The 57,256-nt window shown below is 52.2% G+C and carries 53 protein-coding genes and 1 tRNA gene (2 of these 54 cut by a window edge); 30 read left to right on the forward strand and 24 right to left on the reverse strand.

Translation table 11 applies throughout. The annotated features are described in order from the left end of the window. From ACJJIT_RS20345 to tatC, 7 genes are all read left to right on the forward strand, one after another. A protein-coding gene (locus ACJJIT_RS20345; protein ID WP_444899502.1) for a ubiquinone biosynthesis accessory factor UbiJ crosses the window boundary here: on the forward strand, positions 1-528 show its 3' portion. Its footprint begins 102 nt before the window's first position; only the last 528 of its 630 coding nucleotides appear in the window; the start codon falls outside the window, past its left edge; its stop codon occupies positions 526-528. Between the two features lie 2 nt (positions 529-530). After that, the gene (gene ubiB, locus ACJJIT_RS20350; protein WP_444899503.1) at positions 531-2,141 is read left to right on the forward strand and encodes a ubiquinone biosynthesis regulatory protein kinase UbiB; all 1,611 of its coding nucleotides are present in this window, start codon (positions 531-533) and stop codon (positions 2,139-2,141) included. Between the two features lie 55 nt (positions 2,142-2,196). Beyond that, positions 2,197-2,610 (forward strand): phosphoribosyl-AMP cyclohydrolase, encoded by a 414-nt coding sequence (hisI, locus tag ACJJIT_RS20355; protein ID WP_252083831.1) that lies wholly within the window; start codon positions 2,197-2,199, stop codon positions 2,608-2,610. 8 nt (positions 2,611-2,618) lie between these two features. Next, positions 2,619-2,957, forward strand: coding sequence for a phosphoribosyl-ATP diphosphatase (locus tag ACJJIT_RS20360; protein ID WP_252083830.1), 339 nt, complete (start codon positions 2,619-2,621; stop codon positions 2,955-2,957). Between the two features lie 111 nt (positions 2,958-3,068). Beyond that, positions 3,069-3,332: a twin-arginine translocase TatA/TatE family subunit gene (tatA, locus tag ACJJIT_RS20365; RefSeq protein WP_252083828.1), complete on the forward strand. Its 264-nt coding sequence runs from the start codon at positions 3,069-3,071 to the stop codon at positions 3,330-3,332. Between the two features lie 29 nt (positions 3,333-3,361). Continuing rightward, a complete protein-coding gene (gene tatB, locus ACJJIT_RS20370) occupies positions 3,362-3,910 on the forward strand; it encodes a Sec-independent protein translocase protein TatB (RefSeq protein ID WP_444899504.1) in 549 nt (182 codons plus the stop codon). Continuing rightward, positions 3,907-4,662, forward strand: a complete 756-nt coding sequence (tatC, locus tag ACJJIT_RS20375; RefSeq protein ID WP_444899505.1) for a twin-arginine translocase subunit TatC — start codon at positions 3,907-3,909, stop codon at positions 4,660-4,662. The genes tatB and tatC overlap by 4 nt, the downstream gene beginning before the upstream one ends. A gap of 383 nt (positions 4,663-5,045) precedes the next feature. Here the strand turns inward: tatC and ACJJIT_RS20380 are convergent, their stop codons facing one another. Continuing rightward, a complete protein-coding gene (locus ACJJIT_RS20380; protein ID WP_252083824.1) occupies positions 5,046-5,240 on the reverse strand; it encodes a DUF3149 domain-containing protein in 195 nt (64 codons plus the stop codon). 270 nt (positions 5,241-5,510) lie between these two features. Further along, positions 5,511-5,744 (reverse strand): hypothetical protein, encoded by a 234-nt coding sequence (locus ACJJIT_RS20385; protein ID WP_252083823.1) that lies wholly within the window; start codon positions 5,742-5,744, stop codon positions 5,511-5,513. Positions 5,745-5,821: 77 nt separating this feature from the next. Here ACJJIT_RS20385 and ACJJIT_RS20390 point away from each other — a divergent pair, with 77 nt between their 5' ends. Together ACJJIT_RS20390 and ACJJIT_RS20395 are read left to right on the forward strand one after the other, a co-directional pair. Then, a complete protein-coding gene (locus ACJJIT_RS20390) occupies positions 5,822-6,958 on the forward strand; it encodes an aminopeptidase (RefSeq protein ID WP_444899506.1) in 1,137 nt (378 codons plus the stop codon). A 245-nt stretch (positions 6,959-7,203) separates the two neighbouring features. After that, on the forward strand, positions 7,204-9,207 hold the full coding sequence (locus ACJJIT_RS20395) for a hypothetical protein (RefSeq protein WP_444899507.1): 2,004 nt from the start codon (positions 7,204-7,206) through the stop codon (positions 9,205-9,207). A 720-nt stretch (positions 9,208-9,927) separates the two neighbouring features. On the opposite strand, the gene gap is transcribed toward ACJJIT_RS20395, so the two are convergent. After that, a complete protein-coding gene (gap, locus tag ACJJIT_RS20400) occupies positions 9,928-10,938 on the reverse strand; it encodes a type I glyceraldehyde-3-phosphate dehydrogenase (RefSeq protein WP_444899508.1) in 1,011 nt (336 codons plus the stop codon). 89 nt (positions 10,939-11,027) lie between these two features. Then, positions 11,028-13,028 (reverse strand): transketolase, encoded by a 2,001-nt coding sequence (tkt, locus tag ACJJIT_RS20405; protein WP_444899509.1) that lies wholly within the window; start codon positions 13,026-13,028, stop codon positions 11,028-11,030. Positions 13,029-13,262: 234 nt separating this feature from the next. Between tkt and ACJJIT_RS20410 the strand changes: the two genes are divergently transcribed. The 5 genes from ACJJIT_RS20410 to ACJJIT_RS20430 all read left to right on the forward strand — a co-directional run bounded on the left by ACJJIT_RS20410 (position 13,263) and on the right by ACJJIT_RS20430 (position 18,647). Further along, complete coding sequence (locus ACJJIT_RS20410; RefSeq protein ID WP_444899510.1) at positions 13,263-14,240, forward strand: metalloregulator ArsR/SmtB family transcription factor; 978 nt, start codon at positions 13,263-13,265, stop codon at positions 14,238-14,240. A 69-nt stretch (positions 14,241-14,309) separates the two neighbouring features. Next, the gene (gene metK, locus ACJJIT_RS20415) at positions 14,310-15,530 is read left to right on the forward strand and encodes a methionine adenosyltransferase (protein WP_252083816.1); all 1,221 of its coding nucleotides are present in this window, start codon (positions 14,310-14,312) and stop codon (positions 15,528-15,530) included. Positions 15,531-15,625: 95 nt separating this feature from the next. Next, complete coding sequence (ahcY, locus tag ACJJIT_RS20420; protein WP_252083815.1) at positions 15,626-17,011, forward strand: adenosylhomocysteinase; 1,386 nt, start codon at positions 15,626-15,628, stop codon at positions 17,009-17,011. Between the two features lie 61 nt (positions 17,012-17,072). After that, positions 17,073-17,912 carry a methylenetetrahydrofolate reductase [NAD(P)H] gene (gene metF / locus ACJJIT_RS20425; RefSeq protein ID WP_444899511.1) on the forward strand — a complete coding sequence of 280 codons (840 nt, stop codon included), beginning with the start codon at positions 17,073-17,075 and terminating at the stop codon, positions 17,910-17,912. 69 nt (positions 17,913-17,981) lie between these two features. Beyond that, a complete protein-coding gene (locus ACJJIT_RS20430; protein WP_444899512.1) occupies positions 17,982-18,647 on the forward strand; it encodes an RluA family pseudouridine synthase in 666 nt (221 codons plus the stop codon). A gap of 91 nt (positions 18,648-18,738) precedes the next feature. Here ACJJIT_RS20430 and ACJJIT_RS20435 read toward each other — a convergent pair whose 3' ends face one another. Continuing rightward, positions 18,739-21,093, reverse strand: a complete 2,355-nt coding sequence (locus tag ACJJIT_RS20435) for a Tex family protein (protein ID WP_444899513.1) — start codon at positions 21,091-21,093, stop codon at positions 18,739-18,741. A gap of 295 nt (positions 21,094-21,388) precedes the next feature. Between ACJJIT_RS20435 and ACJJIT_RS20440 the strand changes: the two genes are divergently transcribed. From ACJJIT_RS20440 to ACJJIT_RS20465, 6 genes are all read left to right on the forward strand, one after another. Then, positions 21,389-22,630, forward strand: a complete 1,242-nt coding sequence (locus ACJJIT_RS20440; RefSeq protein WP_444899514.1) for an efflux RND transporter periplasmic adaptor subunit — start codon at positions 21,389-21,391, stop codon at positions 22,628-22,630. Further along, the gene (locus tag ACJJIT_RS20445; protein WP_444899515.1) at positions 22,630-25,761 is read left to right on the forward strand and encodes an efflux RND transporter permease subunit; all 3,132 of its coding nucleotides are present in this window, start codon (positions 22,630-22,632) and stop codon (positions 25,759-25,761) included. The genes ACJJIT_RS20440 and ACJJIT_RS20445 overlap by 1 nt, the downstream gene beginning before the upstream one ends. Before the next feature lie 135 nt (positions 25,762-25,896). Continuing rightward, entirely contained in the window at positions 25,897-26,643 is a 747-nt protein-coding gene (locus ACJJIT_RS20450; RefSeq protein WP_444899516.1) for a 16S rRNA (uracil(1498)-N(3))-methyltransferase, read from the forward strand. Between the two features lie 50 nt (positions 26,644-26,693). After that, positions 26,694-27,059, forward strand: a complete 366-nt coding sequence (locus tag ACJJIT_RS20455) for a hypothetical protein (RefSeq protein ID WP_252083806.1) — start codon at positions 26,694-26,696, stop codon at positions 27,057-27,059. Positions 27,060-27,073: 14 nt separating this feature from the next. Next, a complete protein-coding gene (locus ACJJIT_RS20460; protein WP_444899517.1) occupies positions 27,074-27,721 on the forward strand; it encodes an HAD family hydrolase in 648 nt (215 codons plus the stop codon). 73 nt (positions 27,722-27,794) lie between these two features. After that, positions 27,795-28,388, forward strand: coding sequence for an OmpA family protein (locus tag ACJJIT_RS20465; RefSeq protein WP_444883153.1), 594 nt, complete (start codon positions 27,795-27,797; stop codon positions 28,386-28,388). 74 nt (positions 28,389-28,462) lie between these two features. Here the strand turns inward: ACJJIT_RS20465 and ACJJIT_RS20470 are convergent, their stop codons facing one another. Continuing rightward, positions 28,463-30,166: a phytoene desaturase family protein gene (locus tag ACJJIT_RS20470; RefSeq protein WP_444899518.1), complete on the reverse strand. Its 1,704-nt coding sequence runs from the start codon at positions 30,164-30,166 to the stop codon at positions 28,463-28,465. 154 nt (positions 30,167-30,320) lie between these two features. Here ACJJIT_RS20470 and ACJJIT_RS20475 point away from each other — a divergent pair, with 154 nt between their 5' ends. Further along, complete coding sequence (locus ACJJIT_RS20475) at positions 30,321-30,527, forward strand: ParD-like family protein (protein WP_152455728.1); 207 nt, start codon at positions 30,321-30,323, stop codon at positions 30,525-30,527. Continuing rightward, positions 30,520-31,296: a type I methionyl aminopeptidase gene (gene map / locus ACJJIT_RS20480; protein ID WP_444899519.1), complete on the forward strand. Its 777-nt coding sequence runs from the start codon at positions 30,520-30,522 to the stop codon at positions 31,294-31,296. Before ACJJIT_RS20475 ends, map begins: the two co-directional genes overlap by 8 nt. A gap of 80 nt (positions 31,297-31,376) precedes the next feature. Here the strand turns inward: map and ACJJIT_RS20485 are convergent, their stop codons facing one another. The 5 genes from ACJJIT_RS20485 to ACJJIT_RS20505 form a co-directional block, all read right to left on the reverse strand. Then, on the reverse strand, positions 31,377-32,879 hold the full coding sequence (locus ACJJIT_RS20485; protein ID WP_444899520.1) for a tetratricopeptide repeat protein: 1,503 nt from the start codon (positions 32,877-32,879) through the stop codon (positions 31,377-31,379). A gap of 96 nt (positions 32,880-32,975) precedes the next feature. After that, positions 32,976-33,698, reverse strand: coding sequence for a DUF6058 family natural product biosynthesis protein (locus tag ACJJIT_RS20490; protein ID WP_444887534.1), 723 nt, complete (start codon positions 33,696-33,698; stop codon positions 32,976-32,978). Between the two features lie 227 nt (positions 33,699-33,925). Then, positions 33,926-34,744 carry a prolyl hydroxylase family protein gene (locus ACJJIT_RS20495; RefSeq protein WP_444887533.1) on the reverse strand — a complete coding sequence of 273 codons (819 nt, stop codon included), beginning with the start codon at positions 34,742-34,744 and terminating at the stop codon, positions 33,926-33,928. A gap of 39 nt (positions 34,745-34,783) precedes the next feature. Continuing rightward, the gene (locus ACJJIT_RS20500; protein WP_444887532.1) at positions 34,784-36,112 is read right to left on the reverse strand and encodes an aldehyde dehydrogenase family protein; all 1,329 of its coding nucleotides are present in this window, start codon (positions 36,110-36,112) and stop codon (positions 34,784-34,786) included. A 27-nt stretch (positions 36,113-36,139) separates the two neighbouring features. Continuing rightward, entirely contained in the window at positions 36,140-37,066 is a 927-nt protein-coding gene (locus ACJJIT_RS20505; RefSeq protein WP_444899521.1) for a CmcJ/NvfI family oxidoreductase, read from the reverse strand. 16 nt (positions 37,067-37,082) lie between these two features. Here ACJJIT_RS20505 and ACJJIT_RS20510 point away from each other — a divergent pair, with 16 nt between their 5' ends. After that, positions 37,083-38,099 (forward strand): LysR family transcriptional regulator, encoded by a 1,017-nt coding sequence (locus ACJJIT_RS20510; protein WP_444887530.1) that lies wholly within the window; start codon positions 37,083-37,085, stop codon positions 38,097-38,099. 289 nt (positions 38,100-38,388) lie between these two features. After that, positions 38,389-39,726 carry a dicarboxylate/amino acid:cation symporter gene (locus tag ACJJIT_RS20515; protein WP_444887529.1) on the forward strand — a complete coding sequence of 446 codons (1,338 nt, stop codon included), beginning with the start codon at positions 38,389-38,391 and terminating at the stop codon, positions 39,724-39,726. A gap of 30 nt (positions 39,727-39,756) precedes the next feature. Here ACJJIT_RS20515 and ACJJIT_RS20520 read toward each other — a convergent pair whose 3' ends face one another. The 4 genes from ACJJIT_RS20520 to ACJJIT_RS20535 form a co-directional block, all read right to left on the reverse strand. Then, on the reverse strand, positions 39,757-40,191 hold the full coding sequence (locus tag ACJJIT_RS20520) for a DUF1810 domain-containing protein (RefSeq protein WP_444887528.1): 435 nt from the start codon (positions 40,189-40,191) through the stop codon (positions 39,757-39,759). Between the two features lie 265 nt (positions 40,192-40,456). Beyond that, a complete protein-coding gene (locus ACJJIT_RS20525; protein ID WP_444887527.1) occupies positions 40,457-41,245 on the reverse strand; it encodes a YwqG family protein in 789 nt (262 codons plus the stop codon). 227 nt (positions 41,246-41,472) lie between these two features. Then, complete coding sequence (locus tag ACJJIT_RS20530) at positions 41,473-41,904, reverse strand: acyl-CoA thioesterase (protein ID WP_444899522.1); 432 nt, start codon at positions 41,902-41,904, stop codon at positions 41,473-41,475. A 655-nt stretch (positions 41,905-42,559) separates the two neighbouring features. Beyond that, the gene (locus ACJJIT_RS20535) at positions 42,560-43,075 is read right to left on the reverse strand and encodes a hypothetical protein (RefSeq protein ID WP_444899523.1); all 516 of its coding nucleotides are present in this window, start codon (positions 43,073-43,075) and stop codon (positions 42,560-42,562) included. A 60-nt stretch (positions 43,076-43,135) separates the two neighbouring features. Between ACJJIT_RS20535 and ACJJIT_RS20540 the strand changes: the two genes are divergently transcribed. After that, complete coding sequence (locus ACJJIT_RS20540; RefSeq protein WP_444899524.1) at positions 43,136-43,621, forward strand: hypothetical protein; 486 nt, start codon at positions 43,136-43,138, stop codon at positions 43,619-43,621. Between the two features lie 689 nt (positions 43,622-44,310). Here ACJJIT_RS20540 and ACJJIT_RS20545 read toward each other — a convergent pair. The 4 genes from ACJJIT_RS20545 to mutY all read right to left on the reverse strand — a co-directional run bounded on the left by ACJJIT_RS20545 (position 44,311) and on the right by mutY (position 47,315). Continuing rightward, positions 44,311-45,102, reverse strand: a complete 792-nt coding sequence (locus ACJJIT_RS20545) for a DUF5677 domain-containing protein (protein ID WP_444899525.1) — start codon at positions 45,100-45,102, stop codon at positions 44,311-44,313. Between the two features lie 635 nt (positions 45,103-45,737). Further along, positions 45,738-45,813 (reverse strand) — tRNA-Phe (locus ACJJIT_RS20550). 125 nt (positions 45,814-45,938) lie between these two features. After that, positions 45,939-46,214, reverse strand: a complete 276-nt coding sequence (locus ACJJIT_RS20555) for an oxidative damage protection protein (protein WP_152455703.1) — start codon at positions 46,212-46,214, stop codon at positions 45,939-45,941. Between the two features lie 15 nt (positions 46,215-46,229). Then, positions 46,230-47,315 (reverse strand): A/G-specific adenine glycosylase, encoded by a 1,086-nt coding sequence (gene mutY, locus ACJJIT_RS20560; protein WP_444899526.1) that lies wholly within the window; start codon positions 47,313-47,315, stop codon positions 46,230-46,232. Between the two features lie 179 nt (positions 47,316-47,494). On the opposite strand from mutY, the gene ACJJIT_RS20565 reads away from it, so the two are divergent. Continuing rightward, positions 47,495-47,662 carry a hypothetical protein gene (locus tag ACJJIT_RS20565; protein ID WP_444899527.1) on the forward strand — a complete coding sequence of 56 codons (168 nt, stop codon included), beginning with the start codon at positions 47,495-47,497 and terminating at the stop codon, positions 47,660-47,662. A 214-nt stretch (positions 47,663-47,876) separates the two neighbouring features. Here ACJJIT_RS20565 and ACJJIT_RS20570 read toward each other — a convergent pair whose 3' ends face one another. From ACJJIT_RS20570 to ACJJIT_RS20585, 4 genes are all read right to left on the reverse strand, one after another. Then, entirely contained in the window at positions 47,877-48,404 is a 528-nt protein-coding gene (locus tag ACJJIT_RS20570) for a hypothetical protein (protein WP_444899528.1), read from the reverse strand. A 361-nt stretch (positions 48,405-48,765) separates the two neighbouring features. Further along, positions 48,766-50,934 carry an AsmA family protein gene (locus ACJJIT_RS20575; protein WP_444899529.1) on the reverse strand — a complete coding sequence of 723 codons (2,169 nt, stop codon included), beginning with the start codon at positions 50,932-50,934 and terminating at the stop codon, positions 48,766-48,768. A 176-nt stretch (positions 50,935-51,110) separates the two neighbouring features. Beyond that, positions 51,111-53,246, reverse strand: a complete 2,136-nt coding sequence (locus ACJJIT_RS20580) for a TonB-dependent receptor (protein WP_444899530.1) — start codon at positions 53,244-53,246, stop codon at positions 51,111-51,113. An 89-nt stretch (positions 53,247-53,335) separates the two neighbouring features. Continuing rightward, the gene (locus tag ACJJIT_RS20585; RefSeq protein ID WP_444887518.1) at positions 53,336-53,635 is read right to left on the reverse strand and encodes a hypothetical protein; all 300 of its coding nucleotides are present in this window, start codon (positions 53,633-53,635) and stop codon (positions 53,336-53,338) included. A gap of 116 nt (positions 53,636-53,751) precedes the next feature. On the opposite strand from ACJJIT_RS20585, the gene hisB reads away from it, so the two are divergent. Genes hisB through hisF form a run of 4 tightly spaced genes read left to right on the forward strand, consistent with a single transcriptional unit; the run spans position 53,752 to position 56,534 of the window. Beyond that, positions 53,752-54,339: an imidazoleglycerol-phosphate dehydratase HisB gene (gene hisB / locus ACJJIT_RS20590; protein WP_444899531.1), complete on the forward strand. Its 588-nt coding sequence runs from the start codon at positions 53,752-53,754 to the stop codon at positions 54,337-54,339. After that, complete coding sequence (hisH, locus tag ACJJIT_RS20595) at positions 54,339-54,989, forward strand: imidazole glycerol phosphate synthase subunit HisH (RefSeq protein ID WP_444899532.1); 651 nt, start codon at positions 54,339-54,341, stop codon at positions 54,987-54,989. The genes hisB and hisH overlap by 1 nt, the downstream gene beginning before the upstream one ends. A 52-nt stretch (positions 54,990-55,041) precedes the next feature. Beyond that, positions 55,042-55,773 carry a 1-(5-phosphoribosyl)-5-[(5-phosphoribosylamino)methylideneamino]imidazole-4-carboxamide isomerase gene (gene hisA / locus ACJJIT_RS20600; RefSeq protein ID WP_444899533.1) on the forward strand — a complete coding sequence of 244 codons (732 nt, stop codon included), beginning with the start codon at positions 55,042-55,044 and terminating at the stop codon, positions 55,771-55,773. Continuing rightward, the gene (gene hisF / locus ACJJIT_RS20605) at positions 55,773-56,534 is read left to right on the forward strand and encodes an imidazole glycerol phosphate synthase subunit HisF (protein WP_444883129.1); all 762 of its coding nucleotides are present in this window, start codon (positions 55,773-55,775) and stop codon (positions 56,532-56,534) included. The genes hisA and hisF overlap by 1 nt, the downstream gene beginning before the upstream one ends. 80 nt (positions 56,535-56,614) lie before the next feature. Here the strand turns inward: hisF and ACJJIT_RS20610 are convergent, their stop codons facing one another. Further along, positions 56,615-57,256, reverse strand: partial view of a S41 family peptidase gene (locus ACJJIT_RS20610; RefSeq protein ID WP_444883128.1) — the 3' end only. Its footprint extends 720 nt past the window's final position; 642 of the gene's 1,362 nt are visible here — the last part of the coding sequence; its start codon lies off the right edge, out of view; its stop codon occupies positions 56,615-56,617.

Here is a 57,256-nt window from a genome sequence, read left to right on the forward strand (position 1 = left end):
TTGGATGGCAAAATCATGGCGCTCGACCTGACGGCTCCAAAGTTGCAATGCTGCCTATGTATTGAGGGCGATCAGGTGCGCGTGCGCCAGCACTGGGAGGGAGATGTAACGACCACCATCAGCGGCTCGGCTATTTCCCTGGTGCGATTACTAAAGGACCCCGATGCCACGCCTGCGGCACTGCGTGTCTCTATCAGCGGTTCCAGTGCCCTACTGGCCGAGTTGCAGTGGATCATGAGCGATCTGGATATCGATTGGGAGGCACCACTTGCGCAAGTGTTTGGCGATATTCCCGCCCACTCCATCGGCAATGTGCTGCGCAGTGCTAGTAGCTGGTTAAGTGCCAGCCTTAGTCGCGCGCCGGTTGCGGCCGCAGAGACGATCAGTGAGGAATGGCAGTTGACGCCACCACAGGCACAATTTGAAGCTTTCGCGGATGACCTCGCCGAGTTGTCCCTGGCCACCGAGCGCCTGGAGGCGCGGGTGCGCCTGCTGCAGGAACAGTTTTCCCGCGGGGAGGCCGAGTAGTCTTGCCTATATCCCGTACTTTTACTATCGCGCGGGTTTTCCTGCGCCATCGCTTAGATCTGTTATTACCGGCCGAACGCCGCCCCCTGTGGCTGCGGGGATTACTGGCTCCACTCAAACTGTTGCCGCAACCAAAGATGGAGCGCGGCGAGCGACTGCGCCGCGCCCTGGAAGAGCTGGGACCGATCTTTGTGAAATTCGGTCAGCTGCTCTCCACTCGGCCGGATTTGTTGCCGCCGGATGTGGTTGAGCAGCTCGACTATCTACAGGACAAAGTACCGCCCTTCCCCAGTGATCAGTGTCGCGCATTGATTGAGGAAGCCCTTGGCGCTAGTGTCGATGAAGTCTTTGCCAGCTTTGAGCACGAGCCCCTAGCGGCAGCTTCGGTGGCACAGGTTCACGCCGCCGTGCTTAACAGCGGCGAGTCAGTCGTGGTCAAGGTGCTGCGCCCGGGCATCGGCGAAGTGATTCAGGAAGATTTGCGCCTGTTGCGGGTGATTGCCCGGGCTATCGAACGCTTCGTGCCAGAGGGCCGCCGTCTGCGCCCGGTGGAAGTGGTGGAAGACTACCGTCATACCATCGAGGGTGAGTTGGATTTAACCCGCGAGGCGGCCAACGGCACCCAGTTGCGGCGTAATTTCACTGATTCTCCACTGCTATATATCCCCCAAGTTTACTGGGATTACACCCGCGAAAACTTGCTGGTGCTGGAGCGTATCAATGGTATTCCTGTCACTGATTTAGCGCAGCTGCGCGAGCAGGATACCAATATGCCGCTGTTGGCCGAACGCGGCGTGGAGATCTTCTTCAAGCAGGTTTTTGAATACAACTTTTTCCACGCGGATATGCACCCGGGCAATATTTTTGTCTCCCGGGAACACCCGCAGCGTCCGCAGTATATCGCCATCGACACCGCCATTGTCGGCAGCTTATCGCGAGAAGATCAGTACTATCTGGCGCGCAACCTGCTCGCCATGTTCCGGCGCGATTACCGCATGGTGGCGGAACTGCACGTACAGAGTGGCTGGGTTCGTGCGGATACCCCTGTAAACGCCTTCGAGGCGGCAATTCGCGCCGTGTGCGAGCCGATTTTTGAGAAACCCCTGGGGGAGATTTCCTTTGCGCGGGTATTGATCAGCCTGTTCCAGACTGCGCGACGCTTCGATATGGCGGTGCAGCCACAATTGGTGTTATTGCAGAAGACCCTGTTGAATATAGAGGGTTTGGGACGCCAGCTTTATCCGGAATTGGATCTGTGGAAGACTGCTCATCCATTTTTGGAGCGTTGGATGCGTGAACGCATCCACCCCAAAACACTGGTGGGCGAGATCAAGCGCTACGGTCCCGAGTGGCTGGAGAAGTTTCCACAGATGCCGCAATTGGTCTATTCAGCCCTTGAGCAGTCGCGGGAATTGGCGCCACAACTGGAAAATATCGGTGAAAAACTGGCGAGCAGTCAGCGCCGTGGGCGCTGGCAGTATTTGCGTCGGCTCGGCGGTGTGCTGCTCGCTGTAGGCGCCCTGGCCTTAAGCCGGCCGCAGTGGCTGGAGCAGTTGCCACCCTCTGGTTGGGTATTGGGCATCGCAGCCCTGATTTTACTGCTCTGGCCCTAATGACACTGGCGGCAGTATTTTGCCGGCGTCGCGCCGGCCTACACTTGGAATTCTGATGGAAGAGACATTGACTCAAGCTGTGCCAACAAGCGGCTTTATTGATCAGGTCAGCTGGAACAGCGATGGCCTGGTACCCGCCATTGCCCAGGATTTTAAAAGCGGTCGCGTGCTGATGATGGCGTGGATGAATCGCGAGTCTCTGGCACTGACCGCTAGCGAGGGCTATGCGGTCTACTGGTCGCGTTCGCGCAAGGGCCTGTGGCGCAAAGGGGAGTCATCCGGCTTCCTACAGAAAATACGCGAGATTCGCCTCGACTGTGACGGTGACACCGTGCTGTTAATGGTTGAGCAAGAGGGCGGAATTGCTTGCCATACGGGCCGTAGCAGCTGTTTTTACAACCTCTTGCAGGACGGTGAATGGCGCGTTAGCCAACCGGTATTGCAAGACCCCAAAGCCATCTACAAGTGAGCCCGGAAATGAGTGATCTGCTGCAACAACTCGATGCGGTACTAGAGAGCCGCAAGTGCGCAGAGGATGCCGATAAATCCTATGTGGCTAGCCTGCATAGGAAGGGGCTCAACAAAATACTGGAAAAGGTGGGCGAAGAAGCCACCGAAACAATTCTCGCCGCCAAAGATGCGCAGGCCAGTGGCGACAACCGGGATATGATCGCCGAGACGGCGGATCTCTGGTTTCACTCATTAGTGATGCTTTCGCACCTGGGAGCGGACTCCCAGGATGTAGTGCGTGAACTGGGTCGACGCTTTGGCCTCTCTGGCCTGGAGGAAAAGGCATCCCGCAGTAAAGAGGGATAAGAATTCAGTTGGAAGGACTGGCGTAACAGTCCTCTGATAATTTGTGGTTTTACCCATGGTGGCCAATGGCAATGCAAATCGGCTGCCGTATTAAATGACATGGAGACAATTATGGGATTCGGTGGAATTAGCATCTGGCAGCTGTTGATTATCTTGGTCATTGTCCTGCTGCTTTTCGGAACCAAGCGCTTGAAAAACCTCGGTGGTGATCTGGGCGGTGCACTGAAAGGCTTCCGCAAAGCGGTGAAGGACGATGATAAGGATGAGGACAAAGATAAAGACAAAGACCCTGAGCGTCTTCAGCACGATGAAGAAGAAAAGCCGCAACAGGGCAGCACCTCGAAAGAAAAAGACAAGCAGTCCCAGGACAAATAATTCGGCACTGTTAACGCGAGTAATGCCCCGTGTTTGATATTGGCTTTTTTGAACTGCTACTGGTCGCGGTAGTGGCACTGCTTGTGGTGGGCCCGGAGCGCCTGCCCGATGCCATCCGCACGACAGCGCGCTGGTGGTCTGGCCTGAAGCGAACCTTGCAAGGTGCGCGTGAGGAACTGGAACGGGAAGTCGGTGCCGACGATATCCGCCGAGAACTGCACAATGAGCGCATCCTCAAGGAGATCGAAGAGAGTCGCCGGGAAATGGAGCGTACCTTTAGTGAGGCTAACCGCGAGGTGAATGAATCCCTGCAGCAGCAGGAGGAGCCACAGCCCAGCGAGTCGGCCAAACCTAAGGAAAAAGCTCCAGCCAAAGTGCCCCAGGAGCCCGAACATCCGCGCGCGGAAAAAGAAGACTATTTACCGGAGCAGGATGAAACCGTTGAAGAGTTGCAGGACCCGGAATACCCGGAGCACTGGCACGATTTAGGTGATCCCGAACTGAATCCGGAGCACCCGGAAAATACGCCTAAAAACGTAGAAAAAGAGTCGCAACAGGAAAAAGATAAGCAACCATGAGCGATCAATCACAAGACAGCCATCAGCCCTTTATCGATCACCTGATCGAGCTGCGGGATCGGCTGCTGCGCACGTTACTGGTTGTAGTGGTTTTGTTCGCCTGCCTGGTACCCTTTGCTTCGGATATCTACAACTTTATTGCCAATCCGCTACAGGAGCGTTTGGTCGGCGATGCAGGCATGATTGCCACAGAGGTGACCTCCACCTTCCTTACGCCATTTAAGACCACCTTTATTGTATCGTTTTTCATCGCCATTCCCTTTGTGCTCTATCAGGCCTGGGCTTTTATAGCTCCCGGTCTTTATAAAAATGAAAAGCGTATTGCGATTCCAATCTTGGTCACCAGCGTATTATTGTTTTACGCCGGTGTGGCCTTTGCCTATTTCGTAGTGTTTCCTATTTTATTTGATTTCTTTGTTGGCTCGGCCCACGCAGATATCAAAGTTATGCCGGATATGCGCAGCTATCTGGATTTAGTATTGAAGTTGTTTTTTGCCTTCGGCTTCGCTTTCGAGATACCCATCGCCACGGTGTTATTGATTTGGAGTGGCGCAGTGGATGCCAAAACCCTGGGGAGTAAACGTCCCTATGTGATTGTGGGCTGCTTCCTGATCGGTATGCTGCTCACCCCACCGGATGTTATCTCCCAGTCCCTACTGGCCGTACCCATGTGGTTGCTGTTTGAGGTGGGAATCTTGTTTGGTCGCTGGATTACATCACGCCGGTCAAAAGAGCAAGCCGAGCAGTCTTGATTTGCGGATTTTTAAAAATTACATTTCCGCCATCAGTTAAACGGCTCGAAGTAGTTTTTCAAATCAACATTTTGCTTGCGCAATAAAATGCCCCGACTGCTTTCGCAGCCGGGGCAGTCGCCCTGTTGTTTTACCTGCCCTAACCAAAATCCAACGCCGTGCTCTCAAACAGAGCTGGTTGTGGGTAGACAGTCTGCGTTCCATGCAATAAAAAGCCGAACGATATTGGTTTTTGCGCCACTACTGGCAAGCCCCCATCGCAACAAAAACCAAACGGTCAGCTGAGGAAATTAGCGATTAAGATCCGAAACTCCTGTTTCTTAAAATAACCGCCTGCGCCGCAAAAAACTTGCGGCAATGGTACTACCCTGAGACCCCAGGTATTAGCGAGATGCAGCCGCCGTTTTATTGACACGGGTGGCTGCAGCGCGCTCTTTCTTTTCCTGCTCCGCTACTGCTTTTTCCACATTGTTGCTAACCAGTCGATAAAAATAGAATGCCATCAGGAATATAAACCCGATTACGGCCAGACTGAGCAAGCCGGAAAAGCTGGTAAATAGATCAATTAAGGCATCCATCTTTCTCTCCAGTACGCCAATGCTTCAGTTATGCAGTGTATGGAGTAGTGCTACAAACCTCTTGACCTAAATCAACTGGGCTTGAGTTACTGGAGAAGAGAAGGATCTGTGGTCTTTAGCTGGGCGTATATAAGCGGATACCAAGTGCAGGTGTTCTTAGGGGGCTACTTTTCCTAAAGGAGAAGGTGCAGTACTGCGACTGACCAGTATTTTACTTGATAGAGTTAGCTAGATTCATATATGCACTTTAGAGCATAGGGAGTTTTTTCATCAGTGCAGCACAAAACTTAATAGCAGGCAGGCAAGTGCTGCGCCCCATAGTAGATATAACTCCTGCTCCTGGCGCCAGCGAGGGAGAAGCAGCACAAGTGCCAAGGGAGGTATAAAAAGAGCGAGGAATCCAGCTATAGTGCTGTCGTCAAAGCACACTTTCACTAATCGCAGCCATGCAATGGCGGCAAAAGCCAGGGCAAATACTGTCAGAACCGCGCTAACTGGCATCATGCTATAACCCTTAGAGGCTATTGAAGGGGAAGAAAAGGCCCTGGCCAGATCACATTAAAATGACAATAGGAAAGGAAGTGTATAGCAGATTGCTTATCACGGGCCTGCCAAAAAAATGGCTTAATTTGCGCTTATGGCTGCTTATCATATCACTGTATTTGGCGGGGTGTGAAACCGTCGGTTATTACGCCCAAGCAGCTGCCGGCCAGTGGCGTATTTTGTCTGGGCGTCAGCCGATAGAAAAAGTCATTAATGAACCGGGTACCAGTGAGCAATTACAACAGCAGCTACAACTGGTATTGCAGATTCGTGCCTATGCAGCTGAAGTTTTGCAACTGCCGGTAGGTGATGCCTATAACGCTTATGTACAGTTAGATGACACCTACCCGATTTGGAATGTCCTGGCAGCGCCGGAGTTTTCCCTTGAGCCTAAGCGCTGGTGTTACCCTATCGCCGGCTGCGCCAGCTACCGAGGTTATTTTCGCAAGTCTGCGGCAGAGGCAAAAGCGAATCAACTGCGCGGACAGGGCTATGATGTATATCTGGGCGCGGTGCCCGCTTACAGCACCCTCGGTTGGTTTAACGACCCAATATTATCCAGTTTTGTTAATTGGCCTCAGGAACGCCTAGCCGGTCTTTTATTTCATGAGCTGGCCCATAGAAGGGTTTATATCTCCGGTGATACCCAGTTCAACGAGAGCTTTGCCACCGCCGTCTCAGAAATTGCCCTACCCGGCTGGCTCAGCAGTCAGGGCCTGGTCAGCTCCGCAGCTCAAGCCCGCTCAGAAACCTTGTCTGTGCGTCAATTGATGGCAGCCGCACGCAGCCAATTACAAACAGTCTATCAATCTTCACAGCCAGATGATTTAAAGCACGAACAAAAAGCCCGGGTTTTATCCCGATTACGTCAATGCTATAGAAAGCTATCTGCAAACTGGCCCAATCCAACTCGCTACCAGAGCTACATAGAAAAAACGAATAATGCCACCCTGGCTCTAGCCGCCGAATATGAATCCCAGGTGCCTGCCTTTAAGCAGCTTTATTTGGATAGTGGTAGTTGGGAGGCTTTTTATAATGCTGCGCAAAGGTTGGGGGATTTAAGTAAAGTTAATCGCGAAGAACGTTTACGCCAGTTGGGGGATGAATATCGCCGGTCAAACTCAGAGATAAAGCAAGGAGGGCTAGATGAAATGAGTTGCATTTTACATGATTAATATAAAAATTTCTTAGACGCCCCTTTCTTGGTAAAGGGTTTTTATTGGGAATTTTTCTAACCATAAGAAGGATCAAACCTGATCCTATCACTATCAACAAGCCATGTTCAGATATTTATTTGCATTTTGTGACAGCTAGTTAGTGTAATTTCAAAACTTCATCTCTTAATTTTTCTGGCCTGGCTCTGCTTGTTTCTTTATAGTCCCGTCCCTCAGAATTCCATCCAGTATGAATGAGTAGAATGATGTACCCTAAATTCTTATCCAATTTTCTAATAATTGGTTGCTTATTACTTCTATCAGCTTGTAGCAGCGATGATAAAGACAAGAATAATCAGCTCCCCGAGAAAACGGTTAGCTTGACGATTGAAGGATATGTGGAAACTACGAGCTTTATCCATGCTGAGGTGAGGTTACAGGTAGCTGATACTGAATTTTATGGAGAGGTAGATGCGTTAGGGAATTACTCTATCGATATAGATATCCCTGAATCTCAGATTGATAGCTTTGTAAGAGCTGAAGCCATTTTTCCTGCCGAAAGTAGTATAAGACTTGTGAGTCTACTTGGCTCTGTAAGAACTTTACTAGAGAAATCTGGTGAAGACGGAGTTCTAGTACGTGCTGAATTACTTGATGTAAATATTACCTCTCTTTCAACTGCTCTCTCAGCAGTTATAGAAACTACAAATGATGGCCCAGTTATATCTCAATCTCAATATGAGTTGGCCTATCACAAGATAGATGCCTCTGTAGTATTTGCTATTGCCACATCTTTAAAGATGTTAATTAATGATTCACCTTATTTAGTTGAAAATGGTCTTGGCCTACCTGAGAAATTCATTGATATTTATGAATTAGCCACAAATTATAACGAAATATCTCTTTATGTTGCTAAAGTCACAGATAGTGTTTTTGATCTATTTGTGGAAACAAAAAAGGAAATTGTTAGGGAGGAAGGGATTCTCGCTTCCTCACCATCTAAATTTTCTTTTATCGCTGATTCATATTATCTACCTTCAAAGGGGGTAAGATTAATTCTAAGGGATGATGGCACAGGTGAAATTAATAGTTTAGTGGATAGCGTAGATATTACTTGGGTGCAAACTAATAACGCTATTATTATAGATGGAGCAGATCTAGTAATAAGTTTTAATTACAATGAATTTGATTCATCCTACGAAGAAACACACTATAAAATTAATAAAATAAATTGGCTTTCTGAAGGCTCAAATCACGACTTGATTGTTATCGATGCGCAGGAGTATGAGCATTCTCAAAATGAAGAATATAAGAATTCAGTATTTGGAGATAGAACAGATTTGGCAATTGCACTTCGATCATCTGGAATGCTTCCTATATCTGATAAAATTGAGTTAGGGAAGTTGTATAGCCTTCCTATAGTGACTACACCAAGTGAAATTATTAATCCTATGGTTGAAATAACTTCAAAATATACCGTAAAAGTCTTAGATATGCGCTTTCATGGAAGTTATGAAAGTGGTGGTATTGTTGATATTACCTTCCCAGAAATTAATGAAAGTGGTGAATTGTTTGAGTTTGAGAGATCTGGAGTTTGGTATTTAGATTATGATGACAAAATCGTGGTGGAAATGCCAAATGGAGTTAAGTTAATTTATTGTTTTTTAAATTATGAATACAAAGATCTAGACTGGGTATTTGTACTTGAGGACTTTGAAGGAAAAAAAACAGCAAGATTTTACACGAGTTTCGTTCAGAATTTAAAGGGTTGGGAAGAGACAGAGATTTCAGGTATTTACCAGTTGACAGATCCAAAATACAGTTTCTGGTGGCCGCTAGATCACTATTGGGTTGAATTAAAAAATGATGGGGCTGTAATGATGATAAGTGCTTACGACTCAGATTTAAGTGGAAGCCTAGAGGATGATGAGATTAGTATTCGTCATGGACTGTGGAAACTTAATAGTAAAAATAATATAGAAATTAGGCAGTACTCTGATCAATCATATAAAGATTGTGACCCATTGTCTTGGAATCCACCTATGAATTCTGATTGTCAGCTACATCTGGTACGTAATTGGGAAATATTCAGTGTTGTCGACGACCAAACTCTTCATGTTAAAAGTAACTTTCAGTTTTTTTCTAATACTGAAGGGGAAAATGTTCCAAGTGATTCGAATGGTAGTAGGCTTAATTTGGAATCAACTTTAATCTACCACTCGGTAGTGAAAAAATTATCTGAAAGACCAATCAATATTCCTTATCAATAGCTTATATTTTCTATAAGCTTTAATTTTCGATAGTAAGTGTTATTAGGAAAGAGAGAGGTCAGTTGCTGGTTTCAGCGCCTCTCCTTACCAGGTGAAAATATCGACAGGTTACTACCAGTCAGGTGAGAAAGGTACGATACTAACTCTATAAGCTAAAAAATAGCTGTTGTCTGGCTGTAACTGTAGACTTTCTGGAGAGAGGCTGAATGGCGGTTAGCTAAAAATTGCGGCGAAATCTTGGACCAGAAGATAGCCTTATGGTTAAATTCTAAAGTGCCAAAACCTTAAGTTTAACCACACTTTATAATAATGACCGACAAAAAATATTAGGAAATCTATGATTTGACTCTAAAGAAGAGGAGTCGATTGAAAGTGAAGAGTAATTTAAATAGACACATAGGGTTATTGTTGAGTTACAAGAACACTCTGTGAGCAGATTTATAAGTGCTATAGATTTAATTTTTACATGCTCAAACAGCTTCTCTCAAAAGTCTTCCCTAAAGGGCCCTGACATTTACAGTATGAAGGTTGAGATTTGTCAATTTGCATTCTGTCGACTGAAGCCGGTTAAGTTATAACTGGTACGAGAGATATACAGTTGTACTTATAATAAGGTGAAGAAGTGATCTATTTTCAGTGTAAGAGTATGGTAATTATGCTTTGAAACCAAAATATATGAATAGACGCCAAATGAAAAATAATAGAGTGTTTTTCACTCTATTATTTTCCCAACTTGCTTGCCACATCCAACATCCGATTCGCAAACCCCCACTCATTATCAAACCAAATCAATATCTTTACTAATTTTCCGCCGGCAACCCGTGTTTGACTGGCATCAATAATTCCCGAGCGCGGGTCGTGATTAAAGTCGCAGGAGGCGAGGGGTTCTTCGGTGAAGCCGAGTACGCCTTTAAACTCGGTCGCAGCTGTGGATTTTAGTAAAGCGTTGATCTCACTTTGACTTACGTCTTTTTGCAATTGAACCGATAGATCAATAGCGGAGACATTGACCGTGGGTACGCGCATAGCCTGGGCTTCGAACTTTCCAAATAAGTGCGGCAATATGCGCTCGATGCCGCGGGCGAGTGCGGTGTCGACGGGAATAATTGAGGTAACGGCGGAGCGTGTTTTTCTTAAATCGGTGTGGTGATAGGCATCGCTTACCGGCTGATCGTTCATGGCGGAGTGGATGGTGGTCAGCACGCCCGCTTCTATACCAAACGCCTTGTCGAGCGCTGCGATTACCGGCACGCTGCAATTGGTGGTGCAGGAGGCGGCAGAAATAATAGTTTCATTGCCGTTCAGGGTGTGATCGTTAACCCCATAAACAATGGTGGCATCCACATCGCGGCTGGCGGGCTGGGAGAATAAAACTTTTTTTGCCCCTGCGGCCAGGTGCAGTTCGGCACAGCGCCGCTCTTTAAAACTACCGGTGCATTCAAGCACGATATCGACATTTTCTTCGCGCCAATTCAGGTCTTCCAAACGCTCGAAATGCGTAACTGCGATGGAATCGCCATTAACTGTTAGTGTGTCATTTTTCACTGAGACATCACCGGCGAAGCGACCGTGTACCGAATCGTACTTGGTAAGGTGGCCGATGGTAGCGCAGTCTGCCAGCTCGTTGATGGCGACAATCTGTAGGGTATCGCGGGCGCCGGATTCGTACAGAGCGCGCAGAACGGAGCGGCCGATACGGCCATAGCCATTAATGGCGAGTCGGGTGGTCATAGCGGTATATGCCGGATAGGAATTGAAGGCGTAGCCGAGACGCCCCTTGCGATATTGTGTGCAAGGGGCGCCCGGCTAGAGTGCTGAAATTAGTTCAGCACTTTCTCGACGGTTTCCACCACATTTTCCACGGTGAAACCGAAGTGGTGCATCAGCTCGCCGCCGGGGGCGGACTCACCGAAGCTGCTCATGCCGATAATGGCGCCGTCAAAGCCGACGAACTTATACCAGTAATCCTGGTGGCTGGCCTCTACGGCCACGCGTGCGCGCACGGCGGAGGGCAGTACCGATTCGCGGTAGGACTCGTCCTGTTCCATAAAGGCCTCGGCGCAGGGCATGGAAACCACACGCACCTTCTTGCCCGCGAGCTTCTCTTGGGCGGCCATGGCCAGTTCCACCTCAGAGCCGGTGGCGATAATGATCGCTTCCGGGGTGCCGTCGCAGTCGGACAGTACATAGCCGCCCTTCTCTACCTGGGCCAGCTGTGCGGCGTTGCGCGGTTGTGGCGCCAGGCCCTGACGGCTGAACACCAGGGTGCTGGGGCCATTTTTACGGGCGATAGCCATTTTCCAGCTCACTGCGGATTCGGTGGCATCGCAGGGGCGCCAGGTGTGTAGATTGGGGGTAGAGCGCAAAGCACTCAGCTGCTCAACCGGCTGATGAGTGGGTCCGTCTTCACCAAGGCCGATGGAGTCGTGGGTGTAGACAAAGATCACGCGCTGCTTCATCAGTGCGGCCATGCGCACGGCGTTGCGAGCGTATTCCATAAACATCAGGAAAGTGGCGCCATAGGGGACGAAACCGCCGTGCAGGGCGATGCCGTTCATCATGGCGCTCATGCCGAACTCACGCACGCCGTAGTAGACGTAGTTGCCGGAGGCATCTTCTGCGCTGACGCCCTTGGAGCCGGACCAGATGGTGAGGTTGGAGCCGGCCAGGTCGGCGGAACCACCGAGGAATTCAGGCAGCAGCGGACCGTAGGCGTTCAGTGCATTCTGGCTCGCCTTGCGCGAGGCGATTTTCTGCGCATCGTCCTGGCACTGCTGAATATAGTCATCGGCCTTTACAAAAAAGTCTGCGGGCAGTTCGCCGCGCATACGGCGCTCGAATTCGGCAGCCAGCTCGGGGAACTCTTCGCGGTAGTCGGCGAAAATGTCTTTCCACTCGTCTTCCTGGGCTTCACCTTTGGGTTTGGCGTCCCAGTCGGCATAGATCTCCGCGGGGATTTCGAAGGGGGCGTGGGCCCAGCCGAGGGTTTCGCGTACCAGGGAGATTTCATCGTCACCCAGAGGTGCGCCATGGCATTCTTCGCGGCCCTGCTTGTTGGGGGAGCCGAAGCCGATCACGGTTTTACAACAAATAATGGTTGGCTTATCGCTGTTCGCGCGGGCCTCTTCGATGGCGGCTTTAATGGCGGTGGCGTCGTGGCCATCCACATTGGGGATTACGTGCCAGCCATAGGATTCAAAGCGCTTGGACGTGTCGTCGGTAAACCAGCCTTCTACTTCTCCGTCGATGGAAATGCCGTTGTCGTCATAGAAGGCGATCAGTTTGCCCAGGCCCAGGGTGCCGGCCAGGGAGCAGGCTTCGTGGGAAACACCTTCCATCAAACAGCCGTCACCCATAAATACATAGGTGTGGTGGTCGACCAGCTCGTAACCCGGACGGTTGAACTGTGCCGCCAAAACTTTTTCAGCCAATGCCATGCCAACGGCATTGGTAATACCCTGGCCGAGAGGGCCGGTAGTGGTTTCTACGCCCGGCGCATAACCGTACTCCGGGTGGCCCGGGGTTTTGGAATGCATCTGGCGGAAATTTTTCAGCTCTTCGATCGGCAGGTCGTAACCGGACAGGTGCAGCAGCGAGTACAGCAGCATGGAACCGTGGCCGTTGGAGAGCACAAAGCGGTCGCGGTCGGCCCACTCGGGGTTGGCTGGATTGTGCTTCAGGTAGTCATTCCACAGCACTTCGGCGATATCCGCCATACCCATAGGCGCACCGGGGTGTCCGCTGTTGGCTTTCTGGACGGCGTCCATAGACAGGGCGCGAATAGCATTGGCCTTGTCTGTGCGAGAGGGAGTAGAAGACATAGGAAGAACTCTCTGATTTTCGGATGGCCGCGGGGTGCTCTACAGGCGCTTCCCGCAGCGACAAAATGGGGGCGTATTTTCCCGTAAAGGTGTGTCTCACGCAAAGGCTTGCGGAGGGAAATTGCTATTAAGTGAAGCAACAATTGCCCTGGTTTATGTGCAGATGGTGGCCATAAGCACCTACATCAAAATAATTTTATGAAGCTATATCAAAGTTCTTTGATATAGAGGGGTGTGCCTGATAGACTCGTCCGCATGTCTGAAATCCAGCCCATTTCTCAATCCGGCACCGGCGCGGAAATTCCCCAACTGGCGGCGACCCTAAAAGCTGCGGGGGATCCCCTGCGTCTGGAGATTTTGCGCCTGCTTAGCCAGGACTCCTACAGCGTGCTGGAACTCTGCCGAATTTTTGATCTGCGCCAACCGGCCCTGAGTCACCACCTCAAGGTGCTTGCCCAAGCGGGGTTGGTGAGCAAGCGCCGCGAGGGCAACAACCTCTTTTACCGGCGCACAGGCAGCACACCGCTGCTCGCTCAGCTGTTCGCCAACCTGGACCAGTTGCCGCTATCAGACGCGCGGGCTCAATCGGTGGCGCGTATCTCGGAGGAGCGCGCCGAAGCCTCGCGTCGCTTCTTTGCGGACTACGGCAATCGCTTTCGCGAGCAGCAGGAGTTGATCGCCAGTTACAGCGTGTATGGCCCGCAGGTGGCACAGCTGCTCAACTCTGGCCGCCATGCCCTAGAGGTGGGGCCCGGCGAGGGGGAGTTCCTACAGGAGTTATCCCTGCGTTTTGCCACAGTCACTGCGCTGGATCTGTCCTCGGCTATGTTGGAGCGCGCCCAGGCATTCGCCGATGAGCAGGGCCTGGCCAATATCGAATTTGTCTGTGGTGACACCCGTGCTGCAGCGGCACGCCCAGCCAGTGCGGACAGTATTGTGGTGAATATGGTATTGCACCACACCCCCGACCCCGCACAGATTTTCCAGGACTTACAAGGCGCGCTGAAAAGTGGTGGCCAGTTACTGGTGGCAGAGCTACAGGAGCACGGTCAGGACTGGGCGCGGGAAGCCTGCGGTGATCTATGGCTGGGATTTGCCCCCGAACAGCTGAGCCAGTGGGCACAAACTGCCGGTTTAAGGGACGGCCGCAGTGTCTACAGTGCGCTGCGCAATGGCTTTCAGATTCAGATCAGAGAATTTGTAAAACCCTGACAACTGCAGTCGATTGTCAGGCCCAGAATTTTGCTAACCGCCCGCGGCGGAACACATGGAGACTCTCACATGAGTGAATACAAACTGTTTACCTCGGAATCCGTGTCTGAAGGGCACCCGGATAAAATCGCCGACCAGATTTCCGACGCGGTATTGGATGCTCTGTTGGCTCGTGACAAGCAGGCGCGCGTTGCCTGTGAAACTCTGGTAAAGACCGGTATCGCGGTTATTGCCGGGGAAATCTCCACCTCCGCCTGGGTTGACCTGGAGGAATTGGTGCGCAAGGTGATAACTGATATTGGCTACACCTCCTCCGACGTGGGTTACGATGGGGAAACCTGTGGTGTGATCAACGTTATCGGCAAGCAATCCCTGGATATTGCCCAGGGAGTCGACCGCGCCAAGCCAGAAGATCAGGGTGCTGGCGACCAGGGCCTGATGTTTGGCTACGCCACCAATGAAACACCGACTTTTATGCCGGCGCCTATCTATTATTCCCACCGCTTGGTGGAGCGTCAGGCTGAGGCACGTAAGTCCGGTCTGCTGCCCTGGTTGCGCCCGGATGCCAAGAGCCAGCTTACTTTCCGCTACGACGACCAGGGCCGTCCCTGCGCTATCGATGCGGTGGTGCTTTCCACTCAGCACAATCCCGATGTAAGCCAAGCCGACTTGCGCGATGCGGTGATGGAGTTGATCGTACACCACACCCTGCCGACAGAGTGGCTACACAAGGACACCAAATTCCATATTAACCCCACCGGTAATTTTGTGATTGGCGGCCCCGTCGGTGACTGTGGTCTGACCGGGCGCAAAATTATCGTGGATACCTACGGCGGTTCCGCGCGCCATGGCGGCGGTGCCTTCTCCGGTAAGGACCCGTCCAAAGTGGACCGCTCTGCGGCCTATGCCGGTCGCTATGTGGCCAAGAATATTGTCGCCGCAGGCCTGGCCAAGCGCTGTGAAATTCAGGTGTCCTATGCCATCGGCGTTGCCGAGCCTACCTCGGTTGCCATCAATACCTTTGGCACTGGCGTGGTTTCCGAAGAGAAACTGGTGGAGCTGGTGCGCGAGAATTTCGATCTGCGCCCCTATGCCATTTCAAAATCCCTCGATCTGCTGCACCCCATGTATCAGCTGACTGCAGCCTACGGCCACTTTGGTCGCGATCCCTTTACCCACACCTATAACTGGGTGGATGGCAACGGCCAAGCGCGCAGTGAAACTTTCACCGCCTTCCCCTGGGAGAAGACTGACAAGGTCGATGCGCTGCGTGCGCAGGCGGGCCTGTAATCTACTGGATAAACGCGGCTCCATATTGTGAGTTGCTATCAGGAGGCGCTGCGGCGCCTCAGTGAGTGAAAAGAACATTACTGGAACTCAAAAGAATGAATCAAATGAGCACTGAATTTAAAGACTTTAAGATCGCGGACATCTCACTGGCCGAGTGGGGCCGCCGTGAAATTGAAATTGCCGAAGGTGAAATGCCGGCGCTGATGACTCTGCGGGAGAAATACCGCGCGGAACAGCCTCTCGCCGGTGCGCGTATTATGGGCTGTATCCATATGACCATTCAGACCGCAGTACTGATTGAAACCCTGGTTGCCCTGGGTGCTGAAGTCCGCTGGTCTTCCTGTAATATTTTCTCCACTCAGGACCACGCTGCTGCCGCTATCGCCGCACGCGGAATTCCTGTGTTTGCCTGGAAGGGTGAAACGGAAGAAGAGTATGAGTGGTGTTTAGAGCGTACCGTGGGTGCCGATGTTGCCGGCTGGCAGCCGAATATGATTCTCGACGACGGTGGTGACCTCACCGAACTGCTGCACCGTAAATACCCCGCCGTCCTGAACAATTGCCACGGTATTAGTGAAGAAACCACCACCGGCGTACATCGCCTGCAGGACATGTTGCGTGAAGGCACCCTTAGAGTTCCGGCGATCAACGTCAACGACGCCGTAACCAAGAGCAAAAATGACAACAAATACGGTTGTCGTCACAGCCTGAACGATGCAATCAAGCGCGCCACTGATCACCTGCTGGCGGGTAAGAAAGCGCTGGTTATCGGTTACGGTGATGTGGGTAAAGGCTCCGCCGCTTCGCTGCGCCAGGAAGGTATGATCGTAAAGGTTTCTGAAGTGGATCCCATCTGTGCCATGCAGGCCTGTATGGATGGTTTCGAGCTGGTTTCTCCCTACATTAACGGTATTAACACCGGCACCGCCGAAGGCATTAATAAAGAGCTGCTGGCCAATACTGACCTGATTGTCACCACCACCGGCAATGCCAATGTCTGTGATAAGCATATGCTGGCGGCACTGAAGAGCGGCGCTGTAGTTTCCAATATTGGCCACTTCGATAATGAAATCGATACCGCCTTTATGCGTGAGAACTGGGAATGGCAAGAAGTGAAGCCCCAGGTGCATAAAATAGTGCGCAATAGCGAAACCAATGATCACCTGCTGTTGTTGTCCGAAGGCCGTTTGGTAAACCTGGGCAACGCCACTGGTCACCCCAGCCGTATTATGGATGGGTCATTTGCCAACCAGGTTCTCGCGCAAATTCACCTGTTTGAAGAGAAGTTTGCCGACCTGGCCTCCGATCAAAAAGTGTCTGCACTCTACGTCAAGGTACTGCCCAAGCACCTCGACGAGGAAGTCGCGCGCTATATGGTGGAAGGTTTTGATGGAGTAATTACCCGTATGACCGAGGAGCAGGCCAAATACATTGGTGTTTCTGTCGACGGTCCATATAAGCCCGAAAGCTATAAATATTAATACCCTCATAAAAGATGCCGGCTGTGCCGGCATCTGAATTTCGGAGGGCCTGGAAAATATAATGAAAAATCCCATTCGCATCAGTTTCGAATTTTTCCCACCCAAAACCCCCGAAGGCCGCGTCAAGCTGTATAAAACCCGCGAGGCTTTACAGGCGTTTAATCCCGAATTCTTTTCAGTCACCTATGGTGCCGGTGGTACCACGCGTGAAACTACCGCCAATATTGTTACCAATATGCGCAAAGATGGTATTTCCATCGCGCCGCACCTGTCATTTGGCGGAGACAATGAAGAGACCATTCTAGGATTATTAGATATATATAAAGAGGCCGGTGTAAATCGTATTGTGGCCCTGCGCGGGGATATGCCCTCTGGAATGGGTGCGGTGGCGCAACTGGTCTACGCGAATGAGTTAGTGGCTTTTATTCGCCGCCATACTGACGATCATTTCCACCTGGAAGTTGCCGCCTATCCGGAAATTCATCCGGAGTCCAACAGTTATGATGATGATATACGCTATTTAAAAGGAAAGTTTGAGGCGGGAGCGAATAGCGCCCTGACTCAATACTTCTATAACCCGGATTCATATTTTTATTTCATAGATCAGTGTGAGAAAGCCGGTATCGATGCACCGATCTATCCGGGGATTATGCCAATTATTAACTTCGATAATTTAGTGCGTTTTTCGCGTAACTGCGGCGCAGAGATTCCTCGCTGGCTGAAAAAACGAATGGAAAGTTATCGCGACCCCGATGATATCCGTAAGCTGGGTCTCGAAGTAGTTACCGACCTGTGTGAAACCTTATTGGAGGGGGGCGCACCGGGATTGCATTTTTATACGATGAATCAGATTGGTGCCTCAGAGAGTATTTTAAAGGACCTGGGCCTTGAGGCTCGCTAGTCCTCCTTGATATTTTATAGTGCCACCGGGTGTGGGCATTAGTATTTAGCAGGTTGTAAGAGTTAAATAATGCGTAAATATTGCCCACCAACCGAGCCTTTTTTATCGGTCATTTATCAGGATTCCTCCCTTCTAATTTTAAATAAACCCAGCGGTCTCCTCAGTGTGCCTGGCAGAGACCCGGCCCATAAAGATAGTCTGGCAAGCAGGGTACAAAAAAAATACCCTGAAGCACTGATAGTACACCGGCTGGATATGGATACTTCGGGCCTGTTGGTAATGGCGCGGAGCCCGGAAGTTCACCGCAAACTCAGCACACTCTTTCAAAATCGCAAGGTCGATAAAACCTATCTTGCTAGAGTGTGGGGGGTACCCACTGCAGACTCAGGTGAGGTGGATCTGCCTCTGATTTGTGACTGGCCAAACAGGCCAAAACAAAAAGTGGATCATGAGGTGGGTAAGCCCTCTCTCACGCGTTGGGAAAAAATATCTAGTACAGCAGACAGCAGCTTACTGCGCCTCTTGCCGGTTACAGGCCGTTCCCATCAGCTGCGGGTGCATATGCAGGCGATGGGACACCCGATATTGGGTGATCCATTCTATGCACACTCAGAAGCCTTAGCTGCGGCCCCGAGATTATTATTGCATGCGAGTGCTTTGGAATTTGTGCATCCGGAGACGCAAGAGCGCCTGAGTATTACCAGTGAATTACCAGAGGCATTCTCAGCTGAATAATCGTTAATGCTAGTTTTACAACCGGCTTTGATTTTTCATTAAATAAAAAAGGGCGATCTGGTGATCGCCCTTTATTTGTTGGTCTGTCGTATTATTTTTTATTCTTCATTGCCGCCATTAACAGATCGCCCATGCTGCCACGGCTATTCCCTTGGGCGCCCTTCTGTTGTCGATTGCCCTGCTGCTTGTTATAGCGCTGGGCCTGGCGGTTTTCACGCTGGTCGCCTTTGTTGATACCGCCGCTGCCCTGCTCGCCGGGCTCGTCGGAGAGGCGCATGGAAAGACCGATGCGCTTGCGTGCGACATCCACCTCCATCACTTTCACTTTGACGATATCGCCGGCTTTAACCACCTCGTGGGGATCTTTCACGAACTTTTCTGAAAGCGCGGAGATATGGACCAGTCCGTCCTGGTGCACGCCGATATCCACAAACGCACCGAAGTTGGTGACGTTGGTAACCGTGCCTTCCAACACCATGGCCGGGCGCAGGTCTTTGATTTCCTCAACGCCCTCTTCGAAGCGCGCAGTACGGAATTCCGGGCGTGGGTCGCGGCCGGGTTTTTCCAGCTCGGCGATGATATCGGTAACGGTGGGCACACCGAATTTTTCATCGGTGTAATCCGCCGGGTTGAGGCGGCGCAGGAAGGCGGAGTCGCCGATCAGGCTGTTGATCTCGCGGTCGTTTTTCTCGGCGATGCGTTTCACCACGATATAGGATTCGGGGTGTACGCCGGATTTATCCAGCGGGTTTTCACCGTTATTAATTCGCAGGAAGCCAGCGGCCTGCTCAAAGGCTTTGGGCCCCAGGCGCGGTACTTCCATCAGCTGTTTGCGGTTTTTAAAGGCGCCGTGTTGATCGCGGTAGCTGACGATATTGCTGGCGATGGAGGCAGTCAGGCCGGAAACCTTGGCCAACAACGGCGCTGAGGCAGAGTTCAATTCGGCACCGACACCGTTTACACAGTCCTCTACTACAGCGTCGAGGGAACGCGCCAGCTGAGTCTGTGAAACGTCATGCTGATACTGGCCGACACCAATGGATTTAGGCTCGATTTTTACCAGCTCAGCCAGCGGGTCTTGCAGGCGACGGGCAATAGAGATGGCGCCACGGATGGTGACATCCAGATCGGGAAATTCCCGCGCGGCGAATTCGGAAGCGGAGTACACGGAGGCGCCTGCCTCGTTTACCACCACCTTTTGCGCATTTAATTTGTATTGCTTAATGGTCTCGCCGACAAATTTATCGGTCTCGCGACTGGCTGTGCCGTTGCCGATGGCGATCAAGCCTACATTGTATTTATTGCACAGGGCGGCAATAACCGCGGCGGATTCCTGATGACGGTTTTGCGGCGGATTGGGGAAGATGGCGGTGTGGTCCAGTATCTTGCCGGTGGCATCTACCACTGCAACTTTCACACCGGTACGCAGTCCCGGGTCCAGGCCGATTGTGGCCTTGTGTCCGGCAGGTGCGGCTAACAGCAGATCTTTGAGATTGCGGGAGAAGACCTTGATGGCTTCCTCTTCCGCTTTCTCGCGCAGCTCACCCAACAGGTCAGTTTCCAACGCGGTAAGCAGCTTGATACGCCAGGTCCAGCGCACCACTTCGCCGAGCCATTTGTCCGCCGGGCGCCTTTCGTCGCTGATATCGAAATGCCGAGCGATCATAGACTCACAGGGATGGCTGGCGGTGGCTGGAGTACCTTCCTCTTCTGGTAATCCAACACTGATGGCGAGGATGCCCTCGTTGCGGCCGCGGAAAATCGCCAGGGCGCGGTGGGATGGCACCTTGGACCAGTCCTCGGCGTATTCGAAATAGTCGCGGAATTTGACTCCCTCTTCCTCTTTGCCGTCGAGCAGCTTGGATTTAACCTGGCCATCGCGCTTGAGGAAGTCTCGCAGTTTACCCAGCAGTTCGGCATCTTCGGCAAAGCGTTCCATCAGGATAAATTTGGCCCCGTCGAGGGCGGCCTTGATGTCTTTTACCTGTAAGGAGGCGTCTTCATGATCGGTGTTGAGGTATTGCTGCGCTTCTGCGGCGGGATCGAGGGATGGATCGTTAATCAGGGCGTCGGCGAGAGGTTCGAGGCCCGCTTCGATGGCGATCTGCCCTTTGGTACGACGTTTGGGTTTGTAGGGCAGGTAGAGATCTTCGAGGCGGTTCTTGGTGTCGGCACCGTTGATTTGCTGCGCTAATTCTGCGGTGAGTTTGCCCTGTTCATCAATACTCTTGAGGATGGCTGCGCGGCGCTCTTCCAGTTCGCGCAGGTAGCGCAGGCGCTCTTCCAGTGTGCGCAGTTGGGTGTCGTCTAAAGCTCCCGTTACTTCTTTCCGGTAGCGGGCAATAAAGGGCACCGTGGCGCCTTCGTCCAGCAGGGATACTGCGGCAGTTACCTGTTGGGAGCGTACGTTGAGTTCTTCTGCGATGCGAGCGTTGATATCCAGCATTTGATGTCTATATCCGTTTTCCGGGGGTTCGTACCTTAAGGAGCGGCGTTTGACCGGGAAATAGCCTATCGGTTTCCTTGGCTTTGCGCGGCCCGTTGTCTCTCCTGCAACGGTAAATTGGGGCGGGCATTATGCGTTACCAGGGGCCAGCGAGGAAGGTTTGCGATAAAGCACAAACTCCTGCGGCGACCTGCATCCGAATCGACTCTTATCTGCGTCGAACTCCAGTAGAATGCGCGCTAATTAAAATTTGACCAGTATCGGTCACAGAATGGGGTAGAGGGTGCCTGTGAAAGTGTCGAGCAAGAACAAGCTTTTATTTACCGTTTTGGCTATCGGGGCGGCCGCCATTACTGCGGTGGTGCTATTGAAGCCGAAGCCGGAAGAAAAACCACCGGAGGTGGTGGTACCGCCGGTGGCGGATGTCCTGTATGCGGAGCCGGGGCGCCAGACTTTGTTGGTACCGAGCCAGGGCACCGTGCATGCTCGCCATGAAATTGAGGTGGTGGCCCGTGTCGGCGGTGTGATTGAAGATGTGGGCGAGGCCTTTGTGCCCGGCGGCTTCTTTGCCGAGGGGGAATCATTGCTGCAGCTCGAGCAAGCCGACTACATCCATAAAGTGACACGTGCCGAATCACAGCTGGCCGATGCCAAGTCCGCCCTGGCTCAAGAGCAGGGTCGCGCCAAGCAGGCCAAGCGCGAGTGGCGCAATCTGGGCAGCGAAGCTGCCAACGCCCTGTTTCTGCGCAAGCCACACCTTGAAGCCGCCGAGGCCGCAGTGGCCGCAGCGCGAGCGGATCGCGACCAAGCCAAACTCGATCTGGCGCGCACCGCAGTGATAACGCCGTTTGCCGGGCGCGTAGTGGAGACTTATGTCGATCTGGGCCAGTACATCACCCCCGGCACGCCTCTGGCAAAAATCCACAGCACCGGCATCGCCGAAGTGCGCCTGCCTCTGACCGATCAACAGCTGGCACTGCTCGATCTGCCTCTGGGTAAATCCTTCGAACATGGCCCCGAAGTACGCCTGCGGGCGATGGTAGCTGGGCTTGAGCGCGAGTGGCGTGCCCAGCTGGTGCGCACCGAGGCCAGCATCGATACCAATAGCCGCTTTATTTATGCCGTGGCTCAGGTGCAGAACCCTTATGAGGGTGCTGTTCCCCTGATGAATGGCCTGTTTGTGGAGGCCGATATTGCCGGTCGCACTCTGGATGGCATAGTGGTTTTGCCGCGCCAGGCTTTGCACGAGGGCGACCACCTGCTGGTGTTGGATGAAGAGAGCAAGCTGGTGTTCAAAACTGTGGAGCTGCTGCAAAGTATCGGCGACCAGGTGTGGTTGCGCGGTGATATCGCCGTTGGTGATCGCGTCGTGGTGTCCAGCCTGGGCTACTCCCGCGAGGGTATGGCACTTACCGCTAATCCTCTCAACGAGAAGCCTGCCGGTCTAATCGATAGCGTTAAGAGCGATGCCGAAGCCGATTCAAGTACTTCCGGTGAGACCGCAGCCACGAATAGCGCTGCCCACGGAGGCCACTGATGAACGGCATTATTTCCTGGTTTGCGCGCAACAGTAAGGCCGCCAACCTGTTGATGATTATGATCATCATCGGCGGCTTCTTCGGAATCAGTGGGATTGATCGCGAGGTCTTTCCAGCGATTCAGCCCGGTATTGTCGAGGTGGAAATATCCTACCCCGGTGCCGGCCCGGCGGAGGTCGAGCAGCAGGTAACCGTGCGTGTAGAGGAGGCTATCTCTGAGGTGAAGGGCATCAAGGAGGTGAACTCCGCCTCTCGCCGCAGCCACGCCTCTATCGAAGTTCAAGCAGTGGATGGCTACGATGAGCTGCGTCTGCTCAACGATATCAAGGTGCAGGTGGATAGTATTAACACCTTCCCCGAGGGTATCGAGCGCCCGGTGATTCGCCTGCAGGAGTGGGATACCCAGCTGATGATGATCGCCATTGGCGGTCCGGTTTCCGAGCGTCAGCTCAAGGAGACCGCGCTGGACCTGCGCGACAAACTCACCCTGATTCCCGGTGTGCGCCGTGTGGATATCTGGGGCGAACGCCCGGATGAGCTGTCCATCGAGGTTTCCGAGCTGGACCTGCGCCGCTATAACCTGAGCTTCAATGACGTAGCCAATGCGGTGCGCCGCTCCTCCCTCGATCTGCCCGCGGGTATGGTGCGTTCGGATCGCGGTGATATCCAGGTGCAGACCCGTGGTCAGGCCTACACCGCCGAGGACTTCGAGCGTATTCCGGTAGTCAGCCGTGCAGATGGCTCTGTACTGCTGCTGCGCGATGTGGCCACCGTGCGCGATGGCTTCGAGGAATACAACAACGTCATTCTCTTTAACGGCAATCCGGCTATGAACCTGCGTGTGGTTCAGGGCGAGCCGCTGGATGTGGTGGCCACCGCCGAGCGTATCAAGGCGTTTATGGCGGAGGCGCGCACCCAGTTGCCGCCGGGTATGGAGTTCGATGTCTGGTTCGACTTCTCCAAAGCTTTTGAAGGCCGCATGAACCTGTTGACCACCAACGCCTTAAGCGGCTTCGCCATGGTCTTTATCATGTTGATGCTGTTCCTGCGCCCGGCGCTGGCGATGTGGGTAACGGTGGGCATTATTGTGGCCTTCCTCGGTGCTTTCTGGTTGCTGCCGATTACCGGGGTCAGCCTGAATATGCTGTCGCTGTTCGCCTTCCTGCTGATTCTCGGGATTGTGGTGGACGATGCGATTATTGTGGGGGAAGCGGTGCATGCGGCCCACGATCGCGGTGTTACCGGTCTGGCCGCTGCGGAAGAGGGTGTGAAGCAGGTCTCCGCGCCGGTGATCTTCGCCGTGACCTCCACCATGGTGTTCTTTATCCCCATGCTGTTCCTGCCCGGTTATACCGCGCAGATGATGTTGGCACTGCCGGTGGTGGTGCTCTTGTGTCTGGTGTTCTCCCTGGTGGAGTCTCTGCTGATTCTGCCGGCGCACCTGGTGGGCATGAAACCAGAGCAACCCGCCAAATCCGCCCTGGGTATCAAGTTGCAGAAGCTGCGTGGCCGCTTCGCCGGGGCCATGAAGACCGCCGGTGACAAGTACTACTTGCCGCTGCTCAAGAAGTCCCTTGGCAACAGCCGCACCACGGTGATGGTCTTCTTCATGGCGCTGGTACTTTCCATCAGTGTCTTTACCAGTGGTTATGTGGGTTCTTCCTTCTCGCCACAGGTACCGTCGGATCTGTTGGAATTGCGTGCCAGCATGGCCGATGGTGAGCCTTTCCATGAGGCCGAGCGCGTGATGAATCAGGTGCTGGAGGCCGCAGATAAGCTCGCTACCGATGAGGAGATGCTGAAGCTCAACGACGGCGAGCCCTTCGTAATGAACTCCATGGTGTTCAACTGGCGCGGCAACATCTTTGTGATCTTGCAGCTCACCGACGGAGAGATGCGTGATGTGACTTCCAAAACCCTGTCGTTGCGCTGGCGCGAGCTGATCGGTGAAATGCCGGCCAGTGTTGAAGACCTGAATATTGATGCCACCATCAACGATGGAGGCAACGGTATGAGCCTGAACCTGAGTACTGCTTCCGGGGACATGGACGAATTGCGCGCTGCCGCCGATGCGGTGAAGAAGAAGATGAACAGCTATGCCGGTGTTTACGATGTGCGTGACAATCTCACCAGTGCGCGTCGCGATATCGAAATTCAGCTGAAGCCCCACGCCACCACCATGGGTATCAACCTGGCGGATGTGGCCAGGCAGGTGCGCCAGGGTTTCTATGGTGAAGAGGTACAGCGTATTCCCCGCGGTCGCGAGGACGTTAGGGTGATGGTGCGCTACCCGCAGGAAGAGCGCGCCAGCGAAGAGCAGATGGACCGCGTGCGTATTCGTACGGCGGAGGGAGAAGTGCCCTTCTCTGCGGTGGCCGATGCGGTCTATGTGCCCGGTTACACCACCATCCGCCGCAACAACCGCGAGCGCACCGTACGCGTGTTTGCCGAGTTGACGCCGAATACCTCCACTGCGCAGGAAATTCTCAAGGATATGCGCGAGACTCTGGTGCCTGAGCTGGAGCGCCAGTTCCCCGGTTTCTCCCTGAGAACTGCCGGTGAAATGCAGGAGGAGGAAGAGTTCAACGGTGCGATCCTGGCGTTCTTCGTGCTGTCTCTGTTCGCCATTTACGCCCTGCTGGCCATTGCTTTCCGCTCTTACTCGCAGCCGCTGTTGATCCTCACCGCAGTACCGTTCGGCTTCTTCGGTGCGGTAGTAGGCCACTTGTTGATGGGCCACGATATCAGCATCATGTCCATGCTCGGCTTCCTCGCCGCAGCGGGGGTTGTGGTGAACGATAACCTGGTATTGATGGACCGCATCAACCAGCTGCGCGCCCAGGGTTGGGCGGTGATGGATGCGGTGGTACAGGCGGGTCGCGATCGTTTCCGCCCGATTATCCTCACCTCTATCACTACCTTTATCGGGTTGGTACCGATCATGTTCGAGCGCTCTATTCAGGCGCAGTTCCTGATTCCCATGGTAATCAGCCTCGCCTTTGGCGTCCTGTTTGCCACCGCGGTAACCCTGGTACTGGTGCCGAACCTGTACAAGGTGATCGAAGTGCTGCGCCCGAAAGGCAAGCGCCAGGAGCAAACTGACACTCCGGTGTCTCTGGAAACTGCCTGATCGCGATTTTCACGCCGGGCAATGGTGGGGGTTTTCCGCCATTGCCTGGTCTGTGCATTAGTGCCTAAACTACCCGCCTGCAAAATGCCGACATCTCTGTCGGCTTTTTTATAGTGCTTTACAGGATCTTTACCCATGCGCATTCCGCGTATCTTCTCCCAGCAGGCCCTGGCCGGTGTTTCGCAAATCGAGTTGGATGAGGGCGCTTCCCGGCACCTGGTAAAAGTCCTGCGCCTCGGCGCCGGCCACCCTATTACTCTTTTCGACGGTTTGGGCGGCGAGTACAGCGCGGAATTGCTGGCAACGGGTAAGCGTGTACAAGTGGGTGTTGGTGCGTTTCGCGAAGATAATCGCCAGTCGCCTCTGGCGTTAACCCTGGCAATTGGCATTTCCCGCGGTGACCGATTCGACTGGGTGATACAGAAGGCTACCGAGCTGGGGGTGGCGGCCATCCAGCCGCTGTTCAGCGAGCGCTGCGAAGTCAAACTATCCGGCGAGCGCCTGCAAAAAAAACTCGGCCACTGGCGCCAGATTGCCATCAGCGCCTGTGAGCAGTGTGAGCGCAATCTGTTGCCGGAAATTGCCGAACCGGTAAAACTACCGCACTATCTGCAGACCTCAGCACAACAGGGTGCACCGCAAACCAAGCTGGTATTACACCACCGCACCGAGCTGGATCTGCGCCGCTGGGAAGCGGACAATGGCAAGCCGGATTCGGCCCTGTTGATGGTGGGGCCAGAGGGTGGATTGTCCCAGGCGGAGATTGATCTGGCCTTGGGCCAAGGCTTTATGCCACTGCGCTTGGGACCGAGGGTTATGCGCACCGAAACCGCGCCTATCGCCGCACTGTCTGTATTACAGTTCCAATGGGGTGATCTGTAGGAGCCGACGCAAGCCAAAATTGGATAGGATGAAAACCAGGAAGGGAAACTATGATTCGAGTGATTGTAGGGTTATTGGGTATCGCGATTGTCTTGTTGTCGCTGGCGGTTATTGCCAAGCCCAAGTTGGCGCAAACCATCAGTGAGCGACTCAGCGAAACGGGCTATTTCTTTTCCGCCTGGCTGCGCATCTTTATCGGTCTCTTCCTGTTGTTGATCGCTGACACGCGCCACTGGTATATCCTCTTCAACGCCCTGGGCGTATTGGTGCTGCTGAGTGGCGCCTATATGCTGCAAATGGGTTTTGAGCGCGGCAAGGCGCTGGCCATCAAGATCTCCCAGGGCAATGAAAACTTCTTGCGTATCAGCGGCATACTCGGTGTGGTTATCGGTATTATGCTGCTTTCCGCGCGCTGATTTTACGGAGCCCCATGTCTTCCACAGATTTAATTATTTTTGATTGCGACGGTGTGTTGGTGGATAGCGAGAGTATCGTTTGCCGCATCCTCGCTGAAGAAATGAATAAGTTGGGTATGGCCACCACTGCGGAGGAGCTGGATGAGCAATTCAGCGGCCGGCCCGCCAGGGACTGCCTACTGGAAATCGAGAAGCGTTTCGGCGGCCCCCTGCCAGACAATTATTTTGGCAATACCGAGCGCCGTATTCGCGAAGCATTCCACGCCGAGTTGGAACCCGTAGTCGGTATTGAGGGCTTGCTCGATCACTTACAGCAGATCGGCATGCGCAGTTGCGTGGCCTCATCGGGCTCTCACCAGAAAATGCATCTCACCCTAAATAAAACCGGTCTCTACGACTACTTCGACGGCAGGATCTACAGTGCTGAGGATGTTTCCCGCGGTAAACCCTGGCCGGAGCTGTTCCTGCATGCGGCCACCAGTATGGGGGTGGAGCCGGGGCGTTGTCTGGTCGTGGAGGATTCTAACGCTGGCGTGGAAGCTGCGGTAGCCGCTGGCATGCGGGTAGTCGGTTACAGTACCCATAAGCAGAGAGCGCCACAGCTGGAGCAGCGCGGTGCCAGGGTAGTTAGCGATATGATGTCGGTGTTGAATTTCCTCTAACGGCTAGATATCTCCTGCCGCCGGCAGCTTGTTCTACACTGAATTTGACGTCTGCAAACCGGAAGTTTTGTCTATGGCGGGCAAGCCTTTATTCGTCTGCTATCTCGCCCTGCTGGTGCTATTACTTGCCGGCTGCCCCACCCCCGATCCCAATAGAAAATATGCCCTTGAGCCTCAGTCTGCGGTGCAGTCCGGAGACAGTGAGAAAGAGGCGCGGCAGGCGGCTCCCTTTGCCGATGATTTGGTGCGCTTTTTACGCGGAAATTCCCGTAAAGATGGGGATACTTTTAGATTGCGCCTGGAGTTTGACCCCGGTGGCTTTGCCCCGCGTATGGATAGCATCGCCGATCTGGAGGCGCTATTGGTGATCATGCGCGATTTCCCCGAGATGCGTATTACGATTGAGGGGCACACGGATAATGACGGTGACCCAAAGAAAAACCTGCACCTCTCTCAGTGGCGCGCAGACTGGGTACGCAATTTTTTGATAGAGCGCGGTATCGATGGCGACCGCATGCGTGCACAGGGCTATGGCGATACAGATCCTATCGCTGATAACGAGAGCAAGGCTGGGCAAAGGGAAAATCGACGCCTGGTTATCCGCGTCTTGAACTTCGATCGAATGCCGAGCAGATTGCCGCGATTAAATACATCTCCGAGCCCATAAATTTAATAAAAACCCGGCATTGATCGCCGGGTTTTTATTATTGCAGTTGCCGAATGAGCGTTATTGCCGACAAATCAGGTGGATGCTTTGCCTAGCGCCTCACCGTTATTTGCCGGTGTTTGAAAAGGCTGCCCACTAATAACCTGGCGCATCAACTTCGCCCCCTGGCGCAAACCGAGAATACTTTGAGCGGTTAATACTCCCGAGATCATTGCCCCGGCGACACCGCAACTCATCACATCCTGGCCGGTGAGATAGAGTCCATTGAGTCGAGTCTTGGGTCTCAGCCAACGCTGTTCAAAACGTTTGGGATCGTGGTCGAGGCCATAAATTTCACCGCGTGGATAGAAGCAGAAATAATCTGTCGACAGCGGTGTGGATAACTCGTAGTAATCGATTTGCCCGCGCAGATGGGGGAAATGCTTGTAAAGGTGCTCCAATAAGCGCTGGCTGAAGGCCTCTTTCAGGGCTTCATAGTCATCACCGCGCTTGCCCCAGGGTTTGTCATGCCACTGGGCGAACCAATCGTAATTGGCTGGTGCAACGATTTCGATAGTGGCGCGCCCAGGATAGCGCTGGGTAAAGGTGGGGTCCTTGGCCGAGGGGAAAGAGATATAGGCTAGCGGAATATCTTTGTCGCTATCCTGCAGGAAGGCCTGCATATCCTCCTCGTAGTTCTCACTGGTATAGAGCCAGTAATTGGTTTTCGGTAGTTGTAGTTCTTCGGCGGTCTTTTCCAGGCCGATATACAGGCACAGGTGAGACATAGATGGAGTGACGGTTTTTAGGTCGCGCAGGTAACCGAGGCGCTCACTGGCACTCTGGGGCAGTAATTTTTCGAAAGTATTGAATACCCCCGCTCCGGAAATCACCACGGGCGCCTCGATTTCGGTGCCATCACTCATGCGTAGGCCGCGAACCTTATTGCCATCTAACAGAATGGTTTCCACCTTGGCATAGGTAAATACATCGCCGCCACTGGCCTGAATTTGCGGAATAATGGTCTCGGAAATCTTGCTGGCACCGCCCACGGGGTAGTAACCCCCATACAAATAATGTTTGGCAATCAGGGCGTGAATAATAAAACTGCTCTGTGCCGGCGCCATGCCGTTGTCGCCCCACTGACCAGTGAGTACGGAGATCAGTTTCTCGTTGTTGGTGATTTCAGCCAACACTTCGCGGGTGGTTTTGTTCAGCCAGGAGGGGTCGCGCAGTTTACGCCAAAGCCGCAGGAGTGGGCCGCACCAGCCGGGAAACAGCTTCTCCATCGCAATGCGTTGCATGGATTTGGCCACCTCGTTGAGGCGGCCCAGATAGCGCTCGATGTTTTCCCGCTCGTCGGGAAAATGTTTAACCAGTTCATCGATAAATGTTTGGCGACCGGCGCGCAGATCAAACTGCTCTTCGCCGATACAAATGCGATCGTAGGTGGCGTCCATCGGCGCCCAATGCAACTTACCCCCGCTGATAAAGTCGAAAATCCGGCCTGTCATGGTCGGGTGCTCGCCCACATCGCCAATGTAGTGCACGCCGACATCCCACTCGTAGCCATTGCGGTCATAGGCATGGGTATAGCCGCCGGCGGTGTAGTGCTGTTCCAGGACCAGTACCTTCTTACCGGTGGCACTCAGCATAGCCGCAGTAGTCAGGCCGCCGATTCCAGAGCCGATTACCAGGGCATCGTAGGGGCCGTTCAAGCGACTGGCACGGTAACGCTGGCCAATACGCAGGCGGCTGGGCTTGGGGGCACTGCGTTTCTTCTCGGTGGTTTCGGACATGGTGGCCTCATCACTATTGTTTTTATCTCTCAACCATATCGTTCAAATATTGACTATGCAACAAGTTGCATATTTTTGATCTTGCTGGTCGGCTTGTACTTTTAATGAAAAGAAATATACACTTTGTATATGAATAGTATGTGCGGTGTATAAAATGGGTATCGTTAAAATCTCGGATGAATTACATGATGAAATTCGTAAAGCGAGTACAACATTGGCGCGTTCTATTAACGCCCAGGCCGAGTATTGGATAAAGATCGGCATGTTGGCCGAGCTGAATCCAGAGCTCAGTTACAGCCAGTTGTGCAAGAAACTACTGCGCACCGAATCATTTACTCTGGAAGAGCTCACTCGTGAATAACATAAAAATAAAGACCGCCAGGGAACAGGCGTTGATGCGTAACTCCGGTGAATTATTGAGCCGGGTGTTCGCCATGCTCGATGGTATTGTGAAGCCGGGTATTACTACCATGGAAATTAACGACCGGGTGGAAACGTTTATTACCCGGGAGTTGCAGGCGCGCCCGGCCAGCAAAGGGCAATACGACTATCCCTACTCTCTCAATACTTCGATTAATGAGGTGGTTTGCCACGGCATGCCACGTGAGGGGCAGGTGTTGCGCGATGGCGATATCGTCAACGTGGATATAACCCTGGAAAAGTCCGGTTATATCGCCGATTCCAGCAAGATGTATATGATCGGTAATGTGACTCCCATTGCCAAAAAACTGGTGCAGTGTTGCTACGATGCCATGTGGGCCGGTATTCACACCGTAAAACCCGGCGCGACTTTTGGTGATGTGGGCCATACGATTCAACAGTATGTTGAAAAGCGCGGGTTCAGTGTGGTGCGTGAATACTGTGGCCATGGTATTGGCCGTGAAATGCATGAAGAACCCCAGGTAATGCATTTTGGCCGAGCGGGCAGCGGAGCTGTTTTACGCGAGGGAATGACATTTACGATTGAGCCCATGATCAATCAGGGCAATCGCAAAACCAAACTCAAAAAAGACGGTTGGACCGTGGTGACCAAAGATGGCAGGCTCTCCGCGCAGTGGGAGCACACAGTGCTGGTTACGGTGGATGGATATGAAGTGCTGACTTTGCGGGAAGAGGAAAAGAAGAGTTAGAGGAGAGGCTAATTTCTTCGCTTTCATAGCACGTAGAGAGTAATTCTCTACGTGCTATGCGCTTGATCTAGTGCTCGGACTCAGGATACCTGTCCTGAACTCACTCCACTGTCAGTGGAGGTTTCCTTTGCTACCCAATCAAGCAATTTTTTAGCCCGTGATCGAACCTTGTGATTGTGGGACCAGGCCAGAGTTCTCTCCAGAAATGGTTTTGCAAGCTTTGGCTTTTTAAGTTTTGCGAGGTGAAAGCCAATAGCGCTATTTATTTCAATACTATTTGGATTCTTCTGATAGGCTGCCATCATGGTTTTCAGTGCGGCCACACTTTCGCCTTTGTACTGCTGAGCCATCCATTTGTACTGGTAAGCCGATAGGGAAGCCGGATTTAGCGCTATAGCCATATCTGCATAATGCACCGTTTTGGTATAGCTCCCCTCATCCCATTGCCGGGATTCAAGCGTATCATGTAAGCTATATAAATGGTAAACAGATAGATTCGTTGCCGCTGTATGGTTCAAATCTGATATTTCTGATACTTCCTGAAGTAAAGCCTGTGCCGCAGTCTCCTGCTGATTGTGCATTAATAGATTCGCTTTCAGAGCGATAACTCCTGGTAACTTGGCAGCATCTTTTTTTACTTTATTCAGATAGCTTAACGCCTGATCATATCTTTCAAGGTCAACCGCTCGCTTCGCCAATAATAGGGATTTTTCATTATGGTTCAGTTTGCGCTTTTCGATTTTAAAGACGTTTTTGGTTAGATTAACCTTGTAGCCCGACAGACGCCGTTCTTTTAGGTAGCGAGTTAATGCGATATCTAAATCTTCCTCTCGGATATCATAATGTTGTGTAAAGAGATCTAGTGGATCTCCTCCATTATTGATATCCGCTAGGTAATTTTTGGTTTTTTCATGATATGCATTTTTTCTGGCATCTTCGCTAAAAAATAAATAATGTAATAATAACCATGCACTGGCGTAATACTGGTTAGCATGTTTCCAACCTTTCCTGTTGTAGTTTGGTTGGAGAATTTCCCTGGCTTTCAAAGTGCCTTCTTCCAGAGAGTAAGCTCTCCACTCCGGAACGTTGCCGATGGTGATGGAATCCTTATCAATAGTCGCACTGGCTAATAATTCTGCGAAGCCCTCTGAATACCACCTGGGGTAACGCATGGAACCCCGTTCACGCATAAGATGGTGAACATATTCATGAAACATGATTGCTTGGCCGTTCAATATGCCACGTTTGTTTTCCTGAGAAAAAATTAAGGGGCCATCGATGGTATTGATGTAGAAGCCTGCGATACTTCTTTTTCCGGAGAATTTTTCAAATTCTCTAGACTTATTAAAGTGATAGACCCTAAGCCTAGAATTTTCAGGACGATCTTCCATGCCTGTTACCATAAGTGAGGCACTGCGAAATTTTTCCAGCTCGCGCAATAAGGCCTCAGCTTTTTTCGATGAAACATCGGAGTAGACGGTAAAGTTAGTGCTTTTATATTCCCGCCAATCTCTGGCGTAGGCTGATACCGTTAAGACGGATAGCAATAGAAAGGATATAAGGCAGTAAACTCTGCTTTTCATGGAATATCTCTAATAAAAGTGCGGAGAGGCTTGAGCCAATTAAAGGGGCGGGATTTTATAGAGGCATATACGTTTAGTACATGCCAAATCATATGGTCATTTGGTATAGGTGTTGTCCACCCTGCTTTTCTTGGCTTGTGGCGACAATATGTTTCTCAGTTTTTGACGTTGGCTTTTACAGTGTCTTTCTCTGAGATTAAATTGTTGACGAATATCATGAATCAGTATTTGCCTCGAACTCTTATGCCGCTCATGGGGTGCAAAAAGGCTGCTGGCGCTCTCTAGCAGGTCAACAGCCCTCTGTAATTTTTGTAGGCCTATTCTGCTGAGATTATCCTCTTTTGTTAATTCCTTGATCACTAGAGAGGCCAGCTCTTTACGTGCTATATCCTCGGGGAGCCCGCTTTTGGTGCATAGCCCATAAGTACCATCGATAAAGTGTTTCCATTCGTTTTCGATATGTGTGGTAAGCCCCTTGTTCATTTTTATGTCAGAACAGCTATGGCCAATAGACTTTAACTGATAGATTGTATCCGTGTATCTTGTTTTAAATAAATCAAAAATCTGTTTTGGATTATTTTGTAGCCGAAGGTCTTTTAACCAGGATACATAACCTTTGGCGTAGAACTCCTGGTTATGGGATTCATTATGGGTGCCGAAGAATGAATGGCATTGCAGGCCCAGTACCATCGTGTAGGAAGCTTTAGGCATAACAAGGGCATTCTGGTAGTTTGCAAACTCTTCTTGCCTTAAACCGCTTAGCGATAGAAGCTCCTCTTTGCTATAAAAGTGACTCTGTAAATATTCTATTAATTCCATAAGTACACACCCGAATGTGCCGTTGCGATCAGATTGGCAGTGCAGCTTGACATAAAACTTACGGCAACACTTCGATGGAGGGCGTAGTATATAAGTCGGGCTATAGATTATATGCAGAGACTTTAGGGAAGCTCTAAGTAGCGATTTATTGTTATTTAAGTTCGAGACGCTTCCCTGCGACTGAATGCTTTATTAAGATTTTTAAATAAAATTGTTAACCCTGTTAATCAATCCTGAAGAAATAATATATCTGTACGAATAATATATTTTATTCCACGAGTAATTGGCGTTGAGCTGTGGATCCTATGCAAGGCGTGCATACCATGGGGGAAACACAGTACGGATCCAGCGGGGGTTCTTACATCAATATCCATCATGGAGTGCCGGCTGGGCTGTTGGTAGGGGTTATCTGCATTGACACGAAAACGTGTGGCTCCGCCGTCAAAATCTTCACTGAGTAAAACTAGAAAAGTCATTTCGCTAAAACGGTCTGGAAAACCATTAGCGACCAACTTGCCATCTATGATTCGGCTGCCCGGCCAGGCTCCATCGGTGTGAAATTGAAAGTAATCACCTTCACCATAACGATAAAAGCGAAAACGCTGATTGAGTCCCACTGGCTCCCGCCCTTCAAAGTAGCCATTGGGGTCCTGCATAAAAGCGCTGCACCGCTGCCAGATTAGCCGTTCGGTAGTTTCATCTACTACCCAGGTAAGGCTGTCGTTATGGCGTACCTCCCTGGGCAAAGAAACGGCGGCATCTGGCAGATAACCGATATTTTCAGTGATATCGATGAGGCGCTGACATTCCTCACTGGAAAATACATTGAGTAATTGAAAAGCACCGGGCACCTCAGCAATCTCTCTGCGCTGAACCAAAGACGGGGCGCTATCTTTGAGTGAGGCTGGGTTTTCCAGTCGTGCGGCCCAGGTGGGCAGAGCAGGATGCTCCGCACCGGGTTCCCTGGCGATAATAAAGAAATCCTGCTCAAGGCTGCTGTTGGCCTCAGTTGATGGATTCATCGCAATGTCTGGAGAGCTTGGCATAATGACTTCGTCCAAAATATCTGCACTCGAGTTTTTTAATTAATGATTAATAAGGGTGAGCTGGGCAAATTGTCGGTGTCCCTCAGCCCCGCCGTGGTAGCCAAAGCCACTCTGTTTGGCACCTACCCATGGTGTTCCACCGGCACCCTGGTTAATACCAATCATGCCTGCCTGTAGTTGATTCGCGACTTCCTGAGCATCCGCTTTGCCAAATACCACGGCCCCCAAGCCGTATACAGAGTCGTTTGCTCTGTGAATCCCCTCTTCAATGGTGCTGAATCGGTCTATTGCGACTACCGGGCCAAAAGTTTCCTCGTCCTCAAGTTGCATACCCGGTTTGATTCCACTGATGACCGTTGGAGGAACAAAAGGAGGTTTGGGGGATTTTTCTCCCAGCAAAAGCGTTGCGCCCTTCTCTATGGCGTCATGAATATGCTGAACCACTTTTTGATGCTGACGGGGATTGACCAATGGACCTATATCGACATCCCCTTCTGGCCAACCACCGGTGCGATAATTTTTTGCAATGGCAACCACCGCTCGCTCAAACTGGTCCGCAATGCGCTCGTCCACATAAACACGCTCGGTTGAAGTACACATTTGCCCGGCATTTTCAAAACTGGAAGCCACGGCGAATTGTGCCGCGCGGTGAATATCGGCGCTGGCCAAAACCAACATGGGATCATTGCCGCCCAACTCCATGATCAGGCGTTTTAACTTGGGAGCAGCATTGGCCATGATGGCTTGGCCGGTAGCACGGGAGCCGGTGAAAGCGACCATATTGATGTCCGCTTTGACCAGGGCTTCTCCGGTTTTCCCATCCCCATGGGCAATCTGTAATACCCCGCTGGGCAGCGACTGGTTCAGGGTTTTTACCAGTAGGTCCGCAACCAGAGGGGTTTCTTCGGAGGGTTTTAAAACCACGCTGTTGCCGGCAATCAGTGCCGGTACGATCAGGTTATTGGCCATTGCCAGGGGATAATTCCAGGGGGAAATAACCGCGACCACGCCCAACGGACGATATTGAATTTCACTATTACCCTGGCGCTGGCTGCGCAGGGCCTCACCGGAATCTCCGGCCAACCAGGGGCCACTGTGGATGGCGCCGCTAGCCTCATAGCTGGCCCGCCGCGCATCTTTACCCATCTCACGGCTGATCAGTTTTGCCAATTTCGCCTGTATGGGTTCAAGCTTTTTATAGGCTTGTTGTACAAGCTGTACACGCTGCTGAATGGATTTTTTGCCCCACTCAACCTGTGCCTGCTTGGCCTGTTGCAGCAATTTTTTTAAATCGTCTTCATAACAAATAGCGACACTGCCGACAACTTCGTTATTTAAAGGATCTATTGAGTTCAGGGTTTTATTCATGGGGTTTTGATCGATATTTCAATTTATTTAATGTTTAAACAACGCGATAGTGCGAATTTCCAGGCTGGTACGCCGGGGGACATTTTCGCTTTCCGGTAAGTCGAAGGCGCTATGGGGGCTGCCGGTAATCACATCGCTGTGTTCGCTATCAAAAACCCGCAGTAGCAACCCTTCGCCGGGGCGCATATCACTAAACCAAATCCAGCGGTGTTGAGGATTGGCGCTGATGACAGAAATCTGCCCTTCCCGTTCTGGGTAAATCAGGCGCATTTTGTGGAAATCCGCTGCTTCCACGCTGCGCAGGTCCGCCATAGCCAGGGGGGACTCTTCAACCCGATGCAGCAGCGGCAGCCACAGGTTCACAAACTTAAATCGGGGATATTCGTCCGGATTTAAGCCGTATTCCGGTAGCGTCTGCTTGAGCTGGCGCTGGGCAGACCAGGGCGTGTAATCGTTGTGCGCGATTTTTACCGGGGCGCGGCGACTGCGGCTCTGCTCAGCGATGGCGTCTGCTTTAGTCTGAGCGCGCAGCGTGTGATCGAAGGTCACAACCTGGTCCGCCCCCAAATAAGCAGCCAGCCATCGCTCAATCGCCGGATACCACTGAGTACGGATCAAGGTGTCTTGGGATTCTGGCGAAAGCACTGTGCTATTGGCTGAAGGCTTGTTGCTATCCAGCGCTTTTAAAGTGTCATCCAGCTGGTGCAGGTCGATACCGAGGCTGGGCTCTACCAGCTCAAACCCCTGTTCGTCCAAACGGAAGGTCTCCCCCGCAGCCTGCAGTTGCCTGCCGTCATGAACTGTCACCAGGTGGGGGATTACCTGATCGATCAGGCTAGCGGGGCCGGGGCCTGTATGGCGTTGGTCGTAGACCAGCTCTGCGCTGGGGTCTGCGTAGTTGATACTTGCCCGCATTAAGCCCGGTGTCGATGATTGCAGAGTCGCGCCTGGCATAGTGGGTTCCTCACTCATGAAGGTCTATGTATCGGCAATGCTAGGCTGGAGCAGATACAATGAAAATCAAGTAACGATTGTGAGTGATACAGGTTTGACTAGGGGCAACAGAGACGATCGCCTGGACCGGCTTGAACTAAAGCAACTGCGGTTGCTGCAGGCAATTCTGCGGGAGTTAAATTTATCCCGGGTGGCCGACCAGCTCGGTGTGACTCAGCAGACTGTGAGTGAACAGCTCAAGCGATTGCGGGAGATCTTTGGCGATCGCTTATTTATTCGGACCAGCAATGGAGTGGTAGCCACTCCCCTGGCAGAACGGCTGGCACCGAGGATCGATAGAGTGTTAAACGAAATCGCCTCACTGTTGCGTGGGCACGAATTTCTGCCGGCCGAGTACACTGGTATTTTTACTATCAGTGCCACCGACTTTGAACAGCGAGTGGTATTGCCGGGTCTGCTGAAAAAACTGCGTGAACAGGCCCCGGGTCTCAAAGTGGTTGTGCTCAAGCTGGAAATCGACCGCATGGCGCAGCAGCTGCAAACCGGTGAGGTAGATTTGGTCTTCAGTACACCCGGTTTTGTGCCGGACAACTGCCCGACAATGCTGCTGTATCGAGAGCACTATGTTTGCGTGTGCTGCCGGCATGCAAAAATACCCGGCCAGTTAACAGGGGAGACCCTGGCATTGGCACAGTTGGCGGCGCTACCGCAATTGGTGGTGTCTCCCTCCCGCGGAGAACTGCGTGGCATGGCCGATACCTGGTTCGAGGAGTTTGGCCTGCAGCGCAATGTGGTGTTGTCGGTTCCCTCTTTTGCCGCTGCAGCCGAATGTATTGCCTCCACCAATACCGTGGCTTTTCTGCCGTCGCGCCTGTTGCCCGATGAACGCCTGAGTACCCTGCCGATTGCCGACCAGCCCCCCGGTTTCGATGTGATCGCCGCCTGGCACAGTCGCAGCGGGCAGGACCCGCTGCATAAATGGATTAGGGAGTTATTGGCGCAGCAATTTGCTCCAGCGACGGATCATCAGTAAAAACGTGCAAGAGTATTCTTTAGCGGCCTCGCTATTAGATAAAGCATTGGTGTTGAATGTGGGTAATCAGGCCGTAGTATTTTTAGAGTGGTGAACGATCTACCCCTTGCCCTTTTCCACTAGGGACTCACGGTGTCATCTTTCTGCAACCACTCTTACCAATCATTGCCTGGGATTGCGTGATCGCCCTCACTTGATCTGACTAAAGAGTTTTGCTCAAGAGTTGCAGGATACTGGTGGCTTTCCTTTTGGGTGCCGAGTTAATGAATTTGAATCTGGTAATTCTCGTATGAATTATGGTTCCAATGTTTACCTGTTCAGGATGGTGGAATCCCTGGGCCTGTTGATGCGCACCCGCCTGTGGATGCAAATCCTGTTGGCTATGGTGCTGGGGCTCGGTATTGGCCTGCTGCTGTCGCCGGAAGGGGCTGGGCTGGTCGATGAGAATCTCAGCGTAATATTGGCCAGCTGGTTCAAGCTGCCCGGTGCCCTATTCCTGAATATGATCCAAATGGTGGTGATTCCACTGGTGGTCTCCTCCATTATCCTCGGGCTCTGTGGCAGTGGAAATGTATCCCAGCTCAAGCGGGTTGGCTTGCGTATAGCGCCCTATTTTATTGCCACCACCACAGTAGCGGTGATTATCGGCATAGTCCTGGCCCAATTTATTCAACCGGGTAACTATATCGATGAGGCCCTGCTCACGGCAGCTACTGAATTACCCGGCAGCCCACCACCACAGATGCTGGAATCCAAGCCGCTACCGGAGCGAATTGCCGAACTGATTCCGGCCAACCTGAATCAGAGCATCGCCATGCGCAATATGCTGCAGCTGGTGGTTTACGCGATTTTTACCGGAGTGGCAGTGATGTTGCTGCCGCAAAAGCAGCGTGAAACTGCAGTCTATGCCTTCGGCATAGTGCAGGAAATCGCCTTGAAAATAGTCGGTTGGGCCATGCTGTTCGCGCCGCTGGCGGTATTCGGATTATTGGCAGATATCGCCATTCGCGTGGGTTTAACCGCAATCGTGGGGATGTCTGTCTATGTCGGTACGGTTATTCTGGGGCTACTAATCCTACTGCTGTTTTATCTGTTGATTGTCGCACTGGCCACGCCAATGCGGCCTCTGAGCTTTCTGCAGCGCATCAGTGGCGTACAGCTACTGGCCTTTTCCACCTCCAGCTCCGCGGCCGTAATGCCGCTTTCAATGCGCACTGCCGAGACTTCCCTGGGAGTGAAACCTTCTATAGCCAAATTTATTGTGCCTCTTGGCGCTACGGTGAATATGGACGGCACTGCCCTCTATCAGGTAATTGCGGCGATTTTTCTCACCCAGGTTTATGGCATTGACCTCAGCACGGCACAACTGGTGGGACTTACCGTAACTACTGTGGGCGCTTCAATCGGTTCCCCAAGTACACCGGGTGTGGGGATAGTGATTCTCGCCAGTATCCTGGCTGGGATAGGTGTCCCACCAGAGGGTATTGCACTGATTCTCGGTGTGGACCGCATACTCGATATGTGCAGGACCGCCGTTAACGTCACGGGCGATCTCACCGCCTGTCTGGTGATGGATAAACTACTGGGCAGCGACAGTCTGGAAGAACCTGAAACCCAAACTGCTTAAGTGTTTTTTCGGGAGGTTTGGGGCTAGAGGTTAATGGAAGCTTTGCAGGATCTCCAGGGTACGGGGGTCCTGTTTGCCCTCATAATATTTCTCTAAAACCTGCATAAATAGATTATCAGCGCCACCCGCAGCAAGGGCGAACAGGGTCATACTGGATCTGACCTTGATCGCATCAAGACTACCGAATATTTCCAGGGCGCTGAGATCTTGCAGGTGTAATAACTCCTGACAACACTCCCGCAATCGCGGTCCAAGTTGCGGGTGCTTCAGGTAAGCCTGCGCCTCCTCTAGACCTGTCATCCCATATCGTTGTGACGTAGCGCTGTGTCCCAGTCCCTTGAGCTGCGGAAAAATATACCAAATCCAGTGACTGCGTTTGCGCCCCTGCCGCAACTCCTGCAGGGCCTGTGCATAAGAGTCGTTTTGTGCCTGGCAGAACCGCTCCAGGTCAAAATAATCACTCATAAACATTTTTCCGTAAAAGGTCATTGATGTTTTACAGAAAGAAAAGCGTAGCATGAATGTTTATAGGCTAAATTATAGGGGCCATGTTCTGGCTGGAATAGTAAAGAGGTGGTACTTACCCTCTAAGCAGCTGCTTTTGAGCAGCGCTTATTGAAACCGTGGAATAACCACCCTGTAAATTACGTCTTGTGAGATAGTGAAATTTTTCAAGATGAATGAAATAGAAGGCGGAATTAACCGCCTTTTTATCGTGAGCGGCTTAGGTTCAGCTGCACTGCATAATCATCCAAGAATTATCAAAGTTACATTTCTTTGCGTCACTTTCCCTAACCCAGATATAAAGCATGCCACAATCTCCCCACATAACCTCAACATCATCGTCGGAATCAAACTGTAGTAGTAATTTCCAGTCATTTGGCTGGTCCCTTAGTTGTTTTGCTTTTTCTGAGGTAAAGCCTTCAGGTTCACCGCAATAGACGCCACCGCTAACCAGCTGACATTTCTCCTCCATTGTGTCATTCTGCACGGGCTTTGGGTAACCTCCCACTTGATGGTAAGGATCATCCCCATAATTATTCGCGATAAATTCATAATAATCGCAGTGATCTTCATCCGATATTTCTGTGTAAGAAATATCTAGACGATCTAAGTCGGGGTAGCTGGTGAACCGAGAAGACCTTAAATATTTGATTTCTGGAGCAATAGATTCGGGATCTATATTGATGGGTAACGGTTGTTCAAAGGGTTCTTCGCTACCATTTTCATAGATGACGGCCCATCCGTTCTTATCTTTTGGGGCAAAGCCCCAAGGGCACTCTTTAAGGTCATAAAAAAATAAAAGTCGCCCCTGTTTAGGTAGCCAATCAATACACTGGTCGGCATTAATTTCAGATAAATCCAGCTGGGCGATAAAGCTTAAAGGTTCATCATTATTTTCTGGCCACTTGACTTCCTGACAAACAATGGGAATTCCACCTAAAAAACTGTTTGTCTCAGTGGGGGAGCTTAGTAAGCGTAAGCATTTATGTCCAAGATTTTTAACATCTTCAATCATTACAACATCCCTTTAATTTCGTAACAGAGAGGTAAACTCTGTACTTCCAATCAGTGTTCTTAATTTACTATCAATTAACACTTGTGTATTGAAAGGAAAGAACACACTGACCCGAGATGTGTTGCGAAAAGATCTCTGCAGGTTTGCACTCGACATCCGTATCTGATTTTTCCAGAGAGTAGTCTATTCTTTCCTTCTTCCGTCTTAGTCGGTTGACGGAATCCAATTTAAGCGGTGGGCAATAAAGTCCGTATATCATCAGGCACTGGCATAGATTTTCCAGCCTGTTGGTCTACCCAAACAATCTTAGCTTCACCGGTGGTGTAGACTTTATCGGTGTTATCCGCATCTCTGATCTCGTAATAGCTATTAAAGCTACTACGCCCAGGAGTGCCGCCATACATACTAACAGTAATGTTGGCTGGAAATACCAAAGGTAAATGAAAATTGGCCGAAGCATTGAGTAGTACTGGGCCATCTCCTTGATTACTGCTTACCGCGCCGGAGCGTTTAATAGCCGCTAACCAGCTGCAGCTGCAGCGGCACTGCTCAAAGTAGGTGAAGTAGGTAGCGTTGTTGATATGCCCTAAGGCGTCCATATCACCCCAGCGTACAGCTAAGGTTTCCTGATGTAGAAGGTTACGGGGGGCTTCACTCATTGTCATTACACTTAAATCAAAACAGTAAAGCGGTTAATTGTAATGGGCCGTCGAGGCTGTGAGTAGGGTTATATTTTATATTCTTAAGTTAATGCAAGACTGCAAGAAAACATCAATATTACTTTTGTCTTTTCTGCTTACTTCTACGTTGCGGCGGTTGATTAGTAGTAAGTGCCAGCAAAAAATAGTTGACATCAAATAGTTACTTGCCGATCCGCTTCCGCAAACTGGAGCCGGGAAACCTATGGGAATGTTCGCAAGAAATCACTACGCCGTATTATTGAGGCCGCCGAAATACAGTCTCCCTGTGACAACGAACACCGCCAAGCGCGTTAGTATTCCATGGAATATCCAGGAGAGAATGTGAAGTCAAAGAAAGTGACTTCTTTTTCGCAGGCGTTTAATGGTCGTGTGGTAAATTATAAATGGCTCTTGTATGTAGTGGACATGTAATTTTTATAGTTTTGTATCTTTGTTATAGGGCTGAATGGTTTTTTAATTTCAGATTTACAATTTATGGCTGCTTTGAAAGTAGTAGCCTTTTAGGCAGGTGAGAGTTTTTAAATATTATTTTAGTGGGAGGTCTCACTTACATGATGCACAGGAGTTAATGTCCGGTGCATCATGATTGATTTTCTAAATTATTTTTGCTGCTTTATTCGGCTTCAACGGTAATTCGTAGTGTTCCAGAAAAGGGGGCCGATGCCTGATTGGGCTCCCACTGATTTTCGGGGATAATAATAACAAAAGTGGCGTTATCATCCGCGCAGTTGGACGCTTGAAGGACGTTGTTGGTGATGGCTTGTCCAGCTGGGGCCGGTTCAGGAAGTGCACCATCATTCTGGTAGACCACATCGTAACTAATTGAAGTCCCGTCAGATCCAATTAAGCTATATGTAGGGTCAGCACCATCATTTTCAAAGGTTATGCCATAAAGTGAAAAACCATTTCCGGCAACACAAAACCTGTCGTCGGCTATTGCGTCATTTCCCGGTGTGGGGTTTGAAATAGTAATTGGATCAACATTATCTATTGTGATAGTTGTATCAAATTGGAGGGTTATCAAACTGGTTGCACTATCTGTGGCTTGGGATAGCGCGGATGGAGTAAAGCCAATGGCTAATCCGGTAACTACTATGGGTGCCAGAAAATTTGCTGTAACAATTCTCATTGTGAACTCCCTTTCACATTAGATCACACAATATCTGTAAATCAATAACGACAAAACCAAATGAGAATGAGTGGTTTCTGTATTGAAATATTAGTCGTGAATTTTCTGTGGAATCTTGCTGGGCGGTTATCTAATTATTTTAGAGAGATAACTACTAGTTTTAGAGAGAGGTTTCTTATTTTTAGGTTGGGGCTTTGGCGGTTAAGTTGCCTTTGTAAATATTCTAGTGAAGCTTTTTTTGAGGTTTATGGGTCTTTAGGCCTGTTGTTAGGCGGCGGTTTCAATTTTTCGGCGCCGGAAAATTTAAATCTGATAGGCTCAAGTGACCCCAATCACTACGCAGACCGTTACCTAAAAGGGCAAATAGGGAATATTCACGAATCATTGGCCAAGGTCCGCCAAGCTATCAAAGTAAAAGACGGCGGCGAGGTCTGGCTAAGCAGTGAATTTTTAAATGTGCTGAAGGTATTAGAAGATTTAATCGGCGTAGTGTCGGCCCTGGCTGGCATACTCACTACACATGCACTTCGCAATGGAAAAACCTGACCAGGATGCAGCAATCAACGGCAACAAAAGCAGCGCGGATAGTTTGGGGTCTCAACTTAGGCCAATAAGGGCCTAAGTTATTTATTGTGTTAAAGGATGTTGTTTATGGAAAAGAATATAAGCAGATACGGCTTTTTTCTGAGAGAGTCCACCTTATGAATGGTAGAGCAAAGAGTTTCAGAGGTTCAGCACCTACAGAAGTAACGGCAATGGAGCTGGTGGAAGAGATTGCGAAGTCTAAGTAAGCAGATTTTTATTCTTGGTTACAGGATTTGAATATTGTGACAGGGAAGTTTACCGAATACTCGATTGAGTGGGGCGAGTTTCTCGTGGAACCTTGCCCAGATACTGAAGAACAGCACAAAAACTAACTTGCCCAAGCTGGTATTGGCGGCCCCTAGTCACTAGAAATAATTTCTTTGATGGAGAGACAATACAGATCAATCTTTTTCTTTCAGGCAATCATATAGGCCGATGTACGCTATTAGCATCTTGAACTATAAAAAATATGTTGGAGCTTGTCTGTTGCCGTGGGCGTGAATCTTCGAAAGGAGTTAGAGCTAACGCTTACACAGATGCGTGGAATTGAAAGTAGTATGGATTGGCTAGCAAACCACACTACGGAAATGCTTAACCAGTAAAGTTACTTTTCTAGCTGTATTGCTTTGAGTCGACACACTGAAATTTAACTATTTAATATTAATTGATGGTTGATGGTTGATGGTTGATGGTTGATGGTTGATGGTTGATGGTATGTTATTAAAATGCTGCTCAATCTCTAGGAAAGTATCAGTTACTTCTTTTAAATATGCTGGGCCATGTATTTTTGATACAGCTATAGATGCATCTTTTAACATATACGACAGGTAGGTTATTGCTTCAGCTTCTAGGTAATTTGATTTGCTTTTAAATAATGACTCCCCGGATAGCTCATTAACTTTGTACCCACTTTCTAATCTCGCCATGAATAGATTGACTCCGCTGTGCGTGTGTGCGGAAAAATAGTCGTAGATTTTTATGCTGTTTTGGTTGTGCTCGGCTAATTTGAATTTTTGAGCCACGCTTAATTCTTTGAATTCTTCGTTTGGTTTATAAAGCTTATAATAATCACCCCTCCTTTTCTTTGACTCCCTTTCATTTGATCTACCTTTTATGGAATCTTTTTTCCTGTTCTGTCTTTCGGCGAACAGATAGTTCGCATAATTTGGATTTTTTTCTAAGTTTTTAATGTCTATATAGACTTCATAGGTAGTGCGAGCGATTGGCAGTGTTGCTATATATAATTTGTTTTGAAAGAGTTTAGAGAAGGCCGTACTTAATTCTATCATTGAGGCATGTAGTCCCATAATAGATTGGTAAGGCGCATCTTTGTTATCCTTGTTGCAGCACCCTTCGAATATTACTTGGGAATATTTTATGATTGCATCAAGTTCTTTTAAGTAGTTCTCATGCTCATCAAGTGTTTTTGATTTGTATTTCATTCGTTTTAATTAATTTTTTTGTTACTGGAATTTCTGGAATTGCTGGAGTTGTTTTTTCAAAGAGTATACCCTTTAAGTAGTTCTGCCTTTAGAGGTTTTATTTTCTTTCCCTCTCTTTAGTTAGAAACCAATCAATTGAAGTGCGTAATTTATTGATGAGCCGTCAAAATCCTATCATCCTAAGGCGATGCTTTAAAATCTGGAACACGCAGCAGCAACGATCCAACCAAATTTCAAAACTCTTCACACCTTCCTGAAGTAATCAAAACCACCAATTTTCCCACAAACCCCACAGGAGCTAAGGGCTCCTAGGCTCACTGGTGAAAAAAACATACCGAAAAAGGGGCTGCCATTCACTCCTCCCGATTTTGGGTGCTCTTTTAGTTGATGAAATGAGATTGGCGGCGAGGGCCTGAGCTGGTGCGGGGGGTGGTTAAGAGTTGGATTTCACACTTTGAAGAGTTGGGAAGAAAGGTGAAGAAAGATTGCACGACCAAAAGGCTTGAGCGGCGGCAAAGTGTCAGCGTGATTTTGCGGTGACACAATGTGACACTTTGGGGAAATATGGCGCCAATTTTTAGAGAGGGGGAGAATTAAAAAACCCGCGAAAGCGAGTGCTTGCGCGGGTTTTAATATGGTGCCCGGAGGCGGAATCGAACCACCGACACGGGGATTTTCAATCCCCTGCTCTACCGACTGAGCTATCCGGGCTTTGCGATCTTGCTGGGCTTCCCCTGCGTCGCGAGGCGCGTATTAAAGCCTTATCGCGGGGCTGAGTCAACCCCTTGATTGTAAAAAGTTTTTTTTCTTTTGCGGGGAGGCTTTGCGGGGTCCGTTTACTGCTGTTCCGGGGGCACGTAGCCGTCGGCTGCGTCGTACTCTTCACCGCTCAGGAACTTCATCATCTGCTCGCTCAGGTAGGCGCGGCTGGAGGGTTCCATCATGTTGAGGTGCTTTTCATTGATCAGCATGGTCTGGTGCGACATCCACTCCTGCCAGGCTTTTTTGGAAACATGCTCGAAGATATCGACGCCTTTGGGGCCGGGGAAGGGCGGTGCGTCCAGGCCTTCCAATTCCTCTTGGTACTTGCGGCAGAATACGGTTCTGGACATGGACTCCTCCTGGTTCTAGTCGGCCGTAGTTGGGGCGAGCAGGGGTGCCTGCAGCGCCAATAGTTGTTTTGCCAGCTTTACGATCGGGGCGGGTAGCCCCAGTTCCTGGGCCGCGCGGGCGCGGTTTAGTTGTCGCAGTTTATACCAGCCGGCGCCGCTCTCTGCCACCTGGGCGGGGACTTTGTCGAGCTGTACCCACAGCGGTGTAATATCCAGGTGGAAGTGGGTAAAGGTGTGGCGCAGTAGCGGTAGCGTGTGTATTTCACTGGCGCGCCAGCGTTGTTGTTTGAGCCAGGCCTTGGCATCTTCTGCCTGAGGAGGACACCAGAGGCCACCCCAGATACCGCTGGCGGGGCGCTGCTCTAGATAAATTTCGCCCTGGTATTCCAGCAGTAACAGGGTGGCGCTGCGCACCGGTTTTTCCTTGCGCGGTTTTTTGCCGGGGTAATCCTGCGGATTGCCTTGGGCGTGGGCCACACAGGATTTCTTTAACGGGCACTCTTCACAGCGGGGTTTGCTGCGGGTGCACAGGGTGGCACCCAGATCCATCATCACCTGGGTGTAATCGTTAACGCGTTTGTCCGGGGTGTAGGTCTCGGCCAGCTCCCACAATTGATTGGCCACGGCACTCTTCCCTGGCCAGCCTTCCACGGCGTGGAAGCGCGCCAGTACCCGTTTTACGTTGCCATCCAGAATCGGTGCTCTGAGTCCCATGCTGATACTGGCGATAGCGCCTGCGGTGGAGCGTCCAATGCCGCTCAGTTCGGTGAGCGCTTCTACATCCTGTGGAAATTCCCCACCGTGTTCCTGCAACACCGTCTGTGCACATCTATGTAAATTGCGCGCGCGGGCGTAATAACCGAGGCCGCTCCAGTGAGCCAGCACCTTATCCAGCGGCGCGTTGGCGAGGCTCTCCAGGGTAGGAAAGCTCTGCATAAAGCGCTCGAAGTAGGGGATCACCGCGCTGACCTGGGTCTGCTGCAGCATGATCTCGGAAACCCACACGCGATAGGGATTGATATTCTGCTGCCAGGGCAGGTCCTTGCGCCCGTGTTTGTCGAACCATTTGAGAACGGCGTTTTGGAACTGCTTTGGGGTCATGGAGATACTGCGGGCTGATGTTTGTGATGGAAACCTTGGGCTGTGCGCGGGCTAACCTTGGTGCACTTTGCTTTGAGCCTTAGCGGCTGAAGAGATTTTTCATGGTTTCTCTCAATTCGTCGACCTTTTCTTCTACCCAATCGCCATATTTTTTCTTGGTGTTGTATTGAAGCTCTTTTGTGCACTGGGTCTTCAAAGCGATTTATGCCGGGTGTTGCCGTATCTATATCTTCAAAGTCAGCCTTGCGGCGCTGTGGCAGCGGGTCGATGCGCTAGCGGGTTATAACGAGAGGGATACCGCCTGTGCGGCCAATGGAGGGGTAAACGCGCTATCAGATCAGCATTGATCAGTTGGAATTTGAGCGGAGGAGATTACTATCTGCCCGAAGCAGAAATTGTCTCTGCTAGACCCCCCGCCGGCTGCGAATAGCCTGGGGGAGCTTCCACTAGCGTTGCGGACACTGGGTGGACCGCTCTGGTGAAAATTCGGTGAGGGCAGGCTTTGCTGCCCATCTTATCTAGCTCAGGCTGAGTAACACTGTGACGACCTGGGCTTAGCCCTCAGACCTGAATACCCTCTTCCGGCACATAGAAATAGCCGACAAAGTGATAATTTGTGGCAGCCATACCATAATTATGGTTTGCCGTCTCCAGCTGCTTGGGCAGAATCACAAAACCGGGCCCGTAGTTTTTCACTCCGTGAGCGCCTGGTTTGTGCGTCCAGTAGCCGGTTTCCGGGTCCCGTCGGTACCAGTGGTGATCGGTTGTGGACTTATACAGGGCAACACAGTAATAACCCTTGGTGAAAGGCGGGGGATTGTTTGCTGGGGCGTTGGCTACATAGGCCATCCCATCGCGTTTGGCGCCCTCAATCAGACGGTCATTATCCAAGCCCGCGACATAGCCGGAGTTGGAGCCAGGGTCTGGCTTGCCCTTGTGGGGCTTCTCGCAGTTTGCGGCCCAGGCATAGCAGTTCACGTGGTGGTTACCCCAGGCCTCCTCTGCAGGTGTGTTTTTCGCAGCGCTAGTAACCAGCTTGGTGATCACCTGTTTGGATTGATTGTCTTGCGCTCGTTGCATTAATGGCATTTGTTATTCCCTTTATATGGCCGATCAAGCTTGTACTGATCTTGGGAAAAGAAAGTGCAAGTAATAAGGAAATTGTCGCGCAATGGGAAAAAATATAAATAAAAGTAAAAGATGGCCGGGGTGATGTAGAAGCACCTGATGACAGCTCCCGGCACCGGCTAGGGGCCGAGTTAAGTAAATCGCACTAACCCCGTTCTTTAACGGTTTATTCGCACTCTATGCGCTTCGCGGTCATTGGTTGCTGCAATTTAGCGCGGTATTTCTCTAGTGGCTTTGGCGCTATGGAGAGGATTCGGAGATGGAATAGCGTGCAATATTGGGGGCGGGGTTACGCACCGGGCGAAACCCGGTGCGGCTTACATTAACGGCCGAAAAGATTTTTAAGCTTTTCTTTTAGTTCGTCGACTTTTTCTTCCACCTTATCGCCATATTTTTTCTTGGCTTTGTATTTCAGCTCTTCGCGCACCAAGTCGTCGAGGCGGCGGCTGTCGGGTTTACAGGTTGTTGGGCCCACATCGTCGAAGTCGCCTTTACAGCGCAGTGGCAGCGGGCGGTTGCGCCAGCGTTTGTTCTTTACGGTGCAGCCATCTGCGGAGGTGCTCTCACCCACTAGAGCGAGGCCGAGGGCGAAGTCGAAGTCCTGTTTCTTCAGGTCCACCTCGCCATCGCCGGTCATGGCGATATTCTCGATGCCGGCGAGAATCTCGGTCACTTTTACTTCGTCCCCTTTCACCGCGATTGTGGCGCGCACATCTTGTAGGTCAGTCTGGGCGGGCCAGTTTCTCTCTGGCAGTGGAGTATTCTCGGCGTAGCTGAACAGCTGGCACATGCTCTTCTCCAGGTTGAAGGGCGCTATGGACAGCTCTTTACTGGACACATTGACGGCGGCGCGCAGGTTCTGCTGCAGATCTGTGGAGGTCTTGCCCTTGGTCTGCCCGTCCCAGTTGACACTGGCTTCGCCGGCCACCTGCACTTTTTCATTGGGGAACAGTGCCTTCTGGACCTTGCCGATATCTACACCGACAAGGCCGCCGCGCACCTGTCCCTCTGCGGTCTGGGCGCGAGCATTGAACTGGCCGTTGCTATTGAGCTGGCCGCCGTAGAGGTCGGCGCTGAGTTTTTGCAGCTGGTAGAGACCGTTATCCACGGTGAGTAGAATTTCGGGGCTGTCCAGCTGTAGGCCGGCGGCCTGTAACTGGTCCAGGGCCAGGTTGATATTGGCGTTAAAGCCACGCAGATCGCTCAGAGGTAGGGGCTCGGCGGATACCTGTTGGGTACCGGCTTTGGTGGTGGCTTTCTTTTCCGTCTGTTGGGCGCTCAGGGTCTCCGCGGAAGTTGGGGTCTGGGTAGACTCCACACTCTGTGCGGTGGCCTCAGTAGAGGGCGCCTTGGTTGTTGACTCTCCACTGGTTTTTTCGTCCGGCTTAGCGCTTGTTTCATCGGTGGGTGGCAAGTAGTTGTCCAGATTGAAAGCGCCGCCGCGCAGACTCAGATCTAACCCCGGCATCTCCGCATTGCGCAGCTGGGCGTTGCCATTAAAGGTGGTGCCGTCGAGTTGCAGTTGCAGAGGGGTCAGGTTGATCTTTTGTTCGGTGCCTTCGATGCTGGCTTCGATACTCAGCTTTTGCAGTGCGGCGCTATCGCGGGTCACTATTTCACTGCCGGTCAGCTCCAGCCAGGGGCGCAGGGGATCGGCGCTGGCGTTTAGATTCATCTGCACGCGCCAGGGCTGGTTGCCGTTGTCGCGGCGCACATAGCCGCGCAGGTGCATCGTGGCTTTGGCGTTGTTGTCGGAAGTGAGCACCAGCTGCAGAGGTTGCAGGCGCAGGCCGTTGAGGCCTTCATCCAGGGCCAGGGTGCTATCCATTTTAAGTTTGAGCGGGTAACGTAAGTCGCTGCCGGTCACGCTGGCATCGGCGTTGAGTCGCCCAGGCTCGCCGCCGGGCACCAGGTTGTCGGCGGTTATGCTCAGGTTTTCAACCTTGTAGGCCTTGCCGCTGCGGGCGTCACTGTAAGAGAGCAGGCCTTTTTCAATACGCAGTTTATCTAGGCTGAGCTCAACCTGTTGCGCGGCGGGCTCTTGTGTTTCCTTGGGAATCTCCAGCTTGGGTGGCTGTTTTTTCTTTGCCTCCAGAGCCTCACTGATCAGCTCCCAATTACCGCGCCCCTCTTTGTCCACGGAGAGTTCGATCTGCGGTGCCACCAGCACGATTTCCTCGGCTTCCACGCGGCGCTGCAGCAGTGGCTTGAGGGCCACACCCACGGCGATTTTGTCGGCGCGCACCAGGGTCTCTTTCGGCAGCTGCAATGGCGCCATGGTGACATCATCTAATTGCAGCCCCAATTTGGGCCACAGCTGCCAACCGATATCGCCCTGGAGTTGCAGGGAAATGCCCTGTTTGGCGGCGAGTTTTTCCAGTTGCGGCTTGTATTGATTGATGTCGAGGCCGGCCAACAGCCAGGCGACAGCGCCGGCGAGTAGCAGGAAAACGACCAATAGAGCGATAAATGTGCGCTTGATCCAGGCCATGGAGTGGATTGTCCCTGTGTTTTTTTAGAAGGTACGTCGAGCGTGTAGTAATACTTCAGACGCCGCGGTGGGGGTTGATGTTCCCACAGGTGTTCACCGAGAGCCTATCCGGGAAGTGTAGGAGATGCAGCCCCGCGGAGCTGGGTGCGCCGCGGGGCCATTGAAGCAGTTGTGGCTTAGAAAATAAACCGCACGCCGGCTTCGATACTGCGGCCTGGTGCCGGGGCATAGTCGCGCAGCAGAGAGGTGGAATTGCGGATTTCTTCGTCGAGCAGGTTGCGGGCGCTGGCAAAGAGCACTGCGTCGCTGCCGCCGATATTGAGGTTGTACTCGGCGCTCAGATCCATACTAGTGTAGCCATCGGTGGGCTCCTCATAGGCACCGGCGCGGTCTTGGTCTGCCGCCTGTACCGTGCGCCACTCCCAGCCCCACTGATCGTACTCGGCCCCCAGGGCCAGGCCCATACGCAGCGGCGGCATACGTGGTACATCGGAGCTTTCGCCGGCGATGGCATCATCGAAGCTGGCGCGCACCATATCGCCAAATAAGGTGACATAGTGGCCTCCCTGTAAGGGGAAGGTCACTGAGGCCTCGGCACCGTAGAAAGTTGCATCGCGGTTGGCATAGGCATAGACCGGTAATTCCTCTTCCTCACCGCCGGTGTTTTGCGCGTAGATATAGTCACCGATCTGGTTGTAGAACACACTGGCCTCAATACGCGCAGCGTGCCAGCCGTTGGCGGCTTCGTTGTGGTGGTGATAACCCAATTCCAGGTTAACGCCGTTCTCTTTATCCAGCTGGTTGTTGCCCAAGAGGTAGCGGGATTCCGCCAGGTGCGCTCCGTCGGCAAACAGCTCCTCTGCCACAGGAGCGCGCTCGGAGTGGGTAGCGCCGAAGCTGATATGCTGGTGCTCGGCGAGGAAGTACTGCAGCGTCGCGCTGGCGCCGATCAGGTTGTAATCGCGGTCGCTGGCGGTTTCCGGATCTATATCCACTCGCTCCAGGCGGGCGCCCAGATCCAGGTGCCAGTTACCCCACTCGCGCTCTTTCATGGTGAAAAAGCCAGCGCTGCGGGTGCGCGAAGGCTGGATAAAGGCGTGGCCACCCACTGCGGCAAAGTCTTTGTCGGTCAATTGCAGGCCGTAGGCCCCGCGCCAGCCGTTGCCGGCATCGTGGGTTATTTCAACCCGGCTCTCCCAGGCCTCGTTGGTGAAGCGGGTGCCCGGATTACCGGCATCCAGCTCCACATGCTCATAATCGTTGTAGCCGATGCGCAGGCTCAGTTTGTCCCAGTAATCGCCGTCGAAGCGGTGCTCACCTTTTAGGTCATAGCGGGTTTGCACCAGGTCGATACGTACCGCATCGATCTCACCGGCCTCGGCGTGCTCCTCGTGTTCATCATGGTCGTGATCATCGTGGTCTTCACCCGCATGGTCCTCATCGTCATGGTGATGCTCATGGGTGCCCAGGGGGATGCCGTAATTGTTTTCCAGTCGGTTTATGGAGAAACCGATAAAGCCGCTGTCGGTGATCCAGGAAACGCCTCCGCTATAGCTGTGGGCGCGGGCATTGGTGTTGCCCACGAAGCCATCGGTATTGAAGGCCTCTTCGTGTTCGCCTTCTTCGCCGGCGTGCTCTTCATGATCATGGTGTTCTTCATGTTCACCGTGCTCAACGATAGCGAGGCCCGGGATTTCGGTATTGTCATTTTCCCGGTAGACACCGTCCACATACCAGGCCAGCTGCCCGGCGCCACCGGTGAAGCGAAATACCGAGGCATCCTGATTGTCGGCGCTGTTGTGGCGCAGCTCTACCGCGCCTTCCACTTTCTCGGGCACGGCGGTGGGAATGCGTCCGTCGGTAATATTCACCACACCGCCCACGGCGCCACTGCCGTAACGCAGGGCGGCGGGGCCGCGCAGTATCTCAATGCGCTCGGCCAGTAGGGGTTCGATGCTGGCGGCATGATCGGCGCTGGTATTGGAGGCGTCGGATACATCCAGGTTGTCACTAAGTATTTTTACCCGGTTGGCGCTTTGGCCGCGGATAACCGGCAGGCCGACGCCGCTGCCGAAGGAGGCATTGGCGACGCCGGGCTGGTCTTGCAAAGTCTGGCCCAGGGTTGCGGCTGCTGATTTGCGCAGTGCGTCGCCGGAGAGAATAGAAACTGGTGCCGCCACAGCATCGGCGGGTTTATCCAGCGGCGATACGGTAACGTTGACCTCTTCCAAGGGCGAGTTGTATTCAGCGGCGTAAATAGTGGGCGCAGCCAGGCTGGCAATGGCCAGGGCCAGAGTATTGAACTTGATCATTTGTTTTTTTATGTCCTGTCACAGGCGGATGCTGCCGTACGCGCACAGGCGCGGGCATCCACAAAAATAAATTGTTGGTTTTTTTAGGGTTAGCTGAGAGACAGGGACAGGGGAGGGGCGCGCGCGCTCTGGCGCTCCGGCTGGCGATCGCGCGCTGCTAGCGCAGAGGGCCGGTTGTAGTGACTTTGGGGCTCAGCCTGAACGAGCAGTGGCTCGCTGCCGAGTGCTGCGGGTGAATGCATGCAGCACAGGTCACACAGTTCCACCTGGCTGTTACCAAGATGGAAGTGCTCCGCCCACAGCGGCTGAGCTGCTACTAATGCAAGTAGCAGGAACAGGCTGGCCCAGTAATGGGATTTTCGGCGCTTTAAGGTAACCATACCGCGCATGATAGGTGCTTACGGTTACGAATCAAGTTTCATCTGACACTAGCGAACCACAGAGGGCATCATTCATCTTATAATCTGCGCCCTCTGTCTTATTGCTCATAAAAGGAACGCTTTCGATGCGCAAGGCTAGCGTCACCCGCGACACACTGGAAACCAAGATTCAAGTCAGCGTCAATCTGGACGGCCAGGGGCACGGCCAGTTTGCTACCGGCGTTCCTTTTCTCGAGCATATGCTCGATCAAATTGCCCGTCACGGCATGATCGACTTGGATATTCATTGTGATGGGGATACCCATATCGACGACCACCATACGGTGGAAGATATCGGTATTACCCTCGGCAAGGCCATTACTCAGGCGCTGGGGGACAAGAAGGGGATGACCCGTTACGGCCACAGTTATGTCCCCCTGGATGAAGCTCTCTCCCGCGTGGTGATCGATTTTTCCGGTCGCCCCGGTCTGGTGATGGATGTGCCTTTCACTCAGAAACGCATCGGTAATTTTGATACCGAGTTGTTCTATGAATTCTTCCAGGGCTTCGTCAACCACGCATTGGTAACAGTACATATCGATTGCCTGCGCGGCCACAACGCCCACCATCAGGTAGAGACAGTATTCAAGGCCTTCGGCCGCGCCCTGCGCATGGCGCTCACCCTTGACCCGCGCATGGCTGGCACCATGCCCTCTACCAAGGGGGTGTTGTGATGGGCAAGATCGCGGTCCTCGATTACGGTATGGGCAACCTGCACTCGGTTGCCAGTGCTCTGGATAAGGTGGCGCCGGAAGCCGAAGTGGTACTGGCGCAAACCCCGCAGCAGGCCCAGGGGGCGGAGCGTTTGTTGGTACCGGGGGTGGGCGCCATTCGTGACTGTATGGCGGGATTTGTTGACGCGGGCTTTGCGCCGTTGCTCAAAGACGCTATCGCCGCGGGTACACCGGTATTGGGTATCTGCGTGGGTATGCAAATCATGATGCGCCACAGCGAGGAGAATAACGGTATCGATTGCCTGGATATCTTCCCGCAACCGGTGAAGTTTTTTGGCAAGGACCTGCCGAGAGTTGCCGCGGGTGAACGTTTAAAGGTTCCACATATGGGGTGGAACCGGGTGCAACAAACCCGCGAGCATCCACTGTGGGCCGGTATCGCCGATGGCAGCCGCTTCTACTTTGTGCACAGTTACTATGTGCCGGCTGATGATAATCGGGATCTGGCTGGGCGCACCGATTATGGTGTCCCCCTGGCGGCTGCGGTGGCGCGTGAGAATATCTTCGCCACCCAGTTCCACCCGGAAAAGAGCGCCGAGACTGGCCTGCAATTACTAAAGAACTTTGTCAGCTGGAATGGCCGGGCCTAAGCCCAGCAGACCTTTCCTGACATCAATAACTACCGCCGACGAAAGACAGAGCATGATTGTAATTCCCGCTATCGACTTAAAAGACGGCCAGTGTGTGCGCCTGCGCCAGGGCGAGATGGACGACGCCACCGTATTTTCCGATGATCCCCTGGCTACCGCCCAGTACTGGGTGGACCAAGGGGCCAAGCGCTTGCACTTGGTCGACTTGAATGGTGCCTTTGCCGGCAATCCAGTCAACGGTGAAGCTGTAACTGCCATTGCCAAGCAATTTCCCACATTGCCGGTACAGATCGGCGGTGGCATCCGCGACTTGCATACCATTGAGCGCTATCTGGATGCCGGTGTGACCTGGGCCATTATTGGCACCGCCGCGGTGAAACAGCCGAAACTGGTCGAGGAGGCCTGCCGCGAATTCGAGGGCCACGTAATTGTTGGGCTTGACGCCAAAGATGGCCTGGTGGCCACTGAGGGCTGGGCCGAGGTGTCAGAGCTAAAGGCCACCGAGCTGGCCAAGCGCTTCGCGGATTGTGGTGTCAGCTCCATTGTGTACACCGATATCGCTCGCGACGGCATGATGCAGGGAGTCAATATCGAGGCCACTCTGGAAATGGCTCGTGCGGTACAGGTGCCGATAATCGCCTCCGGTGGTGTCAGCAGCATTGAGGATATCGAGCAGCTGTTGGAAACCGGTGAGATCTATGGCGCGATTACCGGTAGGGCGATTTATGAGGACAAGCTGGATCTGCGCGCGGCGCAGCAGCTCTGCGATCAACGGAGCAAGTAATGGCACTGGCGAAACGCATTATTCCCTGCCTCGATGTCGATGCCGGACGCGTGGTAAAGGGCGTTAATTTTGTCGATATCCGCGATGCCGGCGATCCGGTGGAGATTGCCCGCCGCTACAACGAGGCGGGTGCGGATGAAGTTACCTTTCTCGATATCACCGCTACTCACGAGCAGCGCGACACTCTACTGCACACCGTGGAAAAAATGGCCCACGAGGTGTTTATTCCACTTACCGTGGGTGGCGGTGTACGTACCCTGCAGGATATCCGCAACCTGTTAAATGCCGGTGCAGACAAGACCGCGATCAACTCCGCAGCGGTGAAAAATCCCGAGTTTGTGCGTGAGGCCGCCGAGCGTTTTGGCAGCCAGTGCATCGTAGTGGCGATTGACGCCAAACAGGTGGGGGAGAACCGCTGGGAAATATTCACCCATGGCGGGCGCCAGCCCACCGGCATAGACGCTGTGGCCTGGGCTCGGCAGATGGCGGAGTTGGGTGCTGGGGAAATACTGCTCACCAGTATGGACCGAGATGGCACCAAGAACGGTTTTGATTTGGCCCTGACCCGCGCGGTCAGCGAGGCGGTGCCAGTGCCGGTCATTGCCTCCGGTGGCGTCGGCAATCTCCAGCACCTGGCCGAAGGTGTTCTGCAGGGCGGCGCCGATGCGGTGCTGGCGGCCAGTATTTTCCACTTTGGAGAATATAGCATCGCCGAAGCCAAGGCGTTTATGCAGGAAGCGGGAATAGAGATGCGAGTTTAGCCTGCGGGCTGACGAAGGCTGGATGTCACTGCTGGGGCGGATGCGCTGGCGGCGGGCTTGAGCCCGCCGCGCGCCAGTTACTACTGTTTATCTGCGCGGGCAAAGCGTTCGCGCAGACCCCGGTCCCTGTGAGCGTAGAGATTCAGCCCTTTAAGTACATTGAGTGCTTCGAAGATCTGGTTGTCGCGATCCATCCAGTTGTCGCGCTCTCCCTCTTCCCGTTCCCGCGCGCGGTCTTCCGAGGTGCGATCAGCCCCGCCGTTGCCATTGTTCAAATGGCCGGCCAGGTCCGCCTCGGTGGGGCGCTGCATATCTTTCAAACGGGTGATCTTGGCCCTTTCCACAACAATATCTGGCGTGATGCCCTGGGCCTGGATGGAGCGGCCATTAGGGGTGTAGTAGAGCGCGGTGGTGAGTTTGATGGCGCGTTCGCTATTGATAGGAATCACGGTCTGTACCGAGCCCTTGCCGAAGCTGTCTGTGCCCATCACCACGGCGCGGCGATGGTCCTGCAGGGCTCCGGCGACAATTTCCGCCGCCGAGGCGGAGCCGGCATTGATCAGCACTACCAGCGGGGCGCCTTCGGTGAGGTCGCCGGGTTCGGCGGAGTAACTCAGGTTGGCAGCCTCATTGCGGCCTTCGGTGTAGACCACCAGCCCTTCCTCAAGGAAGGCGTCGGCCACTTCCACCGAAGACTGCAGCACGCCGCCGGGGTTGTTGCG

The organism is Microbulbifer mixtoriginis (SeqCode) (assembly GCF_052467515.1).

What these genes read in the sequence shown, in the direction of transcription:
- ACJJIT_RS20570 (WP_444899528.1), bottom strand. Translation starts at nt 48,404, where the DNA reads ATGCCATTAATGCAACGAGCGCAAGACAATCAATCCAAACAGGTGATC.
- metK (WP_252083816.1), top strand. Translation starts at nt 14,310, where the DNA reads ATGAGTGAATACAAACTGTTTACCTCGGAATCCGTGTCTGAAGGGCAC.
- ACJJIT_RS20500 (WP_444887532.1), bottom strand. Translation starts at nt 36,112, where the DNA reads ATGAATAAAACCCTGAACTCAATAGATCCTTTAAATAACGAAGTTGTC.
- ACJJIT_RS20515 (WP_444887529.1), top strand. Translation starts at nt 38,389, where the DNA reads ATGAATTATGGTTCCAATGTTTACCTGTTCAGGATGGTGGAATCCCTG.
- ACJJIT_RS20395 (WP_444899507.1), top strand. Translation starts at nt 7,204, where the DNA reads ATGTACCCTAAATTCTTATCCAATTTTCTAATAATTGGTTGCTTATTA.
- ACJJIT_RS20360 (WP_252083830.1), top strand. Translation starts at nt 2,619, where the DNA reads ATGAGTGATCTGCTGCAACAACTCGATGCGGTACTAGAGAGCCGCAAG.
- ACJJIT_RS20585 (WP_444887518.1), bottom strand. Translation starts at nt 53,635, where the DNA reads ATGCGCGGTATGGTTACCTTAAAGCGCCGAAAATCCCATTACTGGGCC.
- hisI (WP_252083831.1), top strand. Translation starts at nt 2,197, where the DNA reads ATGGAAGAGACATTGACTCAAGCTGTGCCAACAAGCGGCTTTATTGAT.
- tatA (WP_252083828.1), top strand. Translation starts at nt 3,069, where the DNA reads ATGGGATTCGGTGGAATTAGCATCTGGCAGCTGTTGATTATCTTGGTC.
- ACJJIT_RS20470 (WP_444899518.1), bottom strand. Translation starts at nt 30,166, where the DNA reads ATGTCCGAAACCACCGAGAAGAAACGCAGTGCCCCCAAGCCCAGCCGC.
- ACJJIT_RS20505 (WP_444899521.1), bottom strand. Translation starts at nt 37,066, where the DNA reads ATGCCAGGCGCGACTCTGCAATCATCGACACCGGGCTTAATGCGGGCA.
- ACJJIT_RS20530 (WP_444899522.1), bottom strand. Translation starts at nt 41,904, where the DNA reads ATGAGTGAAGCCCCCCGTAACCTTCTACATCAGGAAACCTTAGCTGTA.
- metF (WP_444899511.1), top strand. Translation starts at nt 17,073, where the DNA reads ATGAAAAATCCCATTCGCATCAGTTTCGAATTTTTCCCACCCAAAACC.
- ACJJIT_RS20455 (WP_252083806.1), top strand. Translation starts at nt 26,694, where the DNA reads ATGATTCGAGTGATTGTAGGGTTATTGGGTATCGCGATTGTCTTGTTG.
- ahcY (WP_252083815.1), top strand. Translation starts at nt 15,626, where the DNA reads ATGAATCAAATGAGCACTGAATTTAAAGACTTTAAGATCGCGGACATC.
- ACJJIT_RS20465 (WP_444883153.1), top strand. Translation starts at nt 27,795, where the DNA reads ATGGCGGGCAAGCCTTTATTCGTCTGCTATCTCGCCCTGCTGGTGCTA.
- ACJJIT_RS20540 (WP_444899524.1), top strand. Translation starts at nt 43,136, where the DNA reads ATGAGAATGAGTGGTTTCTGTATTGAAATATTAGTCGTGAATTTTCTG.
- hisB (WP_444899531.1), top strand. Translation starts at nt 53,752, where the DNA reads ATGCGCAAGGCTAGCGTCACCCGCGACACACTGGAAACCAAGATTCAA.
- ACJJIT_RS20490 (WP_444887534.1), bottom strand. Translation starts at nt 33,698, where the DNA reads ATGGAATTAATAGAATATTTACAGAGTCACTTTTATAGCAAAGAGGAG.
- tatC (WP_444899505.1), top strand. Translation starts at nt 3,907, where the DNA reads ATGAGCGATCAATCACAAGACAGCCATCAGCCCTTTATCGATCACCTG.
- ACJJIT_RS20475 (WP_152455728.1), top strand. Translation starts at nt 30,321, where the DNA reads ATGGGTATCGTTAAAATCTCGGATGAATTACATGATGAAATTCGTAAA.
- hisF (WP_444883129.1), top strand. Translation starts at nt 55,773, where the DNA reads ATGGCACTGGCGAAACGCATTATTCCCTGCCTCGATGTCGATGCCGGA.
- ACJJIT_RS20495 (WP_444887533.1), bottom strand. Translation starts at nt 34,744, where the DNA reads ATGCCAAGCTCTCCAGACATTGCGATGAATCCATCAACTGAGGCCAAC.
- ACJJIT_RS20520 (WP_444887528.1), bottom strand. Translation starts at nt 40,191, where the DNA reads ATGAGTGATTATTTTGACCTGGAGCGGTTCTGCCAGGCACAAAACGAC.
- ACJJIT_RS20460 (WP_444899517.1), top strand. Translation starts at nt 27,074, where the DNA reads ATGTCTTCCACAGATTTAATTATTTTTGATTGCGACGGTGTGTTGGTG.
- tkt (WP_444899509.1), bottom strand. Translation starts at nt 13,028, where the DNA reads ATGTCTTCTACTCCCTCTCGCACAGACAAGGCCAATGCTATTCGCGCC.
- ACJJIT_RS20485 (WP_444899520.1), bottom strand. Translation starts at nt 32,879, where the DNA reads ATGAAAAGCAGAGTTTACTGCCTTATATCCTTTCTATTGCTATCCGTC.
- ACJJIT_RS20555 (WP_152455703.1), bottom strand. Translation starts at nt 46,214, where the DNA reads ATGTCCAGAACCGTATTCTGCCGCAAGTACCAAGAGGAATTGGAAGGC.
- hisH (WP_444899532.1), top strand. Translation starts at nt 54,339, where the DNA reads ATGGGCAAGATCGCGGTCCTCGATTACGGTATGGGCAACCTGCACTCG.
- ACJJIT_RS20445 (WP_444899515.1), top strand. Translation starts at nt 22,630, where the DNA reads ATGAACGGCATTATTTCCTGGTTTGCGCGCAACAGTAAGGCCGCCAAC.
- ACJJIT_RS20535 (WP_444899523.1), bottom strand. Translation starts at nt 43,075, where the DNA reads ATGAGAATTGTTACAGCAAATTTTCTGGCACCCATAGTAGTTACCGGA.
- ACJJIT_RS20510 (WP_444887530.1), top strand. Translation starts at nt 37,083, where the DNA reads ATGAAGGTCTATGTATCGGCAATGCTAGGCTGGAGCAGATACAATGAA.
- gap (WP_444899508.1), bottom strand. Translation starts at nt 10,938, where the DNA reads ATGACCACCCGACTCGCCATTAATGGCTATGGCCGTATCGGCCGCTCC.
- mutY (WP_444899526.1), bottom strand. Translation starts at nt 47,315, where the DNA reads ATGACCCCAAAGCAGTTCCAAAACGCCGTTCTCAAATGGTTCGACAAA.
- ACJJIT_RS20435 (WP_444899513.1), bottom strand. Translation starts at nt 21,093, where the DNA reads ATGCTGGATATCAACGCTCGCATCGCAGAAGAACTCAACGTACGCTCC.
- ACJJIT_RS20430 (WP_444899512.1), top strand. Translation starts at nt 17,982, where the DNA reads ATGCGTAAATATTGCCCACCAACCGAGCCTTTTTTATCGGTCATTTAT.
- ACJJIT_RS20380 (WP_252083824.1), bottom strand. Translation starts at nt 5,240, where the DNA reads ATGGATGCCTTAATTGATCTATTTACCAGCTTTTCCGGCTTGCTCAGT.
- hisA (WP_444899533.1), top strand. Translation starts at nt 55,042, where the DNA reads ATGATTGTAATTCCCGCTATCGACTTAAAAGACGGCCAGTGTGTGCGC.
- ACJJIT_RS20385 (WP_252083823.1), bottom strand. Translation starts at nt 5,744, where the DNA reads ATGATGCCAGTTAGCGCGGTTCTGACAGTATTTGCCCTGGCTTTTGCC.
- ACJJIT_RS20525 (WP_444887527.1), bottom strand. Translation starts at nt 41,245, where the DNA reads ATGATTGAAGATGTTAAAAATCTTGGACATAAATGCTTACGCTTACTA.
- ACJJIT_RS20575 (WP_444899529.1), bottom strand. Translation starts at nt 50,934, where the DNA reads ATGGCCTGGATCAAGCGCACATTTATCGCTCTATTGGTCGTTTTCCTG.
- ACJJIT_RS20580 (WP_444899530.1), bottom strand. Translation starts at nt 53,246, where the DNA reads ATGATCAAGTTCAATACTCTGGCCCTGGCCATTGCCAGCCTGGCTGCG.
- ACJJIT_RS20450 (WP_444899516.1), top strand. Translation starts at nt 25,897, where the DNA reads ATGCGCATTCCGCGTATCTTCTCCCAGCAGGCCCTGGCCGGTGTTTCG.
- ACJJIT_RS20545 (WP_444899525.1), bottom strand. Translation starts at nt 45,102, where the DNA reads ATGAAATACAAATCAAAAACACTTGATGAGCATGAGAACTACTTAAAA.